This is a genomic window from Bacillus sp. 196mf (genome assembly GCF_003217275.1).
Lineage (GTDB): Bacteria > Bacillota > Bacilli > Bacillales > Bacillaceae_G > Bacillus_A > Bacillus_A thuringiensis_S.
The window spans coordinates 1-50,771 of the sequence record NZ_QJTG01000027.1; the positions used below are offsets into that span (position 1 = coordinate 1).

A 50,771-nucleotide genomic window follows, 5' to 3' on the forward strand; every position below is an offset into this window, starting at 1 on the left:
ACTCTGATCAAGGTTGGCACTATCAAATGAAACAATACCGCCATTCTCTTAAGAATTGTGGCATAACTCAAAGTATGTCTCGCAAAGGAAACTGTTATGACAATGCCGTTATTGAAAATTTCTTCGGTATTATGAAATCGGAATTTCTGTATCGAAAAGAATTTGAAAGTATAACACATTTCAAACAAGAATTAGCAAAGTATATAGAATACTATAATCATAAAAGAATTAAGGCAAAATTAAAGGGTATGAGCCCAGTACAATACCGGGCTCATACCCTAGAGGCTGCCTAATGAAACGACCTGTCTAACTTTCGGGGGTCACTTCAATATGGACTAAGGCTTTTTTGTTAACCTTAAAAATACCCTTACCCAGTATTTTTATTTTCGACAAAAAATAGCTGGGGGTATATTTCGCTATCTCACCGTTAAAAGTTTACTCTTCGCATTTATAGGAATATTTGCAACCTCAATCTCTTCAATGGACTCACCGTAACGCCCTTTTGCAAAAACCTTTAATGCTTCATCTCTCTTTAACATATGCTTAACCGTTTTCTTTATTTTCTGCTCTCTACCACGTTCATCGAATGCAATAAATTCATATTCATACCACTCATCACCGATATGCTGACCAATTGTATTCACAACCGTATAGTATTCTTTCGTCTTATAAAATGGATTATATTTATCGATAACCGGTCCAAGTTTCGTAGGCAGTAACATTACTACTATCACTATCATCGCTATTATAGTAGTGATCATTTTTTTCTTCATAATAAACATTCCTCCTCTGCAGGATATATATACATCCATTTTAAAAAGGGGGAATAAAATCTACTATTGAATCTCATTACATTACACTTACATTTTTGTAAGAATTAAAAAAGGTGAACGAATTTACTCGTTCACCTTTTAGCTTGCTTTAAAGCCACCGCCAAGTACATCACGTACATCATGTATAACAACGAAAGCATCTTCATCTACCCGGCTAATAACTTGTTTTAACTTAACAAGCTCTTGTTTATTAATAACAACATATAAAACTTCTTTATTTTTACCAGTATATCCGCCGCGCCCTTCTAATACAGTAACACCGCGTGTCATATTTTTCGTAATAGCTTCACGAATTAAATCTGGTTGATTCGAAATAATCGTAACAGCCGTTTTTGTGTCCATTCCTTCTACAATGAAATCAATCACCTTCGCTCCAATGAACACAGCCACAAGTGTATACATCGCCTTTTCTTGCCCTATTATAAATACAGAACCAGCAATTACAACAATATCAATAATTAGTACGCCTTTCCCTACACTCCAACCTAAATATTGATTTGCTAACTGAGCTAAAATTGCTGATCCTCCCGATGTACCTCCGGCTTTGAACATACAGCCTAATCCAATGCCCACAAATAAACCAGCAAATAAAGCTGCTAATAATGTATCACTATTTACATGATACTCAATATGTTCTGTAACGTATAAAAACAAAGATGTTTCTACAATCCCTAAAATTGTATAAATCATTGTTTTCTTATCAAAAAATTTATAACCAACAGCTAGTAAAATTGCATTTATAGCAAAGTTCACAATTCCTGGTGACCAATCAAATAAGTAGTACGTAACAACCGTTAAACCAATAATTCCACCTTCCGATAAACGGTTTGGAATTGCAAAGTAATTAATACCAATTGCGAATAATAATGAACCAATTGTAATTAGTGTTATTTCCTTTATACGTTGATTAACCATAGTTCATACCCTCCCCCCATTTGACATTGTATCACTATCTCCTAGAGGTTTAGAAGTGGTTTTTATTCCGCATTTTCCCTCTTAAAAATTGAAATATTATGTTTAAACAGAGGGTTGATTAATTATTCATATTTGCTCTAACTGCACGGACAAATCGCTCCACATTCCCTTTCTGAATATACTTAGCGCGAATGGTTTCATGACTACAAGTAAATTCAAAATACGGATAAAAATCTATGCTATCTATATGCAAATATGAATACTCTTTAAATGTTGAAGAATAGTACGGAAATTTCCCGTAAAAAAGGAGACGTCTAGTAGTGGCAACAAAAACCCCATGTTGATACGATAATATAAAATTATCCTTCTCAAATATCCCTACCACAAAAGCCAGAATCTTTTCATCATCATCTACATACTTTTTCATACTCGATAAAAGTTCATTCATGCATATTCCTCCAAATTCTATTCACTGCATTAACACTTGAAAAGAATCCATGGATTATTACAGACCGGTTTAACTCCTTTATAAAGTATGAAACGCGTTTCCTGTCAAAGATATTTCAAAAAAATAATCCGTTATGCGATTATACACATAACGGATTACGATTAAACTGTAGAGCGTTCCACAAGTTCGTATGGAATTTCCAGCTTTTCTTGTTCAGAACTCTCGTCATTCACTTTTCTATGCAACATTTCAAAAGCAGTTTTCCCTATCTCCTTTAAATTTTGATCAATAGTTGTCAATTGTAACACTTGCGAGATAGGTTGATTATCAAAGCCAATAATCGCTAAATCCTCAGGAACTTGAATCCCTAATTTTTCAACCTCTGTCATAACCCCAATCGCAACTTCATCACCTGCTACTATTAATGCTTCAGGAAGATCCTGCATCTCTTTTAACTTATGAGCCACTTTTACACCATCTTCTAGTGTAAAACATTCTGTAAAAATCCATTCTTCATTAACCTCTTCGTCTATAGATTGCAATTGCTGTTTATAAACATCAAAACGTTTTTGGCTACTTGGCCCTAATTTCCTTCCCGTGCAATAACCAATTTTTTTATAACCTTTCTCAATCAAATAATCCATTCCTAATTGAAAGGCCGCTGAATGATTCGTATATACACTTGAGATGTTTGAAATATCATTGTCTTCACAAGCAATTATTGCGCCGTAAGAAGCATACGGTTCTATCGTTTCCCAATCATTTGCACGTGAACAAATAATAAGACCATCCAATTGTTTTGTTTTTAACATATGTAAACTTTTCATTTCTTCTTTTTTATTATAATTCGTTTGGCAAAGTAGCACCCTGTAATTATGCGCTAACGCAGTCTCCATCATTCCGCTCACCATCGCATCAAAACACGGATGATTAATATACGGTAAAATCACACCAACAATATTCGTTTTTCCTTTTGATAAATGAACAGCATTTGCGTTTTGCGAGTAATTCAATTTCTCAACTATCTCTATAACCGCTTTCCTTTTTTCTTCACTTACATATGGGTGATCATTCAACACTCTCGAAACAGTCGTAACTGAAACTCCCGCCATCTTTGCAATATCTTTAATATTAGCCATACACTCACCTCTACCTTTAACTTAATGAATCTCATGAACATATGTCAAATCTTCTTATCATTACACCTTCATTCGTTTCTCTTACAAAAGTGTAATTTTTCTGTAAGCTAATTCGATAGTTACTTTCCGCAACATTTCATACAATGGAGTCAGAAACAGGGTAACAACTATTCGAAAAGGAGCGGATTAATATGCTGAACAAAATGAAAACGAACAATTTCTTAAATACAATGGGCATGGTATTTTCCGCTCTTATCGACGCAAAAGCTGTTGCTTCTACATTAAACAAGTAAGGAGAATATATTATGAATAACATCACTTTTAACAAATTAGATTTTTTAGGACTAGCTAGTGGCTCGCTTCTTCTTACTGCTTTTATTTACGCCGCTACGCTTGTATAACTTTGTGTCCCCTTTCCCCTTTATTATAAATAGTAATAGAAAAGACGACCGTCTATGCCCGGTCGTCTTTTCTTATTTTTGATTTAATTGCAAAGCTTCTTTTAACTCCTCAAACTTCTCATTTAATTGATCTGTCATCATTTTCATAGCGGTTTTTCGATCTATTTGTTTCCCAGCCTCAATTTGAATTGGATCTCCAAAAATCAATTGTGCCTTTTTCCCCTTTATTAATTCTTTTACACTTGATGGACCAACATAAGCTGCTGGTACTAACGGAACATTAGAACGCATCGCAATTGTCACAGCACCCGCTTTTAATGAAACATCTTCCGCTGATCTTGTTCCACTCGGAAAAATCCCTACTACCTTTCCTTCTTTTAATAAACGTGATGGAATTTTAAGTGTACTTGGTCCTGGATTCGCACGATCTACAGGGAATGCATTTACATTTTTAAAGAACCAATTTTTGAATTTCCCTTCAAATAATTCTTTTTTGGCCATGTAATGAATTTGAGTTGGATACATCCCTGTAGCTAACATTAATACATCCATAAAACTTGTATGTGTACATGCAACAACATACGGTCCACCTTCTGGTAGCTTTTCTCTTCCTTGCACTTCTACTTTCCCAGCTGTTTTAAATATATATTTCAACAAAAATGTAATTGGTTTATACATTTATTTCGTTCCTTTCTAAACATCCGAAGTATAATCATATTCTTATAATAATTATAACACTAAGTTTTAGGAGTTGGTAATAAAATTAAGGATGAATTGTTAAATTTCAATTCTTACAAAAGTGTAATTTTCTTGTAAGCTAATTCGATAGTTACTTCTTACTATATTTCATACAATTAAGTCAGAAACAGGGCAACAATTATTCGAAAAGGAGTGGATCAATATGATGAACAAAATGAAAACGAACAATTTCTTAAATACAATGGGCATGGTATTATCGGCTCTTTTCGATGCAAAAGCTGTTGCTTCTACATTAAACAAGTAAGGAGAATGTATTATGAATAACATTGCTTTTAACAAATTAGATTTTTTAGGATTAGCTAGCGGCTCTCTTCTTCTTACTGCTTTCATTTACGCTGCTACGCTTGTATAACTTTGTGTCCCCTTTCCCCTTTATATAGAAAAAGACGACCGTCTATGCCCGGTCGTCTTTTTAATTTTTTCTTTCTTTCAATTCTTTTAAAAGCTGTATCAGCTCAGCTTGTTGTTTTATCTTTTTACGACCATTTCGATTAATTGCTGCAAGCTCACAGGCAACTCCGACGGCGAAGAAAAACAATAAACTTTCTAACATGTGAAATCCTCCATTTGCCTATTAAACAGCTTGACGTAATTGCTCTTCTTGTAAAACTCTCTTATTTATATTTTCTTCTTTTCTCTGACAAACGTTATTGCGAATAAGCGCTGCAATAACAAGTACAGTCCCTATAATATCAAACATTGTGATCTGATACCCTTGCATCATCATAATAACTAAAGTCGTAATTGGTACAAAATTAATAAATAAAATCCCATTAATGGATGATAAAATTTTCACACCATAGTTCCAAGCAAGTAGCGCTACAATACCTGGCAATGTCATCATAAATAACAAATCGTACTTCACAATAGAAATCGTTCCCATACCAGGAACTGAAACATATCCAAGCGACGTAATAATTACCGTTATAATTCCTGTAACAGTCGTACCGAATACACACGTCAACGTAGAATAACGTAATGTTGACCAATCACTACACGTTTGACCACCCATCGTATACATAACCCAGCCTACAACACCAATAAATATAAATGCTAATGAGAACATATTATCTTTCAATGTTACAAAGAAACTCATGTCACCTTTTGTAATAACAAACACAGCTCCTACAAAAGCAATAACCATACTCGTTATCATATACTTCTTCGGTTTTATATGCTTATATCCCCATAAAATACAAATAGAAATCATCGGCATAAGTGATTCCATAATGGAAGCTACCATTACACCCGACTTACCCATTAACATTTGCCCTAAAAATATGAGGACATTATATACTGTAAATGCCATCGTTCCAAAAAAGACGAGTAACTTTCCTCTTCCCTCTAAACGAAATGCCTGTTTTCCTTCTTTCATTAACAACAATACAATCAGCATTATCGCCACTGCTCCATAACGAATAAGCGAAAAATAAAATGGATCTATGTATTCTAGCGCATGATCAGCAACTGGAAACATCGCTCCCCATGACATACTCGCAATTAAACACGCTAAAGCCCCTAATATCATTTGACCTCTTCTCACCGCAATCCCCCGTTTCTTTCTATTTGCACAAAGAGAATTGTAAAAGAAAAAATATATCACGTAAAATGATTCAAAATGATGTTAACTATCATTTATAATGATAGTTAACATCAAGGGGGATTACAAAATGGAATTACGAGACTTACAAATCTTTAAAAGCGTTGCCGACCAGGGTAGTGTAAGTAGCGCAGCAAAGGAATTAAATTATGTACAATCAAATGTAACTGCACGTATTAAACAACTAGAAAACGAATTAAAAACCCCACTCTTCTACCGCCATAAACGAGGAATGACTTTAACAGCTGAAGGAAGAAAAATGCTCGTTTATGTTAGTAAAATTTTGCAAGATGTCGACGAACTAAAACAAGTATTTTTAGATAGCGAAACACCCTCCGGTATATTAAAAATCGGTACAGTCGAAACAGTAAGTACACTGCCTACCATTTTATCTTCTTACTATAAAAGCTATCCGAATGTCGATTTATCATTACAAGCGGGTCTAACAGAAGAATTAATTAGAGAAGTACTTGATCATCAATTAGATGGTGCCTTTATATCAGGTCCTATTAAACATCCACTAATCGAACAATACGATGTTAGTACAGAAAAATTAATGCTTGTAACACAAAATAAAGCTTTTCATATAGAAGAATTTACAACAACGCCTCTACTCGTTTTTAACCAAGGATGCGGATACCGTTCCAAACTAGAACGATGGCTGAAAGACGAAGGTTTGCTACCAAAAAGAATTATGGAATTCAATATATTAGAGACAATATTAAACAGCGTTGCACTCGGCCTCGGAATTACACTCGTACCACAGTCTGCTGTCCATCATCTTTCTAAAGCAGGTAAGGTGCATTGTCATGCAATTCCTGAAAAATACGGCAGTATTTCAACGGTTTTCATACGCCGCAAAGATAGCTATATGACGAATTCAATGCGTAGTTTTTTAAAAACAATTGAAGAACATCATCATATCAATATGCTGTGAAAGACATTCTTACATGAATGTCTTTTTTTCTTACAAAAGTGTAAGTCTTTCGTAAGCTAATTCGATAGTTGCAAGTGGACATATTTCCTATAATTAAGACATAAGCAGGGCAACTACAATTCGAAAAGGAGCGGATACGCATGATGAACAATATGAAATCAAATAAATTTTTAAATACAATGGGCATGGTGCTATCCGCACTTGTCGATGCAAAAGCTGTTGCAACTACATTAAACAAATAAGGAGAGATTATAATGAACAACATTACTTTCAACAAATCAGACTTTATCGGACTTGCAAGTGGAGCTACTCTTCTTACGGCTTTCATTTATACACTTGCTCAAGGTCTTGTTTAACACTTTGTTTCCCCGAACCCCTTTATATAGAAAAAGCTGCTCGTCTTATAGACAAGCAGCTTTTTAGTTTGTTTCATATATTATTTGACCTGTTTTCGTAATATCATATCCGCCAATTGCATTTAATTCATTATGAAATTCTTCCGATTGCAGAATGTCTTTCACGACTTCAATCAGCTCTTCATTTTCTTTATTCTTCAAAATTACTAAATCATACTGTTCTTTCATGATTGGAATAAAGTCCACATTTACAATTTGCGAAAACTTTTCTGAACCTACTCCTACATCAGCTTTTCCATTTGCAACTCGCGTGGCAACACCCAGATGATTCGATTCTTCCCATTCATATCCACTAATATCAGCTTTATTTAATTTTTGGATTCGTAATTGTTCATCCACTAACACTCTAATACCAGAACCCTTTTCTCGATTTACAAACTTTATAGTGGATCCAGATATGTCGGCCCATGTCTTTATTTTCTTCGGATTTCCTTTTTGGACATAAAATCCTACATTTCTGGACAATAAATTAATCATAATACATGGCTGGCCTACTAAAATGCGTTTTACATAAGGAACATTATATGTACCCGTTTCACCATCAAACAAATGCAAACTAACGATACTTCCTTCTCCTTGATACATTTTCACTAAACTTGTTAAGCTACCTTGATACGCCCTTAAAACATTAGAACTTGGCAAACGATTTTCTATACGTTTAGCTAACATATCTAACGTTAGTTCTTGACCACTAATAATACACGTGTTCAAGATACTACTACCATCGTTTTTTACAGGAGTAACTTGTACCTTTCCTGTTTTCATTTGTTTTATATATTGATCTAAATCTGCTGCATCAATGCGCATCTGTCTACCAACTCTATAAGAAGGAAGTTCTCCTTTTTTAATTAAGTCGTATACAGTTAATTTTGATACTTTTAATCGCTTTGCTACTTCTTCCGTTGTGTAGGAATGATGATCCATAGACGATTCCTCACTTTCTTCTTTCATTGTAACAAAGAAAAGAATATTTCTCCTATTTTTTAAAAATAGATATATGTTCAAATTATATTCAATTATAACTAGTTATATTTAGTTATATTTAGTTATAATTAGATGTGTCAAAACGAAAGGGGATTTTTTTATGAATAAATTTACATTACGTTCGATTGGGGCACTTATACTTTCTTTCCTTCTTATATTTAGCGCTGCTTGTACAAGTGGAGAAAAGCATACAAAGTCAGCTGCTAAAGAGGATAAAACAGTTGAACTGACTATCTCAGCTGCTGCAAGCTTACAAGATGCATTAAAAGAAATTGAAAAACAATATAAAGAAAAAGAACCAAATATTAAACTTTCTTTTAACTTCGGTGCTTCTGGAGCACTTCAACAACAAATTGAACAAGGTGCACCTGCTGATTTATTCTTCTCTGCTGCAGAAGATAAATTCCAAATCCTTGTAAAAAAAGGATTCATTAATGAAAAAGAAGGGAAAAATCTTCTTGGAAATGAACTAGTTCTAGTCATCCCTAAAGATAGTTCTCTTACAAAATTTCAAGATTTAAAAGATGAGAAAATCAAAAAAATCGCACTTGGTACACCTGAATCTGTACCTGCTGGCAAATATGCAAAGGCCTCTCTAACACACGAAAACCTTTGGAATGATGTTCAAAATAAAGTCGTATTTACAAAAGATGTTCGCCAAGTGTTAACATATGTAGAAACAGGGAATGTCGATGCTGGTATCGTATACAAAACAGATGCTCTCATTTCAGATAAAGTAAAGATTGGTGAGACAGCAGCAGCTACTTCTCATGAGCCAATCCACTATCCTTTAGGTGTTATAAAAGAATCTAAACATAAGAAAGAGGCGAATTCATTTTATGAGTATTTGCAGTCAAAAGATGCACAATCTATCTTTAAGAAATATGGATTTACAGTCCTGTCGTAATTACTATGAGCATTGATGCTATTATATCGCCTGTCTTTCTATCTTTAAGAGTAGCTGCGTGTGCCACTATTCTCGTTACAATTTTAGGGACGATTGTCGGACGAGCACTAGCTCGCTCCTCATGGCGATATAAAGTACTATTAGAAACCATATTTTTATTACCAATGGTACTTCCACCAACTGTTATCGGCTTCTTTCTCATTATCATCTTTGGAAACAACAGCCCGATCGGAAGGTGGGTTGAATCATTATTTCAGCAGTCTATTATGTTCACATCTACCGCTGCGATCATCGCTTCTACAGTTGTTGCATTTCCACTTATGTACCAATCAGCGAAAACGGGATTTTCTATCGCAAATGTACAAATTGAAGAAAGTGCTCGTGACCTTGGCGCAAGTGAATATCAAGTTTTTCTGCACGTTACACTTCCGCTCGCATTTCCTGCATTACTAAGCGGGATGATTTTGAGCTTTGTCCGCGCGCTCGGTGAGTTTGGTGCTACACTCATGTTTGCCGGGAATATCCCTGGTAAAACACAGACAATCCCGACTGCAATTTACATGGCCATTGACGCAAGTAATATGCAACTCGCCTGGACACTTGTGGTTATCACTATTAGTATGTCACTCCTATTTCTGCTATGTATTCAGCTTATTAACAAAAGAATTACTAACCCTTAAAGCAGCTTTTTTGGAAGCTGCTTCTTTATTTCTTAGGAAATAAAATATACCACCGGTAAATAACTGAATTTTACCTCTTATTTAAATATACATTTTATTTGAATTCACTTTCTAAAATAGGCAATTTCCTGTTATTATATGGAGGTGTTTCAAAAAATGAAGAAATGAAAACGCATTTATATCATGAATTCTTCATCCTGTTTTAGCGATCGGTAATCTTCTACTCTATTAGTGGGGCATTACCGATCGTTAGAACGATATGTAACTATATTGGTATAGCAAACCGAAGGGAGTCTTGTAATGGACATTTTATTAGCGCTTCTTCCTGCAATTGCATGGGGAAACATCTTATTAGTAAGCGTAAAAATGGGCGGTGGTGCATATAGCCAAACGGTAGGTATGACAATCGGTGCTCTATTCTTCGCAACAATTATGTATGTATTTACTCAACCAGCTTTAACAATGACAGTCTTAATTGTTGGATTTATTTCAGGTTTATTCTGGGCTTTAGGACAAGTAAACCAATTAAAAACAGTTGAAAAACTAGGTGTTTCAACTACCGTAACAATTTCTACTGGTATGCAACTTGTTGCAACTTCTATCTTTGGGGTTATCGCTTTCCGTGAGTGGACTACTACTACAACGATTATTCTGGGAACGATTGCAATCCTATTAATCGTAGTTGGTGTTGTATTCACATCACTAGATGATAAAGAAAATGCTCAGCCACCAGGACAATTGAAAAAAGGACTTCTTACTTTAATTGTTTCTACTTTCGGCTATCTTGTATATGTAATTATTATTCGTTGGTATAATATCGATGGTTGGTCTGCTATTTTACCACAAGCAGTTGGTATGTTTGTTGGTGCGGTTGTACTGACATCTAAACATAAACCATTTAACAAATATGCAATCCGTAATGCTTTATCTGGTTTACTATGGGGAACTGGAAACTTATTCTTACTTCTTTCATTACCACGTGTTGGAGTAGCAACAAGCTTCCCATTATCTCAAACTGGAATCGTTATCTCAACATTCGGTGCGATTGTATTCTTAGGTGAAAAGAAAACAAAACGTCAATTGATCTTTATTGCACTAGGTAGTGTTTTAATTATCGGCGGCGCTGTATTACTTGGTATGACAAAAGCTTAATCTTATATTCTATTAGTAAACCCCTGAAGCATATATGCTTCAGGGGTTTTTTAATTCTAATTATTTTCTAGATATAATTATTTGTATGTTCTTGCCCCTTATAATTGCTCTTCCACTCTAGCAAACCAGCTACACATATAAAGAGATTAATAATAGCTAATATTAGCATGACGTATAAACCAGTAGAAATATAAATTACAATGCTAACTACGTTATATAAAATCCATAAATGCCAGTTTTCTAATATTTTTCGACTTAACATAAATTGAGCCACTAGTCCCAATACGGCATTTAAAGCGTCTAAATATGGACTTGTTGAATCTAAATAACGGACTTGATAATAACCCCAACCAATCCAAGCAACTAAAATAAAACTTATATAAAAAGTCCACCCTTTCAAATCTAAACGAACTGTTGCTTTTACTTCTCCCTCCCCACTTTGTGCAATCCAATAATACCAACCATATACATTAAATATAAATTGAAAAGCGGCTAATACTGCCATTGCATATAAACCTTGTGTAATAAAAATGTATAGAAATACCGCAACAGTAATCATGCCAAATAAAAAGTTGGATACTTTTTCTCTCGCTAATAACCAAACATTAATGATTCCCATAATTGATGCGAAAATTTCAATATAACTCGATTGAATATACAATCCAACTAATACACAAATAATACTAGAAACAAGTAAAAAAAGTGGACTTCTAACCATATTTATCTCTCCCTAGATGTGTAATAAATTCCCTATCACCAGTATAAGGAATAGCCCTTTCCTTTACCATGAATTTCCTCCTTCTCATTATCCATTCCATCTACGGTAAGTCTTTTCTTTTTACAAAATTCTCTTAAAGATGATATCGTTTTTATAACATATCTCTACTAGAAAGGAATAAAGGATATGCCTAACAAACATCGAATTTTATTTATTGGTGCTGGTCGTATGGCAGAAGCTATATTTTCCGGATTACTTAAAACAAGCAAAGAATACATCGAAGAAATTATCATCTCTAACCGAAGCAACGTAGAAAAGTTAGAACAATTACAAAGGCGATATAATGTGTCTATTACAACGGATTGGAAGCAGCATATTACATCTGTCGATACGGTTGTTTTAGCAATGCCACCTTCTGCTCATGAAGAATTATTAGCTGAGCTATCTCCGTTAATATCAAATCAACTTGTCGTAACAGTAGCAGCTGGCATTGGATCATCTTATTTAGAAGCTAGACTCCCAAAAGGCACACCTGTTGCTTGGATTATGCCTAATACAGCTGCTGAAATTGGAAAGTCTATCTCCTTATATACAATAGGACAATCAGTAACCGAGATGCATCAAGAAACCCTGCAACTGCTTTTAAGAGGTATTGGTACTTCGCAACTTTGTACTGAGGAAGAAGTTCATCAGCTTACTGCAGTTACTGGAAGTGCACCAGCCTTCCTTTATTACTTTGCTGAAAGCTTAATTGAAGCAACAAAAAGTTATGGAGTCGATGAAGAAACCGCAAAACATCTTGTCATTCAAATGATTTCTGGCTCTGCTTCTATGCTCGAGCAAACGCAAAATCCAGCTAACCTCCGCGAACAAGTAACAACGCCAGGTGGTTCTACAGCTGAGGGTCTCAAAACTTTATACGAATATAATTTTTCAGAGGCAATTCAAAAAGCAGTAGAAGCAACAAACAAAAAAGCTAGGGGGAAATAATATGATTTTAACAAGTTTAAAAGATTATACAACATTACATAACGGTGTAAAAATGCCTTGGTTTGGTTTAGGTGTTTTTAAAGTAGAAGATGGTTCAGAAGTAATTGATTCTGTAAAAGCAGCAATTAAAAATGGCTACCGCAGCATCGATACTGCAGCAATCTATCAAAATGAAGAAGGCGTTGGACAAGCGATTCGTGAATCCGGTGTTTCACGTGAAGAATTATTTATTACCTCAAAAGTATGGAATAGTGATCAAGGATATGAAACAACACTTCAAGCATTTGAAACTACATTAGAGAAATTAGGTCTAGAATATTTAGATTTATATTTAGTACATTGGCCTGTAAAAGGGAAATATACTGAATCATGGAAAGCATTAGAAAAACTTTATAAAGATGGCCGTGTTCGCGCTATCGGTGTGAGTAATTTCCACATTCACCACTTACAAGACGTATTTGAAATTGCTGAAATTAAGCCAATGGTCAACCAAGTGGAATATCACCCACGTTTAGCACAAGAAGAGCTACATGCATTCTGTAAAGAACATAATATCCAGCTTGAAGCTTGGTCACCATTAATGCAAGGACAACTACTAGATAATCCAACGTTACAAGAAATTGCGACAAAATATAATAAATCAACTGCGCAAATTATTTTACGCTGGGATTTACAAAACGAAGTTGTAACAATCCCTAAATCAATTAAAGAACATCGCATTATTGAAAATACAAACATCTTCGACTTTGAATTAAGTGCTGATGATATGAAAGCAATTCAAGCTTTAAATGAAGATCGTCGCGTTGGTCCAGATCCAGATAACTTTAACTTCTAGTAGAAAAACCACTGCCATATGCAGTGGTTTTTCTGTTTAAGAAAACTGAAAATTTAAACTATATTCCATTTGGTTGACACTTCATTATTCAAGGTGTAAGATTTTAAATTATCAAAGAAACACAAAAATTAATAAAATTTATTCGTTTACTCATTGTATCAAGAGAGGTGGAGGGACTGGCCCTTTGAAACCTCGGCAGCAGGTTCATTTTGAATACTGTGCCACTTCCTGCAAGCTTTATGCTTGAAAGATAGAATGAGGGACTTCGTTTATATACGGGTGCATAACTTGTACGTAAAAATCCCTCTTTCTCAATATGAAAAGAGGGATTTTTTATTTTTCATTTCCCTCATCATCATCCAAACTTAATTATTTAGGAGGAAAATCAAATGAAAAAGAAGTTTGTACCCGGTATTGCATCAGTTGTAGGAGTAAGTATTTTATTAACTGGTTGCGGTAGTTATAAAAACGAAGCAAGCGGAGCAAATGCAAAAGACGAGGCACCTAGTAAACAGGTTTTAAACTTATCTTCACCTACTGAAATACGAACAATGGATACGGCTCGTGCTACAGATACTGATTCTGGTCAAGTAATGAGAAACGTATTTGAAGGTTTGTATAATCTTGGTGAAGGTAACAAACCTGTTCCTGGTGTTGCAAAATCTCATGAAGTAAGTGGCGATAAAACGAAATACACATTCCATTTGCGAGATTCAAAATGGTCAAACGGCACTCCTGTTACAGCGAAAGATTTTGTGTTCGCTTGGCAACGTGCCGTAGATCCAGCAACAGCCTCTGAATATGCATTTCTATTCTTTGATATTAAAAATGCAACAAAAATTAACAACAAAGAACTTCCAGCCGACCAACTTGGTGTAAAAGCAGTTGATGACCATACGTTTGAGGTAGAATTGGAGCGTCCTGTTCCGTATTTTATTAGCTTAACAGCGTTCCCAACATTTCTACCAATTAACGAGGAATTCTTTAAAGCACAAGGTGATAAGTACGCTTTAGAAGATAATACAATCTTGTACAATGGAGCTTTTACACTAAGCGATTGGAAGCACGAACAAAGCTTTAAATTTAAGAAGAACCCTACTTATTGGGATAAAGATACTGTCAAACTAGAAGAAATCAATTTTAACGTCGTAAAAGAAAAATCAACAGAAGTAAATTTATTCGAGTCAAAACAATTAGATCGTATAAAACTAACATCTGACTTCGTTGATAAATATAAAAAAGATGCTAACTTTAAAGAACGTCCAAATGTAGGCGTACAATTTTTACGCATGAATCAACAAAACAAAGTACTTCAAAACGTTTCTGCACGCCAAGCAATCGATCAAACAATTGATAGAAAATCCTTTGTAAATACGTTATTAAATGATGGCTCTACACCAACATTTGGTCTCGTTCCAAAAAACTTTGCAAAAGGACCTGAAGGAAAAGACTTCCGTACTGCAAACGGCGATTTAACAAAAGTTGATACAAAATCTGCACAAGAATTATGGAAAAATGCTAAACAAGAGCTTGGTTCTGAAAAGATAACATTAGAATTATTAACGAGTGATGCTGACCTTGATAAGAAAACTGGTGAATTCTTAAAAGGGCAACTAGAAAAGAATCTAGATGGATTAACAGTAAATATAAAACCGCAACCGCGTAAGCAACAAGTTTCGCTTTTATTAAAAGGTGACTACGAAATCGGAATTGACGGCTGGAGCCCTGACTTTGCGGATCCAATTACATTCCTTGAGCTATTTACAACGAATAACCCTTATAACTTAGATCATTACTCTAATAAGGAATTCGATGAAACAATAGCAAAAGTGAAAACAACTTTAGCTGGTGATGAAAAAGCTCGCTGGGAAGCATTACTAGAATCCGAGAAAATATTATTTAAAGACTCTGTTATCGCTCCTCTTTACCAAAAAGGCGAATCTTATTTAGAACGTTCTTATGTGAAAGGAATTGTGCAAGTAGACTTTGCGGGTCAATTAAACTTCAAGTGGGCAAAAATTGAAAAATAAAGTAAAACCGTAATAAGTGGGGGTTCTTCATCCCCACTTATTATTAGCCCACACCAATTGTTTTTTTAGCAAAATATATTAAAAGTAGGTTCTCTCACACAAAAGAATCTACTTTTTTAATATATTATTCTAAGAAATTAACATTCTATTTTTATTATTGACATATAGTTCTTTCCAGTGTTAATATTCTAAATAATCAAAGAAACAAAATATTTCACCATCAAAATATAATGTCTACTAAGTTGAAACATATAACGATAGATTATAGCTCAACATGTATATACATATAGAACACCTGATTACCTATAAACAAATATTTATAATAGGTTCTATCTCCTTCTATAGCTACTTCAAGACATGGACATTATGACGTTACGAACAACACATTTAGGGAGGAATGAACAATGAAGAAAAAAGTTGTACCTGTTGTTGCATCTGTTTTAGGGGCAAGTCTATTACTAACTGCTTGCGGGGGAAATAAAGATAATGCCGGCGGAGCGAAAGCAAACGATAAAGTACCTGATAAACAAGCGATTAACTTATCATTCGCTTCAGAAATTCCAACAATGGATGTTGCAAAAGCAACGGATGGGGAATCCATGAATGTAATGCGCAATGTTTTTGAAGGCTTATATGCAATGGGAGAAGATAATAAACCGATTCCTGGTGTTGCTGAGTCGGTTGACATTAGTCCCGATAAAACAAAATATACATTCCATCTGCGTGATTCAAAATGGTCAAACGGTACTCCTGTTACAGCAAAGGACTTCGTCTTTGCTTGGCAACGTGCCGTAAATCCTGATACAGCAGCTGAATACGCATTCTTATTCTTCGATGTACAGAATGCGAAACAAATAAACCAAAAACAATTACCAATTGATCAACTAGGGGTCAAAGCTGTTGATGACAAAACGTTAGAAGTACAACTAGACCGTCCTGTTCCTTACTTCTTAAGCTTAACGACATTCTCAACATTCTTGCCAATTAATGAAGAGTACTTAAAGTCTCAGGGCGATAAATACGGTTTAGAAACAAATCATTTAATTTACAACGGTGCTTTCACATTAGATAACTGGAAACACGAACAAAGTTTCCAATTGAAGAAAAACCCTAACTATTGGGATGCTAAAACGGTAAAATTAGAAGAAATCAACTTCAATGTCGTTAAAGATAAGTCTACAGAAGTGAACTTATATGATTCAGGACAAATTGATCGCGTTGCTTTAACTGCAGAGTTTGTTGATAAATATAAGAGCGATCCAAACTTCAAGGAACGCGCTGAAGTCGGCATTCAATTCTTACGACTAAATCAGAAAAATGAAACATTAAAAAATCAACATGCACGCCTTGCTATTAACGGCGCAATGAATAAAAAGGCTTACGTAGAAACAATTTTAAATAACGGTGCTATTCCAGCTGAAGGAATGGTTCCTGCGAAATTTGCAAAGAGTCCAGAAGGCAATGACTTCCGTAAAGAAAATGGAAATCTAGTCAAGGATGATGTGAAAACAGCGAAAGAAAACTGGAAAAAAGCAAAACAAGAACTTGGTACTGACAAAGTAACAATCGAACTATTAACAAGTGACAATGCTTTAGCTAAAAAGACTGGTGAATATTTAAAAGGTGAATTAGAAAAAAACCTAGATGGATTAACAGTGAATTTAAAACCACAACCACGTAAACAACAGTTGAAACTACTATTAAGTGGTGACTATGAAATTGGTATTGACGGCTGGGGCCCTGACTTCGCTGATCCAATTACATTCTTAGATTTATTTACAACAGATAGTGCTTATAACTTCGATAAATACTCTAACAAAGAGTACGATGAGCTAATTCATAAAGTGAAAACAGATTTAGCTGGCGATGAAAAAGCACGCTTTGAAGCAATGAAGCAAGCTGAAAAAATTCTATTACAAGACGGCGCTGTCGCTCCTTTATACCAACAAGGTCGTTCTTACTTACAACGCTCTTTCATTAAAGGACTTGTAACGACTGACTTCGGCGGTGAATTTAACTACAAGTGGACAGAAGTTGCAAAATAACAAAAGTAAAAAGGTATCCTACGAAGGATACCTTTTTACTTTTATACAACTTTAACTACAGAGCTTCTTCTTCCCTTTATCATTCCTTTTATAGCTAAAGTCTTCACTGCTACTAATTGTGTAACCAATACAATAACTAACAATGAAATAATATTTCTCTCTAAACTAACTCCTCCGAATATTATTGTATAATAGCCATTTGCTGCATATGTTACTTGAAATGGTTTGATACGTTTTAGAAAGCATTTCAGTACCTCCCTCACAACTTCAATTTACCATATACATACAAATCATTTTTGATTTAAATTGCGGATGAGCCCTTGTGACTGCAGGATAATAATTTATTTTCAACACATACATAATTACATGTTTTTGGGAAAAACTTGTATAGAACGAATTTACATAAGGAGGAATTTATAATGAGAATTCTACTATCAGTTTTATTAGCTCTTATGCTAGTACCTGCATTAACAGGATGTAAAGCGCCTGCAAAAGAAGACACAACTTCTAATAAAAAGACGACTGAAGAAGCAAAAAATGAGGCTCCTGCAGATTTAAAACTAAACTTTAATGAATTTAGTTTAGATGCAGACTATCAAGATACGAAGAAAGACTACGAAGCTGATTATAAAAATGTAGCCGCTGATAAGAAAATGGAAGCAAAGCTTGAAGACCATAAAACAAATGCAAAGTTTACAGGTGACGAGGCTATTACAAAATTAAGCCCACTTCTACAAGAATTAAAATTTGATAAAGATACTGCTGACCAAGAAGTAATCGATCAAGTAGTGAACGTGTTCAAACTTGATAAAGACTACCAAAAATTCGATTTAGAAGTTATCTTCTCTGATGGAACGAAAAAAGAATATAAAAGAGAAATAAAATAAAGAAGTAGGCAATTGCCTACTTCTTTATTTTTTAATTTTTGCGTATCTTAGTTCTGGACTAGAACCGATAATGAACTGAACACCAGATACTGATGGTTTTTGTAAATATGAAGCACTTGGGAAAATAATTGGGATTAATGGTGAATCTGTAAACATAATATCTTCCGCTTTATGCAATAAGTCAAAACGCTTATCTTCGTTTTGTTCAACTTTTGCTTCTTTTACTAAAGCGTCAAATTCTTTATTATGCCATTTTGCATAGTTATTCGGACCATCACCTGCATATAAATCTAGTTTAGTAATTGGATCTAATAAAGAGCCGCCCCATCCCATATAAGCTAATTGGAAATCACTTTGCTTGTATGTGTCGATGTAACTCTTCCACTCTTTATTTTCTAATTTAATATCTACGCCAAGATTTTTCTTAAACATTTCTTGCATTGCTTCTGCTACTTTTTTATGTTGTGTATCTGTAGTGAATTTTAATGTTACTTCAGGTAATGTAGACCACCCTTGTTCTTTCATACCTTCTTCTAATAATTTTTTCGCTTCTGATGGATCAAATTTAACGTAATCACCTTTTTCTTTACGGAAATCACGACCACTTTGTGTTTTTGCTCCTTCTGGAACGAATGCATATGCTTCTTGCGCATTATTTTTATACAGTTTTTCAACGATAAATTTACGATCAACCGCTAATGAAAATGCTTTACGTACTTTCGCATTTGTAAACGGCTCTTTTTCTACGTTAAACGAATAAATATAAGATGAGAATCCTGCAACACGCTTATATTCTTTATTTCCTTTTTCTTTTTCAATCATCTCTTGTGGTAAACCACTTAGTAAATCTAATTCTTTTGATTTAAATAATTGATACGCTGTTTTAGAGTCTGGAATAATACGAAACTCAATTTCTTTTAATGTTACCTTTTTATCGTAGTATTCTTTATTTTTTTGTACTGTAATAGCCTGGTTATGCTTCCATTCTTTTAATGTGAATGGTCCGTTCGTAATTAACTCTTTTGGATCTGTTTTTAATTTATTATTATCATCAATTGATTTTTTAGATAATGGAATGAATAATGAACTTGCCAATTTTTGTTTAATAGAAGACACTGGGTGCTCAAGTGTTACCTTTAATGTTTGAGGATCAATGACTTGAATGCCAACTTGTCCTTCTTCACCTTTTCCAGTATTGTATGCCTCTGCCCCTTTAATAAAATACATTTCTGTTGCATTCATAGAACCCGTTTTCGGATTTAATAATCGCTTCCATGCAAATTCAAAATCATTTGCTGTAATAGCAGAACCATCTGACCATTTAATATCTTTCTTTAAATGAATTGTATACTCAGTTCCATCAGCATTTACTTCTTCTTTCTCTGCTAATTCATTTTGATATTTCCCATCACTATCTTGCGTATATAAGCTTGAGAATAAATGTCCAATTACATAACCTGAAGTACTATCTGTCGCAATAGCGGAATCAAGTGTATATGGATCGCTACCAATATTCGTTACTAATCGATCTCCTTCTCCCTTACCAGCACTCGCCTTTTGCGTCTCTTTCTTACCGCAAGCGACAGAAGTAATTGCTAAAACAGTCATAATGACAAACAGTAAAAACTTCTTCATCCTACATTCTCCTTTAACCCGAAATTTTTGGTGTTGATGCTAACAATGTTTTTGTATAAGAATGTTGTGGATTACGGAAGACTTCGTCCGTATTTCCAAATTCAACAAGTTCTCCTTTGTATAAGACAGCTACTTTTTCACATAAATAGTGAACCATCGGTAAATCGTGCGCGATGAATAAATATGTATAACCTTGTTCTTTTTGGATTTTTTGCAGCAGATGTACAATTTGAATTTGCAATGAAACATCTAATGCTGAAATTGGTTCATCAAGAATTAATACTTCTGGCTCACACAATAACGCTCTTGCAATAGCAATTCGTTGACGTTGTCCTCCGCTAAATTCGTGCGGATAGCGATCAATATATCGTCTATCTAATCCCACACGTTCTAGCGCATCACCTGCTACTTTATCCTTTAATCCTTTATCACCTAAACCGAATGAAATATAACCTTCCGTTACGCTATCGTGTACTTTCCAGCGCGGATTTAACGCTGCTGTGGAATCTTGAAAAATAAACTGTACTTTCTGTAAGAAATCACGTTTATGAGCTGCCTTCAACTTGTGAACAACTTGACCGTTATAATCAATTTCACCAGACGTTGGGCTCTCGATCCCAGCTATGAGCTTACCAAGTGTTGTTTTTCCTGAACCACTTTCACCAATAATGCCAAGTGTTGTTCCTTTCGGAATAGAAAGTGATATGTCTTTTAACGCTGTGATTTCTTTACTTTTACTTCCATACGTTTTCGTTACTTGCTTTATAGTAATTAAATCTGTCGTCATGAGGCATTCACCTTCTCTTTTGATTTTGCTTTATTATGCTCTAGAACATGTTGCCAACAATGTGAACTATGCTCCTTAGAATATGTGGTTCTCTCTGGAAAACGATGAATACATTCTTTTATCGCTACTGGACAACGATTTACAAAAGGACAACCAAAGCTATTTAATGTTTCAATGGAAGGTGTCGTTCCTTCTATAGCACGTAATACCTTTTCAGAATCATCCATATTCGGAATTGCTTGTAGTAAGCTTTTTGTGTATGGATGTTTAGGGGAACCTATCACTTCCTCTATCGTTCCTTTTTCAACGACACGTCCCCCGTACATAACAACTACTCGATCAGCTACTTCACGTACAAGTGCCAAATCATGTGTAATTAATAAAATACTCGTATTTTGTTTTTCTTTTCTTTCTTTTAATAGCCCCATAATTTGTTTCTGAATCGTTACATCTAACGCTGTTGTCGGCTCGTCTGCAATTACAAGCTTTGGATGACAAGCAAACGCAATTGCTAAACAAATACGCTGCCTCATACCTCCGCTTAATTGATGTGGGTACTGTTCAAAGCGTTTCTCTGCTTCATGTATCCCTAAACCTGTTAACAAGTTAATCGCAATTTCCTTCGCTTCTCTTTTCGATTTTTTCCCATGTTGCAAAACTACTTCTGTAATTTGTTTGCCTACCTTCATCGTTGGGTTTAAAGATGAAAGCGGATCTTGAAAGATAAAAGCAATATCTTTCCCACGAATTTGATTCCATTCTGATTCTTGTAGATTCGTTAATTCCTCTGATTCAAAAGATATATTTCCATCATCAATATGAATTGATTCTTGATTTAAGCCGATAATAGATTGTGCTGTAACACTTTTCCCTGAGCCACTTTCTCCTACAAGCGCAACTATTTCACCTTCGCTAATAGAAAAGGAAACATGCTTCACAATTGCTTGTTTACTATTCTCTTTTTCAACGGCTAACGTTACGTTTTCTAAAGATAAGATTTGTGCCATGTTTTTTCTCCTTTCGATTCCGTTTGACGATTTTTGGATCAATCGCATCTTGCAAACCATCACCAATTGCATTAAATGCGAACATAATGAGAGCAATCATGATTGCTGGGAAGAATAGCTGCCACCATTCTCCGCTCAATAATGTCCCAAGTGCATCATTCGTCATCGTCCCCCAGCTTGCTGCCGGTGATTGCACTCCTAGTCCGATAAAGCTTAAAAATGATTCTGAGAAAATAGCTGCTGGAATTGTAAATGATAAATTTACGATAATAATGCCTGTTAAGTTCGGAATTAAATGCCCGTATATAATTTTCATATGTGATGTACCTAATCGCTCCGCTGCAATAACAAACTCTCTTTGTTTTAAAGATAAAACTTGCGCCCTAACGAGACGTGCCATACCAATCCATCCTGTTAATGCAAGGGCGATGATAATGGTAAAAAGACCTGGTTTCATAACAATTAATAATAAAATAACAATCAATAAATACGGGATACCGTATAACACTTCGATTCCTCGTATAATCCACTCATCAATTAATGTCCCAAAGCGATTGCGCCCTCTCACATATCCACTAAATCCTCCAATTAGCACACCAAGTCCTATATCAAGAGCAGCTGCCACTAATCCAACTGTTAATGAAATTTTCCCGCCAGCCCAAGTACGTGCCCATATATCTCTTCCCAAATCATCTGTTCCGAACCAATGCTCACTACTAGGTGGTAAGTTTGTGGCCTCTTTTACTTGTTCACTCGCAGTAAATGGCGTTAAACTTTCACCAACAAGCGAGAAAACAATAATGAGTAATAACGTCACTGATCCTAAAACTGCGATTGGATTCGATACAAACTTACGAAACACTTCTTTCTTTCGGCTAATCTTTTGCTGATCTTTATTTATCGTTAATTCTTTTTTCTCTTCATTTGTTAATATCTGGTCATTAATTTCATAAGCTCCCATCTAAATACCCTCCTCCTTACGTAATAGAACGAATACGTGGATCAACAATGCGATGAATAATATCTGTAATGAAAATACAAGCAATTAATAATGCACTATAGAAAATCGTTGTTCCCATAATCACCGGATAGTCTCGGTTAAAAATACTATCTACAAAATATTTTCCTAGGCCAGGAATTGAAAAGATTTTTTCAATAACGAAAGTCCCTGTTAAGAGTCCAGCCATTAACGGTCCAACAAATGTAAGTACTGGAACAATCGCATTTCGAAGAGCGTGTCTTATAATAATCTTCTTAATTGGTATACCTTTTGCTCTTGCTAGCTTAATATAATCACTCTGCAGTACTTCGATCATATTAGAACGAACAAACCTTGTAATAACTGCGATTGGCCCTAACGCTAATGCAAAGGATGGCAATACCGTATGTTCGAATGTTCCCCAAGAGGCTACTGGTAAAAACTCAAATTGGATAGCGAATACTTGTATAAATAGTGGTGCTAAAATAAAACTTGGAATAGAAATACCTAAAATTGCGAGCAAACTCACACTATAGTCAATTACTCTCCCATGATATAGAGCAGCAAATGTCCCTACCGCAATTCCTACTAACAATGAAATAACAAGTGCTTGTAGACCAATAATTGCTGATGGACCAAAGCCAGTTGTTATAATTTCTGATACACCTTGCCCGGTTGATTGAACAGATTCACCAAAATCAAAATGAACTACACCGTCTAAATAAGCAACATATTGATTCCATAACGGTTCATCAAGTTGATACTTCGCTCTCATGTTTTGGATCACTTCTTCAGGAAAGATTTTTGCATCTGATGAAAATGGATCTCCCGGAATAATATGCATAATTAGAAATGTCACTGTCGTAATAACCCATAGTGTGAACACCATAACCGATAATTTTTTAATTACATACACTTCAATAACCCCCTAAACACATGAATTTACTTTGTTTTATGAATGTACTTTTTCCATTACTCCCTTTTCTCTTTTTAGAATACAAAAAGCCTTGATCTTAAAAAATAAGATCAAGGCTTAACAAACAAAGGCCCATCACTTATCTTTCAAGACTTGCTTGCTGGAATTAGCACGGTGTTCCTATTACAGAACCCGCTGCTGAGGTGTCATAGGGCCAGTCCCTCTACCTCTCTGGATAAGTAAATTGCTATATTATTATTTGGTTCAAATTGTATATTTCGAATTATAATTCTGAAAAATTGAAAAGTCAATCGAATTGGATAAATTTAGAAAAATCAGTTTTTAATTCTTTTATCGAAATTACAGTTTTCTGCTTATCATAACAAGAAATGATGTTAAAGGAGTTATAAGATGGATCCCTTACTTCTTGCTACTATAGGATTATCCTTAACAATCGTTATACTTGTCATCATCGGCTTCTATAAACTCTTTATTAAAAAGAAACGTATCACTTCTTTCTTATACCCCTTTCGATAATATTACCGGGCAAACTATTTCCGAATTTCACGAAGAACAGAAAATATTAGTATCTGAGGATGAAGACGGAGATGGTAAGAAGAAAAAATAACCTTGCACAGGCAAGGTTATTTTTTCGTTTCTGCTTGAAAACGTTTATAGTATGTCGATGCTGTTGCAAAATTAATTTCTATATCACGAATCAACGATGAATCTTCTTCTTTAGCTAACTTCTGTAATTTTTTCATCGCTTGTTCTGATTCATTCAAGAAACCAACATATACCTCATGTTCTTGCTCTTTCGACTTCGGAACACGAATTTCTTTACGTATATGATCAATATCTTCTAACATGCTCGTTGTTACCTTTTGCACGTCTTCTTTATATGTAGCATTCGTTATTTCCTTACCGCCCTTTTCTTTTGCCACTTCAAATAACTGGAGTGCTTTATTAATTTCTTTATTCATTTTTATATCGTATTTTTCATGTACTGCAAGGTATTCTTTCATCTCTTCTGTTTGTTCAGTAGATTGCTCTACCTTTTCTTTCGGTTCTTTCGTATCTTTATTTCCATTACATCCTGCTAGAAGGATCATACTTCCCATTACAGCAATACCCAAAACCTTCTTCATCTCTTCTTCTCCTTTTATCTACAGCTATTACTCGTTATAGTTTCTTTTATCTCCACTTGTTATTATACCGAGAACTCCCTACTTTTTACACTTAAGACGACATCGTAATATATATACCAACATGTTTGTCACAGTATCGTCACTTTATACAAATAACTTTTGCAATGCTTTACTACATCACCTTACAAAACTGTAAGCACACATAAAGAACAAACCATGCTAGACTTACATATGCATAACGCAAACATATGTAAGGTTTTAAGGAGAATCATCTATGTACAACACAATGCCTTTTATGGGAGAAGATATTCGTGTCCTTATTCGCGAAAAATCACTTCATATCGAAAATACAGAGAGCCTTCGCCGCGTATTAAAGAAGAAGCATGCTCCATTTAAGTTAGCTCAATATTTAAAACAACAACATACAAATCAATTTCATACCGTGCTAAATATATCGGATAAATCATTAACAATCGAAATCATCGGTCATGTCTACATTGGAAACTTTGCAGATACCTTAAAGGAAATCCCACGTATACCGAAGATTGCTCCTATTATCGTTAAAAAAGCGTATAAAATTACTGACCATACCGATATTATCGACTGTGGGGAAAAAGAAGTCGATAGTAATCGCTGGGTGTGGGATAAACTTGCTGTTTTATATGATACGATCATGAATAATATGTATGAGGTATTTCAAAGAAATGAAAAAAAGAACTGATTCAAACATTCCCTTTGAATCAGTTCTTTTTTGTTAAGCCTCTAAATTTTGTCTTTGTTGCAGTTCAAACTGCTTCTCACTTCTTCTGGCCATAAATAGATAACATAATACTGCTCCTACTTCACAAAGCGCAATAACAACACCCATCGGTAACGCTGTATTACTCCCACCAATACCTACTAGCGGAGCGACAAGCGCTCCTGAAATGAACTGTAATAAGCCTAATAAAGCTGACGCTGTTCCTGCAGCTTGCTTCTGATTTCTCATCGCTAATGAGAACCCAGTTGTTGATACAACCCCGACACTTGATACAACAAGGAATAACGAACATAAAACACCGATTAAACCTATTCCTAGTACGATTGTCAGTAGTAAAGATAGGCCACCAACAGCTGCGATAATAATACCAGCAACAAATAATGTCTTCTCATTCACTTTCCCCGCTAAACGACCCGTTACCTGACTAGCAATAATAATACCGATGCCGTTAATCGCAAAGAATAAACTAAATTGCTGTGGTGATGCTCCGTATATGTTCTGCAACACAAATGGTGAGCCCGAAATGTATGCAAACATTGCCGCTGTTACTAATCCTTGTGACAATGCATATCCCATAAACAGACGGTCCTTTAACAATTTTCCGTACGTCGCCAAAGTCCCTGACAAACCACCCGTTTCTCTTTCTTCAGGAGGTAATGTTTCACGCAATACAAAAGTAGCTGAGATTAACATGAATACGCTAATTGCTCCAAGAACGATGAAAACACCGCGCCACGTTGTGAACTGTAATAATTGCCCCCCAATAATCGGTGCCAAAATAGGTGCTGCTCCGTTTACTAACATAAGCAGTGAGAAAAACTTCGTCATTTCAGAACCTGAGTACATATCACGTACCATTGCACGTGATATAACAATCCCGGCTGATCCTGAAGCTCCTTGTAGGAAGCGCAATAATACTAATGTCCAAATAGATGGCGCAACAGCACAAAGTAAAGAAGAAGCAACATAAATAATAAGAGCAATAATAAGTGGTTTGCGTCTTCCGTAAATATCGCTAATTGAGCCAACAAATAATTGTCCTACTGACAGCCCAAGCAAACAAGCTGTTAATGTAAGCTGCGCTAGGGATGCACCTGTTTGCAAATCATCCGTTAACTTCGGTAATGAAGGCAAATACATATCAATAGATAATGGCCCAATCGCCGTAAGTGTTCCTAATACAAGAATCATCCATAACCTGTTTGCCTTTACAGGTTTGTATATTTCGTGATTAACTTCATTCACTTTTTCAATTCACCCTTTCCTATACACACTGAATCGTAACAATTATAGTTACATCATAAACATACGTCAAGTACAGCGCATTTTCCTCTTTCATAATGTAAAAAAAAGCGATAGAAATTCTATCGCTTTACTTTTTCACATTGCTATTCGTAAATTTAGATACCGAGGCCATCGTCTCTCCTGTATCTAAATATGTAATTTGAATTGGGTCTCCTACTTCTGTAAACATAGCATACGGGAATTTCTTCACTGGTATCATAAATACCTTTTGTTCATTCTCTAAAAGTACGTACACGATTGTATTTTCACCTGATTTCTCTTTATATACACGTTGTACAATACCTTCTTTTTGCGCTTCTTTTCCTGTTGAGGTTGGTCTAAAGGTATCACCATTACCGCTCATTACGTTTTTATAATTCTCAAGCGCTTCTTTCTGCGTCGAACCTGTCGCAAATATTTTTGCATTAGCAGCATATACAACTGTATGTGCACGTACTAGGCCTCCGTCATCAACAACCGGAATAATCCAAGCTGGTTTTCCGTATACGTTATAAATGACAGGCATTGTCCCATGCCATTTCTCTCTCTTAAAGGAATTATCCACTACTTCTGTAGCTGCTGAACCATCCATAATCCCCTTCACTTCTTTTCCATTATAGTAATATAGCTTGCCTGTGCGTGCATCTACTAATGAATAGCCTAGGGCTGAATCTACTCCTTCTTTTGGAGAAGTAAAGTCTGTAAAATAATACAGTGTTCCATCTTTACCAAAGATCGGGGTCACGCCTTCTTTCGTTCCCCACTCAGTCGGAATTTTCATATCTGTTTGTGAGAATTTCGTATTCCAAAATCCGTGAATATATTTACCAAAGTACGTATTTAACGTAGATGCAGTCTCATGATTTAATACACCATCAACAAATTTAGGTGCCTTTCCTTTATCATATCTTTTCACTTCACCTGTTTGTGCATCTACTACGACAACACCTTCTACCTCAAATCCAGATCTTCCTGAAATAAATTCACCATACGTCATTGTATAATATGGTTTTCCTTTATCATCAACCTCAAATTTAGGTTTTCCTTTAAAGATTAAATTTGGTTCTGCTTGCCTTACCACACGCTCTAAATTATTACCAAAAAACATGCTTGGCACATATTTCATTTTATAACCGAGGTGCAGTTTCGCTTCCGCATCAGGATTCGTACCTGACATCGTTACATACCCTGGAATTGTCTCAGCTTTACGCGCTTTAAAAAATCCTGAAACTTCAATCGGCGCTACATATAAAGCTTCGCCGTTTACCATTTGTGGCGTTAATTCTCCTAGCTCAAAATAAGCTACTTTCGGAATATCACCAAATACTTTTTTCATCTTATTCTCCGCTGTCTTTGGCGGCACTGTAAACGGCTGATCATTTTCAGTAAATGGCTCTGAAATATCTTTCTCTATCTTAACAACAGAATCATATTTCTTTTGCGAGATTACTATATCGTGCAAATAACCAAAGTAGCCGTAACTTGCGAGTAAAATAAACATTAGAAGTCCTTTTAATGTACCTTCTAATTTCCCTATTTGATCTTGTGAAAATAAAACAAGCCCAATTAAAATTGCTACTGCAACAGAATAATGAGTAAGAATCGAGTCTACTCGATCATCAATTAGCCAAAAGTATTCATAGATTGCAATACCTATCCAAAATAAAACAGGAATAACTAAAATAGATGATTTCTTACCCTTTACAACCTTCTTATCTCCCTTCTTATCCACTGCTCGAAGCTTACTACTACTTCTTGTCCATGGAATCAAAAACAAAGTAAGAATAGCTAAAACTACAAATTTCATCAAAGGCACTGTCCCCTTTTCTTTTGTATTCCCTTTTAGTATAACAAATAAAGGGTATTAAGGTGAAAATAGGAATAGTTATATTTTTTTACTACTTAATACAATCCCGCTCACTACATATAGAATAGATGCAATATAAAAAATTGTACCAATCGTAAAGAAATCTACTAAATATCCCGTGGCAATAACCGCTACTGCTCCGCCAATGGATGTCCACACATGGTATTTTCCAATCTCATAACCAGCCTTTTCCTGCGCAACCTTTCGTGCTAATGAAGTCTTCTCAGTATTACGCTGCACAGCACCTAAAACTCCCATTACAATTTGAAGAATATACACATGCCATACTTCCGTGGCAATCGGAAAGCAAAGCATTAAGATTGCCATGGACCAAGCGTATATGATTAATAATTTTTTATCACCTACTTGATCAGATACCTTTCCCACTAGTGGATATACAAGTGCTGATGTTAAAGCAAATAAGCCATACGCCCAGCCAAATTGCGAGAAGCTATTTCCAACGTTTCGAAGTAATAATATATAAAAAGGAAATACCATACTTCCTGCCATCATGATAATACTTTGCGAAGCCACAAATCTTCTATATGTCATTTCGTATACTCCCTATAAAATAAATTAACAAATCTCTCTTCTGAATCTACTTCCTTCTTTTTCTTGAGAAATTCTTCAATACGAGGATATGCCCTTTTTAACTGCTCTTTCGTTGGATAAGAATAGTACGGCAAATAGTAACTACCGTTATGCTTTAAAGTAACATCAATCATCTTCCGAATGACATCCTCTGTTTTCTTTATCTCACTCTCTGAGCGTCCCTGGTTAATCAAAAGAACCAGCGCAAACATATCATCTTTCGCATAGGACAAAACTGCATTTTCATTCTTTTCCACGTAACGAATCGTAATGTTGAGTAAATTAAACTCTTCTTCATTTAATGCGTTACGTAAATCATCTATATACTCCGTGAAAGCATCTATAGGCACAAAGTATTCTTGTAACACTTCGGTCCTATTTGGATTTTCATATTCCATAAAAGCACTATCTGATCTCATAACATTATTACGCGTCTCATACTTTCCATCTGTACGTTCAAAATAACCTCTTTGTATATCCCAAAATGTATTCTTTCCCCAATCACTATAACGTGATAACCCAAGTAAAAATTTAGGTGCAGCTATAATATTTTCTTCCTTTAATTCACTGTACTCTTCTCTCATATTTTGATTTTGTGCCAAAGTATAATCCGTCACATACATCTCTTTTAAAAATGAATTTGGAGCAACAGAAATACGCGCTAAGTGCATACGAACATTCTCATCTCTTTTCACTTTCTCTTTGAAATAAGATGCGTATTCTTTATAATCTATCATTCTCGTGTGCATTTCATATAATTCATCATCTGTTAACTTCAGCGTCACATCTAAAATAACTCCAAATAAACCGTAACCCCCAATGACATATGGAAATAACTCTGCATTTTCTTCTCTACTTACATTACGTACCGTGCCATCTGCCATTAACAATCTAAATGAATCTACTGTATCAATTAGTGCCTCATGACGAATATCACGCCCATGTACATTTACACTTAATGAACCACCAACAGTAAAAATATTTTGAGACTGCATGACCTGTACCGCAAGGCCATATGGATTTATTTTCTTCTGAATATCATTCCACGTGACACCACTTTGAACTGTAATACGCTTCTTCTCTGGATCGAATTCTAATATTTTATTATATCCTTTCATATCGAGCATCGTGCCATTCGGATAATATGTCTGTCCTCCTTGGCTATGTTGCATGCCTGCAATGGAAATTTTCTCTCCTGAAACTTTTGCATCTCGCACTAATTTTATTAACGAGTGCTCTTCCGTAGCACTTTCAACACGTTTTATTTTTGTCGGAAGCAATTTACCTACATCACTCATAATAGGATGATCAATTTGTTTTTTATACGTATGTACAGACGTTGCAAGCAAAACCGTATATGCGACAATGACCACTACTATCTTTCTTTTTTTCAAAGGACACTCTCCTTATTAGCAACAAAAAGAGATACCCGTTCTTTCAGGTACCTCTCTTGACAGTGATTACTTTGCTGCTGGCAATTGTATTGGATCAAATTTATCATACGATGTAAACTTCGCATCCGTAATAATGTGCGCTTTATCCTCACCATTGCTACTCATAACCATATCTATCTTTGCTGATTCATATTTAAAATCTTTTGTAATAATATATTCCCCATCTATTTCTTCTATCTTTGCATTTTGGCCTTGTAGCATTTGTTTCTGCTTTTCATCCATACTAGCTAACATACTCTCTGTCTCTTGCCCTTTTAATGCAAACTTCAGCTTATAATTATCTCCACTTTTCTCCATCTTCACTTTATTTAAAATTTCCGATGGAATCTCTAAATTATCTACCATTCCTTGAGTCGCATTCATTCCGTTAGCATTTAATTGTTCCTCTGGTACAGACATCACTTCACCCGTATTAGGATTTTTCAACTGACCAGCAATTTTGCCACCCACATCATAAACAACAACCTCTGTACCAGAAACATTCATTTCAGAACGAGAATTTTTTTGCTTCGGCTCTAATTGCATTTTGGCCTTTATTACATTCATCTCTGTTCCTTCAGCCTTTATTCCCACATCATATGTCATCGTTACATTTTCTTCGTTTTTAAAAGCTTCATTCGCTTTATTGAAAACATCCTTCGCTGTTAATTCCTTTTCTTTCTGCACAGCTTCTTTTTTCGGCTCATCAGTCTTTTTTGTTTTCTCATTACTACACCCTACTCCTAGACCGACTGCAAGTACTAAACTTGAAATTAAAATAAATTTTTTCATAACGTCCCCTCCTTCCCAAAAATAATATCATCTCTTTTCCTATGAAATCTATATAATTCGTAATATTCTTCTTTAAATTTATTTCCTATATAGCAACATGTTTGAGAAAAAGTTTAAATATGATGTAAATAATAACAACTCATTTCAGGAGGTCATTATGAAAGCTATTATTTGCACAAAGTATGGACCACCTAATGTTCTCCAGCTTCACAATATAGAAAAGCCTAAACCTAAGAAAAATGAAGTATTAGTTAAAATTCACGCAACAAGTGTATCGACTGGAGATTGTAGAATACGTGGCTTTAATAGCCCCCTCTTATTTTGGATTCCTATGCGGATCATATTAGGTTTCAGAAAACCGAGAAAACCTATACTTGGCGTAGAGTTATCCGGTGAAATCGAAGACATTGGATCAGATGTAACACAATTTAAAAAAGGAGATCCAGTTTTTGCATTAACAGAACTAAACCTTGGTGGTTATGCGGAATATACATGCGTGCATGAAAGTGGATTAATAGCATTAAAACCTACCAATGTGACATATGAAGAAGCTGCCGTTATTCCTTTTGGCGGAACTTCAGCATTGCACTTCCTTAGAAAAGGACAGATAAAAAAAGGGCAACAAGTACTTATATACGGCGCCTCTGGGTCAGTAGGGACAGCTGCCATACAGCTTGCTAAATACTTCGGGGCGACTGTCACAGCCATTTGTAGTAGTTCGAATTTCGATTTAGTAACAGCTTTAGGGGCAGACAACGTAATTGATTATATGAAAGAAGATTTTACTAAGCGGGGCGATCACTACGATATTATATTTGACGCAGTTGGAAAATATAAAAAGTCTCTTTGTACAGATGCATTAATGCCTAATGGAAAATATGTATCTGTGAACGGAATGATGGCAAAGGTCAGTAAAGAAGATATGAATCTACTAAAACAACTAGCTGAAACAGAAAAGCTAAAACCTGTTATTGATAGAACTTACCGATTAGAAGAAGTTGTAGAAGCCCATACGTATGTAGAAATGGGCCATAAGAAAGGAAACGTTTCAATTACCTTAAAATAAAATATATTCTGAAAATATCATTGACAATTTTTTTTGTACGATTTACTATTAGTACCATATTCAAAACTACATACACATACTCTTATCAAGAGTGGCGGAGGGACTGGCCCGATGATGCCCGGCAACCGAGCTTATGACGTATAAGCTAAGGTGCTAATTCCTGCAAAACGAGTTTTCGTTTTGGAAGATAAGAGAGGAAACTATTTCGTCTATTCGGCACCTCTCTTATTTTTGGGAGGTGCTTTTTATTTTGGAACGTATATGAAGGGGGATTTATAGATGAAAAAGGTATTATTAAGCATTGTAAGCGGAGCAGTATTATTATTAGGCGCATGTAGCGTGAGTTCAGATAAAGAGGTAAAAGCATTAGACGAGAAAAAGATTACTGTCGGTGTAACAGGTGGGCCGCATGAACAAATTTTTGAAAAGGTAAAAGAAGTTGCCGCAAAAGATGGCCTCGAAATTGATATAAAAGTATTTAATGATTATGTAGCGCCAAACGTATCTTTAGATGAAAAAAGCCTTGATGTAAATAGCTACCAAACAAAATCGTATTTAGATGTATTTAAAGCTGAACGCAATATGAAATTAGCTGAAGTATTTTCAACAGTAACATTCCCTATGGGCGTATATTCTAAAGATATAAAAGATGTAAAAGACTTAAAAGAGGGCGATGCAATTGCTGTACCAAATGACCCAACGAATGAACTGCGAGCTTTAAAATTATTTGAACAAGCAGGGGTTTTAAAAGTTGATCCAAAGGCTACAGAAAAAGCGACTGCAAAAGATGTAATTGAAAATCCAAAAAAATTAAAGATTGTCGAATTAGAGGCATCTCAATTACCAACGCAACTAAGTGAAGTGAAAGCAGCTGCAATTAACACAAACTTTGCATTAGGTGCAAAATTAAGTCCGGCGAAAGATTCTATTTTCCGCGAAGGAAAAGATTCACCATATGTGAACTGGGTCGTTGTTCGTACTGAAAATAAAGATGATGCCGTTGTAAATAAATTAAAGAAAGCTTATCAATCTAAAGAAGTAAAAGAGTTTATCGAGAAAAAATTTGATGGTTCAGTTTTACCATCTTGGTAGGAGCTGACGATAATGATTGAATTAAAAAACATATCCAAAGTATTTTCAACAAAAAAAGGGACTGTTGAGGCTCTTAAGTCTACTTCCCTTAAAGTAGAAAAAGGCGAGGTATTTGGAATCATTGGGTATAGCGGCGCTGGTAAAAGCACATTGATTCGATGTGTAAATTTATTAGAAAAACCAACGACAGGAAATATCATTGTAAACGAACAAGACTTAACAACGTTATCGACAAAAGAACTAGCAAAAGCGAGACAAAAAATCGGAATGATCTTTCAAGGATTCAATTTACTTAAAACTGTTACCATCTATGAAAACATTGCATTGCCTTTACGCCTTGCTGGCATTCCAAAAGCGGAAATTAAAAAAAGGGTAGAAAAACATTTACGCATTGTCGATCTTTTCAATCGAAAAGATGCTTATCCAAGTGAACTTTCTGGCGGTCAAAAACAGCGCGTTGCAATTGCACGTGCACTATCACATGAGCCTGAAGTGTTATTAAGTGATGAAGCAACGAGCGCTTTAGATCCAGAAACAACTGATTCTATTCTTGATTTGTTATTAAAGATTAACGAAGAAATTGGAATTACGATTTTACTCATTACACACGAAATGAACGTTATCCAACGTATATGCGACCGCGTTGCCGTTATGGAACATGGATCTGTAGTCGAAAGCGGGACTGTGAAAGATATTTTCACAAACCCACAACATGTAACAACGAAGAAATTTGTAAATAGCGCCTTTGCAGCTAAAATTCCAGAAGAGGTACAGAAAGAACTACAGAATACTGGAGAAATTGTAACACTTTCATTTATTGGCACTACTTCAGGTGAACCTGCCTTAGCTGTTGCCACAAAACGTTTCCAAGTGTATCCGAATATTTTATCCGGTAATATTACGCAGTTAAAACATGAAGCATATGGGAAACTAGTCGTTCATATGCAAGGAGAACAAAATGAAATCCACCGTGCTTTATCATTTTTACAAGAGCAAGGAATCATCGTAGAAGGAGGTAGAACAGATTATGGGAAACAAGTCCTTTTTGGATGAATGGGGTAAAGTCATATGGGAAGCCACAATTCAAACCTTTCAAATGACATCTATTTCATTACTCATCTCACTCCTTATTGCACTGCCACTTGGCGTCACACTTGTTTTAACGAGACCTGGTGGACAGCGTGAAAATAAAATCATCTATCCTATTCTTAATACAGTTATTAATATCATTCGCTCTCTTCCATTTATCATTCTATTATTCTTCATCTTACCTTTTACAAAGTTTCTAATGGGAACATCCATTGGCGTGCAAGGTGTTATCGTACCACTTGTCGTCTTCACAGCTCCCTATATCGCACGTTTAATGGAGACAGCCTTACTAGAAGTAGATCGAGGGGTTATTGAGGCCTATCAAGCGATGGGAGTCTCTACTATAAAAATCATTTGGCACGTCATGGTTAAAGAAGCTCGTCCCTCCCTTGTACTTGGATTAACAATTGCAACGATTGGCTTAATCGGCGCAACAGCAATGGCTGGTCTTGTAGGTGCTGGCGGGCTAGGGGACTTAGCATATCGCTTCGGACATTTACGCTATGAACCTGAAGTAATGTATGCAACCGTCTTTATTCTAATTATCCTCGTTCAAGGATTACAGTCTTTAGGTAATGGGGTTGCACGAAGACTGAAGAAAGATTAAAAAAGAAGGTATCTCACCAGGGTGAGATACCTTCTTTTTATCTTTTAAATCCGCCTTCTGAATGAATAACTTGCCCCGTAATCCACTCAGCTTCTTCACTTACTAAAAATTTAATGAGTCTAGCTGCATCCTTTGGCTCACCAATTCTGCCAAAAGGAAACATCGGCTTTAACCCTTGTTTTATCTCTTCAGTCATCCATCCTGTATCGGTTGGTCCTGGATTAATTGCATTCACTGTTATTCCTAATTGAGCTACTTCTGCTGACAACGTACTAGTAAGAGCATCAATAGCTCCCTTCGTTGTCGCATAAGCTAGTTCTCCTGCCATAGGACCTTGAAATTGCCCCGAAGTCATATTAACAATTCTACCACCAGATTTCTTATCAAATCCTCGGGCAAATTGACTACTGAGCAATGTAGTCGCACGAATATTAACCATATAATGCTTATCTAATTCTTCAGCAGTCAACGTAGAGAAATCATTATTCGTAGAATATGCTGCATTATTAATTAATATATGAGGGTACCCTAATTGTTCAGTAACTTTATTTAAAAGCTCTTTCGGTGCATCATTCCGAGTTAAATCTAACTCCATGCTCAATACTCTAACACCTTTTTGTAATAGCTCTTCTTTTAATTGTATTTGTTCATTTTTATCAACGCCCCAAGGCATCTCTTTATCATAATCCGTCCAATACGTAAAAAATATATCGTATCCTGCCTCAGCTAATTCTTTACAAATCGCTGCTCCTATACCGTCTAGACGACTTACGCCTGTAACAACTGCTACTTTATTTTTTAATTGGTTCATCATATACTCCTCCAAGTTTAAAGGACGCATATTTTATATAAGAGATATAAATTTCCCCACCTAGACCTCTGTCCTTACAAAAGGGATGTACAAGCCAACTATGCAGTCCTTGCATGATTTACAAATAGCTAAATAAACCCTCACTTATGAGAGAAAAATTCATCTATCCAATTTCTAATCATTACAAGTTCATCCACATATCGAGTCCTTGTCTCCTTTCCATATATCTCTGTTTCTATCATACCAATATGATGTACTATTTCAAATGATAAAAAAATAAAAACCAATATTCCATTCCAAACTTCTATCGAATTTATTATATTATAATATAATAAATAATGAAAATAATCAGAAAAATACTGGCAAATATTGACTAACCTTCTTATAATAAAACGTGGGGCTAATGTGAGAATTTAGTTTTAAACAAATAGGGGGAAGAAATATGTCAAAAAAATTACTTTCTTTATTTTCTGCAGTAATCGTAGCAGCTTTTGTAATAACCGGCTGTGGTCAAAGCGATACGACAAATAAAGAACAAAAAGAGAATGCAACAAAAGAAAGCAAAACGGAAAAAACAGATACAACGAAAGAAAGTAAACCTACTGAAAAAAAATCCGAAGATAAAAAAACTGAAGATAAAAAGCCTGAAAATACAGCTACTGGATCAAGCGACTACTCTAAGCTGATTTCCTATATGGAAAAAGAAACAGGTGGTAAAACAAAAGTTCTTTTTGAAAATAAAGAACCACAAGTCTATAAAGCTGAAGATGTTTCAGTATCAATGAATAGTTACACATTAGTTGAATTAAATGGATTCCATACAAACTTCGATATTCCGTTTAATCGTCAAACAGAAGGCGGAGTTATTCTTGTGAACTACAGCGTAAAAAATAGTTCAGCTAAAGATATTTATTATATGCCAGCATTGGACATGTCATTTACTGGCGCGCAGAAAGCATATAGTAACTATAAAGATTTAATTCCAAAAGAAGATCAGCTCCCAACTAAACTTGCTCCAACGAATGATTACTTAGTAAAAGCAGGAGAAACTATTTCTGGTTATATCGCTTATCCATTCGGAAAAGATGATCTAGCGAAAATTTCAAGTCTCTCAACAGTCTCAGTCACAGTCCCAACTGCACAAGCTAATAAAGGAAAATTTGATGCTCCAATCGGAAATCCTGGAAGCTTTTCATTAAGTTTAAACAAACAGGGTGCTGAAAAAGTTGCAACAGATAATACTTTCTACCAAGATAAAGCTACAGCTAATAACATGGGCGATAAAAAAATGTTAAAAGAGAAATCAAGTATTAATAACAATCAAGAATTAGGCGCTGTTAATGTTACATTAGACGGATACCAATTCACTCAATTCACACCAAATTCCGTCGAAGCTCCACGCTTTGCAAATTTTAAAAACGGTCTTGTTCTGTTAACAGTAAAATTCAAGCTTGATAACAAAGATGCTCAAGACGTTTCACTGTCTCCTATAAGCTCTACATTGAGAGTGAATGATGGTACACAATATACGATTAATGAAGGTATGCTATTAAATTATGACTATAATGCTTCAGTCAAAACAGGAACATCTGGAGAGTTACTACAAGTATATATTTTAGATCAAGAGCAGTATGAAAAGATTTGGAAAGACAAAAGCTTTGAGATTGAGTTAGGACCTATGAGAAATAAAGAAGCTAAAGATATTTCACAAGGTAAAAAAGCTAAATTTACATTACCTAAATAAATTAATAAATATATAATAGAAAAGGCATATAACATATGATTGTTATATGCCTTTTTCATTTTATAAAAACACCATTTTTGTTCACACTTTATCCATTGTGAATTTTTTCACAATGGATATATAATAAACATGTAAATAGAATATTGGAGGGATTTCAATGGTTATCAATTTTTTAAGAACTGATAAACGTGCTGCTTTCATATTATTATTTTTACGATTTTACATAGGATATGCATGGCTCGCTGCTGGGATAGGTAAAGTTTTCGGACAATCTTTTGATGCAAGTGGTTTTCTAAAGGGCGCTATCGCTCAAGCATCAGGTGACCATCCTGCAGTACAAAGTTGGTGGGCAGATTTTCTTCAAAATTTTGTTCTTCCAAACGCAGACCTATTTAGCTTTTTAGTTCAATGGGGAGAAATTTTAGTAGGTCTAGGTTTAATTTTAGGCGGATTAACAAAAACAGCTGCATTTTTCGGAATCATAATGAATCTTTCATTTTTATTAAGCGGAACTGTTAGTGTAAACCCAAATCTGCTTATTTTAACTATGTTCATTTTAGTTGCAGGGCAAAACGCTGGACGTATTGGATTAGATGACTATGTTTTCCCTAAACTTTTCCGTAAAAATAACCACGGAACATATAAATTAAGTAAAACTGCGTAGTAACAGTTTACTTTTAAAATATAAATAAGAAAAAGAGCCTGAGTATAGGCTCTTTTTCTTATTTATCCTAATTTAAACTTTTAACGAGCCACGAAAACCTCTGGCAGCATAGTAAGAGTCTGCTCCATTGTGGTACACGAAAACATGTCCGAAGCGATAATCGCAAAATAGAGCACCACCGAGTTCTCGAATATCTGAAGGTGTTTGTACCCAACTTGATGATTTCATGTCAAAATCCCCAAGTTGTTGCAATTCCCGATATTGTTCTTCCGTTAATAGTTCAATGCCCATAGCATTTGCAACATCAATAACATTATTTTCTGGTTTATGTTTTTTTCTTGATTCTAACGCTTCAAGATCATAACAAAGACTTCTGCGGCCTTTAGGACTCTCCTTTGAACAATCATAGAAAGTATATTCGTCCTTTTCTTCATCATAACCGACAACATCCGGCTCACCGCCAGTTACTTCCATTTCGTTAAGTGACCATAATTTTTCAGCATTAGCTTCTATCTTAGCTTCAACCTTAGCCCATTCAAGACCTTCATGGCGGTTCATATTTTTCTCAAAACGAGCTTGCAATACTTTCAATAACTCTTGACGTTTTTCTACTAGTAAGTCATTTTTATTTCCTGTCATATTAGTCCTCCCTGATGTGTGTACAGATATTAGTTTAAGTATATATTTTATAATAAATCATCTCAAGATGAAGACCGTTTCAGCCTTATGTGTTGTACAAACATCCATTATAAAGTTCTAAAACCCTCCATACTTTCTCTAAGAATATAGTGTGAAAACCACATCAAATTCTGCTTCATAATAGCTACATTCATTCCCGGCTGATTAGGACTATATGCCATTCCTTTAAATATAATTAATTCTGTATCCACTTCCATATCCATTAATCCTTGATATAGATCATATGCATTTGTAATTGGAATTCTTGCATCCTTTTCTCCATGCTGAATTAAGGTAGGCGTACAAGCTGATTCAATATACGTCATAGGTGATGTCTTCGTATATATCTCTGGATCATCCCATGGAGTATTTCCTAAATACATTCTAATAAAGTAAGGTATATCTGTATTTACATAATGGGTACTCCAGTTAGTGATTCCACCGCCAACTGAAATAGCTTTAAATCGACTACTAAATGTAGAACAGAAAGCTGATACATATCCACCGTTGCTCCATCCCATAACTCCTACTCTATCCTTGTCTACCATCCCTTTTTCTACTAGTTCATCCACTCCAGATATAACATCATCGTAGTCAGCAATCCCCTGTTTTCTATAGTTAGCTTTTAAAAATTCATTACCATAACCTGAACTTCCTCTGTAATTTGGTTCTAAAACGATAAAGCCTTTTTCAACAAACTGTTCAATCGGATATTTCTCATTGAAGCAGTCTGAAAATATCGGAAAAGATGCCCAAGCCGGACCGCCGTGAATTACTACTAATAAAGGATATTTTTTATTTATATCAAACTCTACTGGGGTGGATATAACCCCTTCTATTTCAAGACCATCACTACTTTTCCATGAGATGATTTCCCTGTTACTTTTAAGTTTCCCTTTGAAAAAGCTATTTTCATCCGTTATTTTTTCATCGTCTAAATAGATTTCAAAGGTTTCATTTGTTATTGCCTTATTGTAGGATATATATTTGCCATCCTTTGTTATAGAAGCATCCATTATAAAGCCATCTACTTTTTCGCTTAGTATTTCCACAGTTCCATCTTCAGCTAGCAACCCAATAAGATAATTCGTTTTATTCTGCCATCTAATTAAAATCCCTTTAGCTGTCCACTGTAATGGCATAACCGTACTATCAAAATCTGTTAAAGGTTGAATTAGCTCTCCATTATGAATATCATATATCTCTAACGTACTATCTTGTATATAGTTTCTATAGTAATCCCTCTCTCTTATGCTTGCTGAGTAACAAATTTTGCTGCCCTCTGGAGAAAAGCAAACACTCCCTCCCAACAATTTATCCACATTCAGCTTTAATATGGAGTATGTATAGATCTCCATTTATATAATCTGCCATATTTGAGCTTGGTGTCGCCATAAATACAACCTTTTTACCATCATTTGAAATATCAAATTCATGGATATGAAAATCCTTACCATCAGTTAATCGATAAACAACTCTGTTCTCGTGTTCATCTGTATCACTTTGTATCACCTTTTCTATTTCAATGTAATATAAACAATTATTCTGGTGTTCTTTACTTACATGATGGAAATCTCCATATAATTCCTTACGTTTCTTTATTTCCTCACATTCTTTTGACTGTGCAACATAATAAAAACCTTTACCAGCAGGATCCCATTTGAATGTACTAATTCCTTCCTTCTCATCAGTAATTTGAACCTCGCTATAACCATCTAGCGACTTAACAAATATCTGATTTTTCCCATCACCAACTGGACTAAGATATGCGATACACTTAGCATCCGGAGACCATAATGGGTGTGTACTATCTATATCCCCATTTGATAATGGGTAACTCTGCTTCTTATCTTTTTCATATATCCATACATGATTCCTATATGTATTGTCTTTCCAATCAGCCGTCTTCTTTACAAATGCTACGTTTTTACCATCATCACTTATGTTTGTACTTGATAAGGTTGGTAATGAAATAACCTCTTCTATACTTAGATATGTTTTTTTAATCGTTTTCATCAATATCCCCCCTGAAATGTCCATAAATCTCTCGTCTCTTTTTGTCGTAATCAAAGAAATTGTTCATGAATACTTAAAATAATAATGGAAAATTCAGATAAATAAAAGTGAATTCGATAAAGTAAAACTTTAATCTATAGGGTTCTATCCACTTACCAATTCTAGATGTTATTTTTCGACACAAAAACACCCCTTTAGATAAAATATCTAAAGGGGTGCAAATTTGTAAATTTATTTTAAAGCTACAACTATATTTATTAACCTACCAATCTCCTACTCAACAGTAACAGACTTAGCTAAGTTACGTGGCTTATCAACGTCACACTCGCGGTGAAGTGCTGCGTAGTATGAAATAAGTTGTAATGGAATAACTGCTACTAGCGGTGCTAGTGCTTCGTGTACAGCTGGTAATACGAAGCTGTCTCCTTCCATTTCTAAGCCTTTCATTGAGATGATACATGGGTTAGCTCCGCGTGCTACTACCTCTTTCACGTTGCCGCGAATTCCAAGGTTTACGTGCTCTTGTGTAGCAAGTGCGATAACTGGTGTACCATTTTCGATTAAAGCGATTGTACCGTGTTTTAACTCTCCTCCAGCGAATCCTTCTGCTTGGATGTAAGAGATTTCTTTTAGTTTTAACGCACCTTCTAATCCTACGTAGAAGTCTACGCTACGTCCGATGAAGAAACAGTTACGCGTTGTCGCTAAAAATTGTTTTGCTAATGCGTCCATTTCTTCTTTTTGATCACAAAGTTCTATCATTGCATTTGCTACAAGTCCTAGTTCGTGTGTTAAATCGAAATCAAGAACTTCACCTTTTGCTTTAGCAATATCAGCTGCTAAAATTGAAAGTACTGCAAGCTGTGCTGTGTAAGCTTTCGTTGATGCAACTGCAATTTCTGGTCCAGCATATAACGGAAGTGTATAATCAGCTTCACGAGAAAGAGTAGAACCAGGCACGTTTGTAATTGTTAATGCTTTATGACCCATTTCATTTGTTTGTACAAGTACTGCACGACTATCAGCAGTTTCACCACTTTGTGAAATGTAAATGAAGAATGGTCTTTCTGTTAATAATGGCATGTTGTAAGAGAATTCACTTGCTACATGCACTTCAACTGGCATTTTTGCAAACTTCTCGATAAATTGTTTTCCAACAAGACCTGCATGATAGCTCGTTCCACATGCAATGATGTAAATACGATCGCTATCTAAAATCGCATTGCGAATGTCTTGATTTAATTCAATCTCGCCATTTTCATCTTGATACTTTTGAATTATATTACGGATTACAAGTGGTTGCTCATCGATTTCTTTAAGCATGAAATGAGGGTATGTTCCTTTTTCAATATCACTTGCATCTAATTCCGCTGTAAACGGTGCACGTTCAATCGTTTCACCTTGTAAGTTTTTAATTGTAATACTTTCTTTCGTTACGATTACGATTTCTTTATCCATTAACTCAATAAATTGATCTGTAACTTGTAACATCGCCATAGCGTCGCTCGCCACAACATTAAAGTTGTCACCAACACCTACTAATAGCGGGCTTTTGTTTTTAGCAACATAAATCATGTTTGGATTTTCAGCATCAAGTAATCCGATTGCATAAGAGCCATGTAAAAGAGATAGCGTATTACGGAACGCTTCTTCTACACTTAATCCTGTGCTCACTTGTTGTTCCATAAGCTGTACGATAATCTCTGTATCTGTTTCACTTACGAACGTTACATCTTGTAAATATTCCTTTTTCACTAATTCATAGTTTTCAATTACACCGTTATGAACTAGTGTAAAGCGTTTTGATGTACTTTGATGCGGATGCGCGTTTACTTTACTTGGAACACCGTGTGTAGCCCAGCGTGTGTGTCCGATACCTACGCTTGCTGCTACATTCTCATCTACGATTTCACGAAGTTTTGCGATACGGCCTTTTTCTTTGTATACAACAACACCGTTCTCTGCTTGTACTGCAATACCTGCTGAATCATATCCACGATATTCTAGCTTTTCTAAACCTTTTAATAAAATTTCCTTTGCATCTTGCTCTCCAATAAATCCTACGATTCCACACATGTTTAGTCGCCGTTACAAATGCTTACACTGCTCTGCGAACATGTAACGACATAGTCCGATACCATTTTTATTTATACTAAAAAAACGGATTACATATTGCTAGCCCTGTAAGCTTGTAACGGCTTTCACCTTCCTCTCGATTGGGTTTAAGTCCGTATATACTTATACAGCTAGTTTTCATCCGTTCCTCTTCTCTCATCACACTTTCACCTTTGTCCACTAAGTCACCTTAATGATTTAAGTAAAAGTTTGCGGTTGTGATGAACAACCGGGAGTCATCCGCCGAAATCTCGATAAACCCCACCTCGTCAACTACACTATTTGTAGTTCTGGCGCTTTTATAATTTACAATATTTCCTTTGAGAAAAAGAACAAGACCATCTTATAACAAACATGGATAAACCGTCAATGAAATTTTTTTCATCGTCTATAAAACATATGAAAAAGGAGCACTTTTTGTGCTCCTTTTTCATATAAATTCAGCTAATTACTCAGCGCCAACTTCGGCTTTCACAACTTCTACAATGCGATGTACATATGCATCACAAACTTCTTGTGTTGGTGCTTCTGCCATTACACGAATAAGTGGCTCTGTTCCAGATGGACGAACAAGAATACGGCCATCACCGTTCATTTCTTCCTCTACAACACGAATAATTTCTTTAATTTTTTCATTTTCTAATGCTAATTTTTTATCTGTTACACGAACGTTTACTAGTAATTGTGGGAATTTCGTCATTTCTCCTGCAAGCTCAGATAATGGTTTTTTCGTCATTTTCATGATGTTTACAAGTTGAAGTGCACTTAACATTCCGTCACCAGTTGTAATGTAATCAAGTAAGATAATATGGCCTGATTGTTCTCCACCTAAGTTGTAACCACCGCGTTTCATCTCTTCCATTACATAGCGGTCACCAACTGCTGTTTTATCACTTGTAATATTGTTTGCTTCAAGTGCTTTGTAGAAACCTAAGTTACTCATAACAGTTGAAACAACTGTATTATGTTTTAATTGACCAGTTTCTTTCATGTACTTCGCACAAATAAACATAATTTGATCACCGTCAACGATGTTTCCTTTTTCGTCTACAGCAATTAAACGGTCGCCATCGCCATCAAAAGCAAGTCCAATATCCGCACCTTTTTCTTTTACCAATTCAGCTAAGCCTTCTGGATGTGTAGATCCTACACCCTCGTTAATATTCATACCGTTTGGAGAAGTTCCCATTGTTGAAATATCAGCTTCTAGGTCTGCAAATAAGTATGGAGCTAGAGAAGAAGTTGCACCATGTGCACAATCTAAAGCGATATGTAGGCCAGAGAAATCTTCTTCAACAGTTTGTTTAATGTACTGTAAATATTTTTGTCCACCTTCAAAGTAATCGCTCACTTGTCCAAGATTAGTACCTGTCGGACGTGGTAGTTCATCAACTTCTTTGTCTAATAAAGCTTCAATCTCAGCTTCTTGCTCATCTGTTAATTTAAAGCCGTCTGAACCAAAGAATTTAATACCATTATCTTGTACTGGATTATGAGATGCAGAAATCATAACACCTGCTTGTGCATCTAGTGCTTTTGTTAAATAAGCAACGCCCGGTGTAGAAATAACGCCAAGGCGCATTACTTCTGCTCCAGTTGATAATAGACCTGCTACTAAAGCTCCTTCTAACATATGGCCAGATACACGTGTATCACGACCGATAATTACTTTTGGACGATCTGTATCTTTTGTTAATACATAACCACCAAAACGCCCAATTTTGAAAGCTAATTCAGGTGTTAACTCCTTATTTGCAACTCCACGTACTCCATCTGTACCAAAATATTTACCCATTATGATTCGCTCCTTTTTCTTGCTCTTTTTGATTATGGTTATCTACCGTTGGTTCTTGACTATTTTCTTTATCTTTATCTTGATTTTGATTATTTTCCTGTTCCGTTTCTTTTTCTTGATTGGATTCAGGATTTTTTGGCTTCTCATTTTGATTTTCTTGATTGGTGTTTGAATCCGGTTGTTGACCGTTACCCTGTACTTCTTTATCTGGTTTTTCTTTCTTTACAATAGTAACTTTAGCACTTTTTTGTTTTGGCTCTATTGAAATATTACCAGGACCACTCACTTGAATAGAAATATCTTTCGTCCCTGAAGATACATTTTGCAAATTAATTACCGCTGTGATTTGGGCAGCTGTTATTTTATCTACTATACTTGCTTCTCCTGAAATATCAACACTTATATTTCCATCTTGCGGCGAAATTAGCTGAGCCGTAACATCTTTAGAAAGTCCATTTTTTTGGATTGGGATGCCATCAATCGTTTTTGTTTTCGTTTGTTTTGTTTTTTGCACTCCCACTGAAACCTTCACTTGATTCGGTTTTGCACTGGTTACACCCTTGGGTAATAAAACAGAGGCATCGAATGTTGTAGACTCTGTCAATTGACTAAGATCTACTTCGACCCCCTCTAGCGATTGTATATTATCCAAAATATCTTTTGGACCAGCTATCGTTACCTCTCTCGGCTCGACACTGATATTTGTAACTGCCAATCCTTCTGCTAAACTCCCCTTCTTCGTATACGTTACAGGAACAGTTTTTTCAGTATTATTGGCTGTAGTTTGCGTTGCCACATTCAACGTTACACTAATTTTAGATGGACTTGTTCTTACATTTAAACGTTTTCCTTCTTTATTGTATAATGTAACTTCGGGCGTTTTTGTAACAGTTTTATTAACACCTTTTAAATCAACATACGCTTTGGCAGATGAAATGCTTTCAATTTCTTCTTTCGTCCCAACTACCTCAACAGTATCCGGTTTAATGCTTGATTTTTCGAGAGTAGCCCCCGCTGGCATTTGATCCTCATTTGATAATTTCAAATCTACATGAACATATTTTCTCGCCTTTTCATGAAGAGTAACTTTAATTGTTGATGGCTGAACTGTTCCTTTCACATCGTCTGGAAGCCCGTTCGTTTTTAAAGAAATCTCATAAGTTCCTTTTGGACTATCTCGCAAATCAATTGGTATGTCAAATTGTTTTTTTGCTTTTGCTGTAGCAACTGATGCTTTTGGGCCTTCTAACTTCACCTTAACGCCCTCTGCTGGAATACCACTTACAATATATTTCTCCTCATCATACTTAAGATTAATCTCATAATTAGTTAATGTTTCTTTCGTATCATTTGCAAAAGGTAATATACCTGATGTCGTATTTTTCTCAGTTAACGTCGCTGACATAAAAAGCATACACGCCAATAGTAATGAGATCCCTTTTAAAAACCAATGATTCTCCATTAACTTATCCATGACGCTTTCTCCTCCAATTCCATAAAGACGAAGAAGTCGTTTTTTCGTTCCCACTAAATTCAGCTAATAACATATCCTTCAGCTGTTCTGTCTTCAAATCACGATGCAACTTACCATTTTTCGTTAAAGAAATTTGACCAGTTTCTTCAGACACAACTACTGTAATACTATCAGTAACTTCACTAACTCCCATTGCAGCACGATGCCTAGTTCCTAATTCTTTAGAAATAAACGGACTTTCTGATAATGGAAGATAGCATGCTGCTGCTTTAATTGTACTTCCTTGCATAATTACCGCTCCGTCATGAAGAGGTGTATTTGGAATAAAAATATTAATAAGTAATTCCGATGATACGTTTGCATTCAGCGGAATACCCGTTTCCACATAATCACCCATACCGGTCTCTTTTGACAAAGTAATTAATGCACCTATTCTACGTTTCCCCATATATTCGGTTGCTTTTGCTATCGCTGTTGCAACCATTTCAGGTTCATCATCCTCATGCGGTCCAACACGCGAAAATAAACTCCCGCGCCCTAGCTGCTCAAGTGCTCTTCGCAATTCTGGCTGAAAAATAATAATAACGGCTAAAAATCCCCATGTTAATACTTGTTCAGTTAGCCAAGATAACGTATGCAATTCAAGGAAAATACTAATCATCTTAACGACAATGATAACTGTAATCCCTTTTAAAAGTTGAACAGCTTTCGTCCCTCGGATTATGAGAATCAGCTTATATATAATAAACCATACAATGGCAATATCTAATGCCGTACTAAGATATTTCAAAATGGTCGTATCTTCAAAAGGCATGCTATCCCTTCCTCCTACTTACGAGCAATTCTATCCATATATTGAAATATTGTTTTATGCTCTATCTGTATGTATTTCCAACAACTAGTTAATTATACCATACATGAAACAAACGACAATTACAAACAACCCCCTTTAGCTCAAATTGGTAAGATGTCAAACATTTTTATCTTACAGTATAATATAAATCATTATTATACGCCTATTTTCAAATAAAAAAAGCAACTTCTCAGTTGCTTTTCTTACATTTATTTTAGTTTTTCACCGAATAAAGAACCCATTAAAGCAACTGCTGTTGTTGCCGTTCTATTTCTCTCATCTAAAATCGTATTTACCTCAACAAATTCAGCAGATGTGATAATATCCGCTTCTGCTAACATTTCCATCGCCAAGTGACTTTCACGATAAGATAGACCACCAATTACAGGCGTCCCAACACCTGGTGCATCATGAGGATCAAGACCATCTAAATCTAATGATAAGTGTACACCATCAGTATGAGATAAATATGCGATTGTTTCTTCCATAACAGCCGTCATCCCCATACGATCAATTTCATGCATTGAGAACACTTTAATACCTTCATTGCGAATGAAATCTTTTTCTCCTTCATCCAATGCACGCGCACCGATAATTACGACATTCTCTTTTTTCACCTTTGGATATGCTCCATATAAATCTACAAGTGAAGAATGTCCATAACCTAAACTTGCTGCAAGTGACATACCGTGAATATTTCCAGATGGTGAAGTTTCCTCTGTATTTAAATCACCGTGTGCATCATACCAAATAACACCTAAGTTTTTATAATGTTTTGCTACACCAGCTAATGTACCGATAGCAATACTATGGTCACCACCTAATACAAGTGGAAAACGACCTTCTTCTATAATATGATCCACCTTACTTGCTAATTCATTACATACAGTTGCAACTTGTGTAAGGTTTCTTAATTTTGTATTTTCATCTATCTCTTTTTCTCTCTCTATACGTATATCTCCCATATCTTTAACGTCATATCCAATTTCTTCAATTCTTTCAATTACCCCTGCATAACGGATTGCGCTCGGTCCCATATCAACGCCACGACGCATCTGCCCTAAATCCATTGGAACTCCAATAACTGAGATTTCTTTTTTCATAGATAGTATCCCCCTTCTGTGCCTTCACTAAATATTTTAAATCTTTTATATAGTCTGACTCAACTCGACATTTTTCTGTATGGATATACAAATTATTCACTTATATTCACGTTCAAAATCAAATTTCAAGACTATTCTATGTATAAAGTTAACTTAATGAAACAATCACAATCACTATTATTAAATAATAATAAAAAAACACCCCTACATTTAGAAGTGTTTTTCTGACGCTATTTTCCATACTGTTGCAATATTCTTCGTTGTCATTTCAATATTTTCTTCTGCTACTCTATATGCTTCTTCTAGTGTCATCGGTCTCGTTGTAATACTAAATACCGCCTCTATTCCTTTCTCGTACACGGCTGAATAATCAGATGATACAGACCCTCCAATGGCAATTACAGGCACAGAAAAACGTTTCGCACGCCCCGCAACACCAACAGGAGCCTTCCCATATGCAGTTTGTTCATCTATTCTACCTTCACCAGTTATAATGAGATCTGCATCTTCTATATGTTTATCGAAATTTGTATAATCCAATACAATTTCAATGCCCCTTCGCAAGTCTCCCTTTAGCACTGAAATAACAGCCGCCCCCATTCCTCCTGCTGCCCCTGCACCAGGTATTTCAGATACATCAGAAGATACATATCTTTTAAGGATATTCGCATAATGTTTTAAATTCTCATCTAGCTCTTTCATCATCTCTATATTCGCACCCTTTTGTCTCCCAAATACGAAAGATGCTCCCTGCATTCCGACTAATGGATTATCCACATCACATGCCGCTTCTATCTTTACCCCCTTTAAGCGTGGGTCCATTTGTGAAAAATCAATAGCAACAATCGAATGTAACGTACCTCCAGATGGATCTATTACTTCACCCTTATCATTTATAAATCTTACTCCTAAAGCTGCTAACATGCCTGCCCCACCATCATTTGTAGCACTTCCTCCAAGTCCTAAAATTATGTACTCCGCCCCTTGATTTAGCGCATGTAATATAAGTTCTCCTGTTCCTTTTGTCGTTGTAATAAGTGGGTTTCGCTTTTCAACTGGAACGTGCTGTAATCCTGATGCTGCTGCCATTTCAATAAACGCTGTCTTTTTATCTTTAGACACGCCATAAAAAGCTTGCACACTTTCTCTAAGCGGTCCTGTCACACTAATTGATATAATTCTCCCCCCTGTAGCATCAACAAGCGATTCAACCGTCCCTTCTCCTCCATCTCCAATTGGTATTTTCACATACTTTGCATTAGGAAAAATTGCTCTAAAACCTCTTTCAATAGCTTCACATACTTCTATAGCTTTTAGGCTTTCTTTATATGAATCAGATGCAATAACAACTTTCACAATTATCCCCCATCCCTTATTTTTACGTTTTCTTCATTTTAAACGATAAATATAAAAGTTGTCTTTTTAAACACAAAAAAGCTTACATCATATGATGTAAGCTTTTTCTATTTAGATGGAGCCTAGCGGGATCGAACCGCTGACCTCCTGCGTGCAAGGCAGGCGCTCTCCCAGCTGAGCTAAGGCCCCTTAGTAATAAAGCGGAAGACGGGATTCGAACCCGCGACCCCAACCTTGGCAAGGTTGTATTCTACCACTGAACTACTTCCGCGAAAATGGTGAGCCATGAAGGATTCGAACCTTCGACCCTCTGATTAAAAGTCAGATGCTCTACCAACTGAGCTAATGGCTCGTAAATGGCTGGGCTAGCTGGATTCGAACCAGCGCATGACGGAGTCAAAGTCCGTTGCCTTACCGCTTGGCTATAGCCCAT

The 50,771-nt window shown here is 35.5% G+C and carries 48 protein-coding genes, 4 tRNA genes, 4 pseudogenes and 3 riboswitches; of the genes and pseudogenes, 21 read left to right on the plus strand and 35 right to left on the minus strand.

Annotation, left to right across the window (positions count from 1 at the left end; translation table 11 throughout):
* On the plus strand, positions 1–293 hold a 293-nt coding region (locus ATL10_RS25055), incomplete at its 5' end, for an IS3 family transposase (protein WP_142670006.1).
* A 123-nt stretch (positions 294–416) separates the two neighbouring features.
* On the opposite strand, the gene ATL10_RS25060 is transcribed toward ATL10_RS25055, so the two are convergent.
* The 4 genes from ATL10_RS25060 to ATL10_RS25075 form a co-directional block, all read right to left on the minus strand.
* Positions 417–773 carry a YxeA family protein gene (locus ATL10_RS25060; RefSeq protein ID WP_000728423.1) on the minus strand — a complete coding sequence of 119 codons (357 nt, stop codon included), beginning with the start codon at positions 771–773 and terminating at the stop codon, positions 417–419.
* A gap of 138 nt (positions 774–911) precedes the next feature.
* Positions 912–1,748 carry a YitT family protein gene (locus ATL10_RS25065; RefSeq protein WP_000248045.1) on the minus strand — a complete coding sequence of 279 codons (837 nt, stop codon included), beginning with the start codon at positions 1,746–1,748 and terminating at the stop codon, positions 912–914.
* Between the two features lie 118 nt (positions 1,749–1,866).
* Positions 1,867–2,196 (minus strand): PH domain-containing protein, encoded by a 330-nt coding sequence (locus tag ATL10_RS25070; RefSeq protein ID WP_090978572.1) that lies wholly within the window; start codon positions 2,194–2,196, stop codon positions 1,867–1,869.
* A gap of 161 nt (positions 2,197–2,357) precedes the next feature.
* Positions 2,358–3,335: a LacI family DNA-binding transcriptional regulator gene (locus tag ATL10_RS25075; protein WP_001273903.1), complete on the minus strand. Its 978-nt coding sequence runs from the start codon at positions 3,333–3,335 to the stop codon at positions 2,358–2,360.
* 305 nt (positions 3,336–3,640) lie between these two features.
* Between ATL10_RS25075 and ATL10_RS25085 the strand changes: the two genes are divergently transcribed.
* Positions 3,641–3,736, plus strand: coding sequence for a DUF3948 family protein (locus tag ATL10_RS25085; protein ID WP_001060007.1), 96 nt, complete (start codon positions 3,641–3,643; stop codon positions 3,734–3,736).
* A gap of 72 nt (positions 3,737–3,808) precedes the next feature.
* Here the strand turns inward: ATL10_RS25085 and ATL10_RS25090 are convergent, their stop codons facing one another.
* Entirely contained in the window at positions 3,809–4,414 is a 606-nt protein-coding gene (locus tag ATL10_RS25090; RefSeq protein ID WP_110497779.1) for a lysophospholipid acyltransferase family protein, read from the minus strand.
* Positions 4,415–4,751: 337 nt separating this feature from the next.
* On the opposite strand from ATL10_RS25090, the gene ATL10_RS25100 reads away from it, so the two are divergent.
* Positions 4,752–4,847, plus strand: coding sequence for a DUF3948 family protein (locus ATL10_RS25100; RefSeq protein ID WP_001059387.1), 96 nt, complete (start codon positions 4,752–4,754; stop codon positions 4,845–4,847).
* Positions 4,848–4,907: 60 nt separating this feature from the next.
* Here ATL10_RS25100 and ATL10_RS25105 read toward each other — a convergent pair whose 3' ends face one another.
* Positions 4,908–5,048, minus strand: coding sequence for a YrzO family protein (locus ATL10_RS25105; protein WP_000894065.1), 141 nt, complete (start codon positions 5,046–5,048; stop codon positions 4,908–4,910).
* A 21-nt stretch (positions 5,049–5,069) separates the two neighbouring features.
* The gene (locus ATL10_RS25110) at positions 5,070–6,038 is read right to left on the minus strand and encodes a DMT family transporter (protein WP_142670007.1); all 969 of its coding nucleotides are present in this window, start codon (positions 6,036–6,038) and stop codon (positions 5,070–5,072) included.
* Positions 6,039–6,165: 127 nt separating this feature from the next.
* On the opposite strand from ATL10_RS25110, the gene ATL10_RS25115 reads away from it, so the two are divergent.
* Entirely contained in the window at positions 6,166–7,032 is an 867-nt protein-coding gene (locus ATL10_RS25115) for a LysR family transcriptional regulator (protein ID WP_023520844.1), read from the plus strand.
* Between the two features lie 254 nt (positions 7,033–7,286).
* Positions 7,287–7,388 (plus strand): DUF3948 family protein, encoded by a 102-nt coding sequence (locus ATL10_RS25125; protein ID WP_001060018.1) that lies wholly within the window; start codon positions 7,287–7,289, stop codon positions 7,386–7,388.
* Positions 7,389–7,451: 63 nt separating this feature from the next.
* On the opposite strand, the gene ATL10_RS25130 is transcribed toward ATL10_RS25125, so the two are convergent.
* The gene (locus ATL10_RS25130; RefSeq protein WP_139213340.1) at positions 7,452–8,372 is read right to left on the minus strand and encodes a substrate-binding domain-containing protein; all 921 of its coding nucleotides are present in this window, start codon (positions 8,370–8,372) and stop codon (positions 7,452–7,454) included.
* A gap of 160 nt (positions 8,373–8,532) precedes the next feature.
* Between ATL10_RS25130 and modA the strand changes: the two genes are divergently transcribed.
* The 3 genes from modA to ATL10_RS25145 all read left to right on the plus strand — a co-directional run bounded on the left by modA (position 8,533) and on the right by ATL10_RS25145 (position 11,171).
* Positions 8,533–9,339 (plus strand): molybdate ABC transporter substrate-binding protein, encoded by an 807-nt coding sequence (modA, locus tag ATL10_RS25135; RefSeq protein ID WP_016513343.1) that lies wholly within the window; start codon positions 8,533–8,535, stop codon positions 9,337–9,339.
* A 5-nt stretch (positions 9,340–9,344) separates the two neighbouring features.
* The gene (gene modB, locus ATL10_RS25140) at positions 9,345–10,019 is read left to right on the plus strand and encodes a molybdate ABC transporter permease subunit (RefSeq protein ID WP_002152004.1); all 675 of its coding nucleotides are present in this window, start codon (positions 9,345–9,347) and stop codon (positions 10,017–10,019) included.
* Positions 10,020–10,319: 300 nt separating this feature from the next.
* On the plus strand, positions 10,320–11,171 hold the full coding sequence (locus ATL10_RS25145) for a GRP family sugar transporter (RefSeq protein ID WP_000353546.1): 852 nt from the start codon (positions 10,320–10,322) through the stop codon (positions 11,169–11,171).
* Between the two features lie 67 nt (positions 11,172–11,238).
* Here the strand turns inward: ATL10_RS25145 and pnuC are convergent, their stop codons facing one another.
* Complete coding sequence (gene pnuC / locus ATL10_RS25150) at positions 11,239–11,889, minus strand: nicotinamide riboside transporter PnuC (RefSeq protein WP_053565424.1); 651 nt, start codon at positions 11,887–11,889, stop codon at positions 11,239–11,241.
* A gap of 186 nt (positions 11,890–12,075) precedes the next feature.
* Between pnuC and proC the strand changes: the two genes are divergently transcribed.
* From proC to ATL10_RS25175, 4 genes are all read left to right on the plus strand, one after another.
* A complete protein-coding gene (gene proC, locus ATL10_RS25160) occupies positions 12,076–12,879 on the plus strand; it encodes a pyrroline-5-carboxylate reductase (RefSeq protein WP_090978577.1) in 804 nt (267 codons plus the stop codon).
* Position 12,880: 1 nt separating this feature from the next.
* The gene (locus ATL10_RS25165; protein ID WP_097925009.1) at positions 12,881–13,714 is read left to right on the plus strand and encodes an aldo/keto reductase; all 834 of its coding nucleotides are present in this window, start codon (positions 12,881–12,883) and stop codon (positions 13,712–13,714) included.
* A 152-nt stretch (positions 13,715–13,866) separates the two neighbouring features.
* Positions 13,867–13,971, plus strand: a riboswitch (SAM riboswitch).
* A 132-nt stretch (positions 13,972–14,103) separates the two neighbouring features.
* Positions 14,104–15,744, plus strand: a complete 1,641-nt coding sequence (locus ATL10_RS25170) for a peptide ABC transporter substrate-binding protein (protein ID WP_090978581.1) — start codon at positions 14,104–14,106, stop codon at positions 15,742–15,744.
* Between the two features lie 404 nt (positions 15,745–16,148).
* Positions 16,149–17,789: a peptide ABC transporter substrate-binding protein gene (locus ATL10_RS25175; RefSeq protein WP_000731063.1), complete on the plus strand. Its 1,641-nt coding sequence runs from the start codon at positions 16,149–16,151 to the stop codon at positions 17,787–17,789.
* Positions 17,790–17,830: 41 nt separating this feature from the next.
* On the opposite strand, the pseudogene ATL10_RS25180 reads toward ATL10_RS25175, so the two are convergent.
* Positions 17,831–18,035, minus strand: a pseudogene (locus ATL10_RS25180) (hypothetical protein).
* Between the two features lie 173 nt (positions 18,036–18,208).
* On the opposite strand from ATL10_RS25180, the gene ATL10_RS25185 reads away from it, so the two are divergent.
* Positions 18,209–18,676 carry a YusW family protein gene (locus tag ATL10_RS25185; RefSeq protein WP_098235936.1) on the plus strand — a complete coding sequence of 156 codons (468 nt, stop codon included), beginning with the start codon at positions 18,209–18,211 and terminating at the stop codon, positions 18,674–18,676.
* 24 nt (positions 18,677–18,700) lie between these two features.
* Here ATL10_RS25185 and ATL10_RS25190 read toward each other — a convergent pair whose 3' ends face one another.
* Genes ATL10_RS25190 through ATL10_RS25210 form a run of 5 tightly spaced genes read right to left on the minus strand, consistent with a single transcriptional unit; the run spans position 18,701 to position 24,000 of the window.
* Positions 18,701–20,311 carry a peptide ABC transporter substrate-binding protein gene (locus ATL10_RS25190; protein WP_090978583.1) on the minus strand — a complete coding sequence of 537 codons (1,611 nt, stop codon included), beginning with the start codon at positions 20,309–20,311 and terminating at the stop codon, positions 18,701–18,703.
* 13 nt (positions 20,312–20,324) lie between these two features.
* Positions 20,325–21,098, minus strand: a complete 774-nt coding sequence (locus tag ATL10_RS25195) for an ABC transporter ATP-binding protein (protein WP_000205645.1) — start codon at positions 21,096–21,098, stop codon at positions 20,325–20,327.
* Positions 21,095–22,105, minus strand: a complete 1,011-nt coding sequence (locus ATL10_RS25200; protein WP_071713800.1) for an ABC transporter ATP-binding protein — start codon at positions 22,103–22,105, stop codon at positions 21,095–21,097. Before ATL10_RS25200 ends, ATL10_RS25195 begins: the two co-directional genes overlap by 4 nt.
* Positions 22,062–23,066, minus strand: a complete 1,005-nt coding sequence (locus ATL10_RS25205; protein ID WP_071713799.1) for an ABC transporter permease — start codon at positions 23,064–23,066, stop codon at positions 22,062–22,064. The genes ATL10_RS25200 and ATL10_RS25205 overlap by 44 nt, the downstream gene beginning before the upstream one ends.
* 16 nt (positions 23,067–23,082) lie before the next feature.
* On the minus strand, positions 23,083–24,000 hold the full coding sequence (locus ATL10_RS25210; protein WP_110497783.1) for an ABC transporter permease: 918 nt from the start codon (positions 23,998–24,000) through the stop codon (positions 23,083–23,085).
* 136 nt (positions 24,001–24,136) lie between these two features.
* Positions 24,137–24,242: riboswitch (SAM riboswitch) on the minus strand.
* Positions 24,243–24,411: 169 nt separating this feature from the next.
* On the opposite strand from ATL10_RS25210, the pseudogene ATL10_RS25215 reads away from it, so the two are divergent.
* Positions 24,412–24,628 (plus strand): annotated as a pseudogene (locus ATL10_RS25215) (DUF3951 domain-containing protein).
* A 16-nt stretch (positions 24,629–24,644) separates the two neighbouring features.
* Here ATL10_RS25215 and ATL10_RS25220 read toward each other — a convergent pair.
* Positions 24,645–25,148, minus strand: a complete 504-nt coding sequence (locus tag ATL10_RS25220; protein ID WP_000756523.1) for a hypothetical protein — start codon at positions 25,146–25,148, stop codon at positions 24,645–24,647.
* 274 nt (positions 25,149–25,422) lie between these two features.
* Here ATL10_RS25220 and ATL10_RS25225 point away from each other — a divergent pair, with 274 nt between their 5' ends.
* Positions 25,423–25,869, plus strand: coding sequence for a hypothetical protein (locus tag ATL10_RS25225; protein WP_000282869.1), 447 nt, complete (start codon positions 25,423–25,425; stop codon positions 25,867–25,869).
* Positions 25,870–25,902: 33 nt separating this feature from the next.
* Here ATL10_RS25225 and ATL10_RS25230 read toward each other — a convergent pair whose 3' ends face one another.
* From ATL10_RS25230 to ATL10_RS25250, 5 genes are all read right to left on the minus strand, one after another.
* On the minus strand, positions 25,903–27,162 hold the full coding sequence (locus tag ATL10_RS25230) for a multidrug effflux MFS transporter (protein WP_223266695.1): 1,260 nt from the start codon (positions 27,160–27,162) through the stop codon (positions 25,903–25,905).
* 118 nt (positions 27,163–27,280) lie between these two features.
* The gene (locus ATL10_RS25235) at positions 27,281–28,999 is read right to left on the minus strand and encodes a DUF3981 domain-containing protein (RefSeq protein ID WP_069354754.1); all 1,719 of its coding nucleotides are present in this window, start codon (positions 28,997–28,999) and stop codon (positions 27,281–27,283) included.
* A gap of 78 nt (positions 29,000–29,077) precedes the next feature.
* On the minus strand, positions 29,078–29,611 hold the full coding sequence (locus tag ATL10_RS25240; RefSeq protein WP_000222367.1) for an MFS transporter: 534 nt from the start codon (positions 29,609–29,611) through the stop codon (positions 29,078–29,080).
* Positions 29,608–31,044: an FAD-binding oxidoreductase gene (locus ATL10_RS25245; protein WP_000746313.1), complete on the minus strand. Its 1,437-nt coding sequence runs from the start codon at positions 31,042–31,044 to the stop codon at positions 29,608–29,610. Before ATL10_RS25245 ends, ATL10_RS25240 begins: the two co-directional genes overlap by 4 nt.
* Positions 31,045–31,110: 66 nt before the next feature.
* Positions 31,111–31,875 carry a DUF6612 family protein gene (locus ATL10_RS25250; RefSeq protein WP_000713524.1) on the minus strand — a complete coding sequence of 255 codons (765 nt, stop codon included), beginning with the start codon at positions 31,873–31,875 and terminating at the stop codon, positions 31,111–31,113.
* A gap of 157 nt (positions 31,876–32,032) precedes the next feature.
* On the opposite strand from ATL10_RS25250, the gene ATL10_RS25255 reads away from it, so the two are divergent.
* From ATL10_RS25255 to ATL10_RS25270, 4 genes are all read left to right on the plus strand, one after another.
* Complete coding sequence (locus ATL10_RS25255) at positions 32,033–32,941, plus strand: NAD(P)-dependent alcohol dehydrogenase (protein WP_097925014.1); 909 nt, start codon at positions 32,033–32,035, stop codon at positions 32,939–32,941.
* 79 nt (positions 32,942–33,020) lie between these two features.
* Positions 33,021–33,135, plus strand: a riboswitch (SAM riboswitch).
* A gap of 85 nt (positions 33,136–33,220) precedes the next feature.
* Positions 33,221–34,033 (plus strand): MetQ/NlpA family ABC transporter substrate-binding protein, encoded by an 813-nt coding sequence (locus ATL10_RS25260; RefSeq protein ID WP_097925016.1) that lies wholly within the window; start codon positions 33,221–33,223, stop codon positions 34,031–34,033.
* 12 nt (positions 34,034–34,045) lie between these two features.
* Entirely contained in the window at positions 34,046–35,086 is a 1,041-nt protein-coding gene (locus ATL10_RS25265; protein ID WP_110497785.1) for a methionine ABC transporter ATP-binding protein, read from the plus strand.
* Positions 35,061–35,729, plus strand: coding sequence for a methionine ABC transporter permease (locus tag ATL10_RS25270; protein ID WP_061660792.1), 669 nt, complete (start codon positions 35,061–35,063; stop codon positions 35,727–35,729). Before ATL10_RS25265 ends, ATL10_RS25270 begins: the two co-directional genes overlap by 26 nt.
* Before the next feature lie 37 nt (positions 35,730–35,766).
* Here the strand turns inward: ATL10_RS25270 and ATL10_RS25275 are convergent, their stop codons facing one another.
* Positions 35,767–36,543, minus strand: coding sequence for an SDR family oxidoreductase (locus ATL10_RS25275; protein WP_002094237.1), 777 nt, complete (start codon positions 36,541–36,543; stop codon positions 35,767–35,769).
* 439 nt (positions 36,544–36,982) lie between these two features.
* On the opposite strand from ATL10_RS25275, the gene ATL10_RS25280 reads away from it, so the two are divergent.
* The gene (locus ATL10_RS25280) at positions 36,983–38,284 is read left to right on the plus strand and encodes a DUF5068 domain-containing protein (RefSeq protein WP_000038602.1); all 1,302 of its coding nucleotides are present in this window, start codon (positions 36,983–36,985) and stop codon (positions 38,282–38,284) included.
* Between the two features lie 157 nt (positions 38,285–38,441).
* Positions 38,442–38,948, plus strand: a complete 507-nt coding sequence (locus tag ATL10_RS25285; protein WP_061660795.1) for a DoxX family membrane protein — start codon at positions 38,442–38,444, stop codon at positions 38,946–38,948.
* Between the two features lie 72 nt (positions 38,949–39,020).
* On the opposite strand, the gene ATL10_RS25290 is transcribed toward ATL10_RS25285, so the two are convergent.
* The 13 genes and pseudogenes from ATL10_RS25290 to ATL10_RS25350 form a co-directional block, all read right to left on the minus strand.
* Positions 39,021–39,587, minus strand: coding sequence for a DUF4256 domain-containing protein (locus ATL10_RS25290; RefSeq protein WP_000147403.1), 567 nt, complete (start codon positions 39,585–39,587; stop codon positions 39,021–39,023).
* A 107-nt stretch (positions 39,588–39,694) separates the two neighbouring features.
* Positions 39,695–41,642: pseudogene (locus tag ATL10_RS25295) on the minus strand (alpha/beta hydrolase family protein).
* Positions 41,643–41,915: 273 nt separating this feature from the next.
* The gene (glmS, locus tag ATL10_RS25300; protein WP_000334155.1) at positions 41,916–43,718 is read right to left on the minus strand and encodes a glutamine--fructose-6-phosphate transaminase (isomerizing); all 1,803 of its coding nucleotides are present in this window, start codon (positions 43,716–43,718) and stop codon (positions 41,916–41,918) included.
* Positions 43,719–43,730: 12 nt separating this feature from the next.
* A pseudogene (locus tag ATL10_RS31985) lies at positions 43,731–43,917 on the minus strand (hypothetical protein).
* Between the two features lie 288 nt (positions 43,918–44,205).
* Positions 44,206–45,552, minus strand: a complete 1,347-nt coding sequence (gene glmM, locus ATL10_RS25310) for a phosphoglucosamine mutase (RefSeq protein WP_000521476.1) — start codon at positions 45,550–45,552, stop codon at positions 44,206–44,208.
* The gene (locus ATL10_RS25315) at positions 45,545–47,026 is read right to left on the minus strand and encodes a CdaR family protein (protein ID WP_097925515.1); all 1,482 of its coding nucleotides are present in this window, start codon (positions 47,024–47,026) and stop codon (positions 45,545–45,547) included. Before ATL10_RS25315 ends, glmM begins: the two co-directional genes overlap by 8 nt.
* Complete coding sequence (gene cdaA, locus ATL10_RS25320; protein ID WP_001115694.1) at positions 47,019–47,840, minus strand: diadenylate cyclase CdaA; 822 nt, start codon at positions 47,838–47,840, stop codon at positions 47,019–47,021. The genes ATL10_RS25315 and cdaA overlap by 8 nt, the downstream gene beginning before the upstream one ends.
* Positions 47,841–48,088: 248 nt before the next feature.
* Positions 48,089–48,982, minus strand: coding sequence for an arginase (rocF, locus tag ATL10_RS25325; RefSeq protein WP_000711574.1), 894 nt, complete (start codon positions 48,980–48,982; stop codon positions 48,089–48,091).
* A gap of 210 nt (positions 48,983–49,192) precedes the next feature.
* A complete protein-coding gene (locus tag ATL10_RS25330; RefSeq protein ID WP_100910537.1) occupies positions 49,193–50,338 on the minus strand; it encodes a glycerate kinase in 1,146 nt (381 codons plus the stop codon).
* 116 nt (positions 50,339–50,454) lie between these two features.
* Positions 50,455–50,527: transfer RNA gene (locus ATL10_RS25335), tRNA-Ala, on the minus strand.
* 10 nt (positions 50,528–50,537) lie between these two features.
* Positions 50,538–50,609: transfer RNA gene (locus ATL10_RS25340), tRNA-Gly, on the minus strand.
* 5 nt (positions 50,610–50,614) lie between these two features.
* A tRNA-Lys gene (locus tag ATL10_RS25345) sits at positions 50,615–50,690 on the minus strand.
* A gap of 5 nt (positions 50,691–50,695) precedes the next feature.
* Positions 50,696–50,770, minus strand: a tRNA-Gln gene (locus tag ATL10_RS25350).
* Position 50,771 lies beyond the last annotated feature (1 nt).

Excerpts from the sequence above, each read along its gene's own strand:
- ATL10_RS25315 (WP_097925515.1), bottom strand. The coding sequence starts at position 47,026 with ATGGATAAGTTAATGGAGAATCATTGGTTTTTAAAAGGGATCTCATTA.
- ATL10_RS25225 (WP_000282869.1), top strand. The coding sequence starts at position 25,423 with ATGTACAACACAATGCCTTTTATGGGAGAAGATATTCGTGTCCTTATT.
- ATL10_RS25090 (WP_110497779.1), bottom strand. The coding sequence starts at position 4,414 with ATGTATAAACCAATTACATTTTTGTTGAAATATATATTTAAAACAGCT.
- ATL10_RS25100 (WP_001059387.1), top strand. The coding sequence starts at position 4,752 with ATGAATAACATTGCTTTTAACAAATTAGATTTTTTAGGATTAGCTAGC.
- ATL10_RS25195 (WP_000205645.1), bottom strand. The coding sequence starts at position 21,098 with ATGACGACAGATTTAATTACTATAAAGCAAGTAACGAAAACGTATGGA.
- cdaA (WP_001115694.1), bottom strand. The coding sequence starts at position 47,840 with ATGCCTTTTGAAGATACGACCATTTTGAAATATCTTAGTACGGCATTA.
- glmM (WP_000521476.1), bottom strand. The coding sequence starts at position 45,552 with ATGGGTAAATATTTTGGTACAGATGGAGTACGTGGAGTTGCAAATAAG.
- ATL10_RS25265 (WP_110497785.1), top strand. The coding sequence starts at position 34,046 with ATGATTGAATTAAAAAACATATCCAAAGTATTTTCAACAAAAAAAGGG.
- ATL10_RS25075 (WP_001273903.1), bottom strand. The coding sequence starts at position 3,335 with ATGGCTAATATTAAAGATATTGCAAAGATGGCGGGAGTTTCAGTTACG.
- ATL10_RS25130 (WP_139213340.1), bottom strand. The coding sequence starts at position 8,372 with ATGGATCATCATTCCTACACAACGGAAGAAGTAGCAAAGCGATTAAAA.
- ATL10_RS25190 (WP_090978583.1), bottom strand. The coding sequence starts at position 20,311 with ATGAAGAAGTTTTTACTGTTTGTCATTATGACTGTTTTAGCAATTACT.
- ATL10_RS25070 (WP_090978572.1), bottom strand. The coding sequence starts at position 2,196 with ATGAATGAACTTTTATCGAGTATGAAAAAGTATGTAGATGATGATGAA.
- modA (WP_016513343.1), top strand. The coding sequence starts at position 8,533 with ATGAATAAATTTACATTACGTTCGATTGGGGCACTTATACTTTCTTTC.
- ATL10_RS25260 (WP_097925016.1), top strand. The coding sequence starts at position 33,221 with ATGAAAAAGGTATTATTAAGCATTGTAAGCGGAGCAGTATTATTATTA.
- ATL10_RS25275 (WP_002094237.1), bottom strand. The coding sequence starts at position 36,543 with ATGATGAACCAATTAAAAAATAAAGTAGCAGTTGTTACAGGCGTAAGT.
- ATL10_RS25145 (WP_000353546.1), top strand. The coding sequence starts at position 10,320 with ATGGACATTTTATTAGCGCTTCTTCCTGCAATTGCATGGGGAAACATC.
- ATL10_RS25200 (WP_071713800.1), bottom strand. The coding sequence starts at position 22,105 with ATGGCACAAATCTTATCTTTAGAAAACGTAACGTTAGCCGTTGAAAAA.
- ATL10_RS25235 (WP_069354754.1), bottom strand. The coding sequence starts at position 28,999 with ATGAAATTTGTAGTTTTAGCTATTCTTACTTTGTTTTTGATTCCATGG.
- ATL10_RS25115 (WP_023520844.1), top strand. The coding sequence starts at position 6,166 with ATGGAATTACGAGACTTACAAATCTTTAAAAGCGTTGCCGACCAGGGT.
- ATL10_RS25290 (WP_000147403.1), bottom strand. The coding sequence starts at position 39,587 with ATGACAGGAAATAAAAATGACTTACTAGTAGAAAAACGTCAAGAGTTA.
- ATL10_RS25125 (WP_001060018.1), top strand. The coding sequence starts at position 7,287 with ATGAACAACATTACTTTCAACAAATCAGACTTTATCGGACTTGCAAGT.
- proC (WP_090978577.1), top strand. The coding sequence starts at position 12,076 with ATGCCTAACAAACATCGAATTTTATTTATTGGTGCTGGTCGTATGGCA.
- rocF (WP_000711574.1), bottom strand. The coding sequence starts at position 48,982 with ATGAAAAAAGAAATCTCAGTTATTGGAGTTCCAATGGATTTAGGGCAG.
- ATL10_RS25285 (WP_061660795.1), top strand. The coding sequence starts at position 38,442 with ATGGTTATCAATTTTTTAAGAACTGATAAACGTGCTGCTTTCATATTA.
- ATL10_RS25065 (WP_000248045.1), bottom strand. The coding sequence starts at position 1,748 with ATGGTTAATCAACGTATAAAGGAAATAACACTAATTACAATTGGTTCA.
- ATL10_RS25165 (WP_097925009.1), top strand. The coding sequence starts at position 12,881 with ATGATTTTAACAAGTTTAAAAGATTATACAACATTACATAACGGTGTA.
- ATL10_RS25270 (WP_061660792.1), top strand. The coding sequence starts at position 35,061 with ATGGGAAACAAGTCCTTTTTGGATGAATGGGGTAAAGTCATATGGGAA.
- ATL10_RS25085 (WP_001060007.1), top strand. The coding sequence starts at position 3,641 with ATGAATAACATCACTTTTAACAAATTAGATTTTTTAGGACTAGCTAGT.
- ATL10_RS25280 (WP_000038602.1), top strand. The coding sequence starts at position 36,983 with ATGTCAAAAAAATTACTTTCTTTATTTTCTGCAGTAATCGTAGCAGCT.
- ATL10_RS25220 (WP_000756523.1), bottom strand. The coding sequence starts at position 25,148 with ATGAAGAAGGTTTTGGGTATTGCTGTAATGGGAAGTATGATCCTTCTA.
- ATL10_RS25255 (WP_097925014.1), top strand. The coding sequence starts at position 32,033 with ATGAAAGCTATTATTTGCACAAAGTATGGACCACCTAATGTTCTCCAG.
- ATL10_RS25240 (WP_000222367.1), bottom strand. The coding sequence starts at position 29,611 with ATGACATATAGAAGATTTGTGGCTTCGCAAAGTATTATCATGATGGCA.
- ATL10_RS25060 (WP_000728423.1), bottom strand. The coding sequence starts at position 773 with ATGAAGAAAAAAATGATCACTACTATAATAGCGATGATAGTGATAGTA.
- ATL10_RS25105 (WP_000894065.1), bottom strand. The coding sequence starts at position 5,048 with ATGTTAGAAAGTTTATTGTTTTTCTTCGCCGTCGGAGTTGCCTGTGAG.
- ATL10_RS25175 (WP_000731063.1), top strand. The coding sequence starts at position 16,149 with ATGAAGAAAAAAGTTGTACCTGTTGTTGCATCTGTTTTAGGGGCAAGT.
- ATL10_RS25250 (WP_000713524.1), bottom strand. The coding sequence starts at position 31,875 with ATGAAAAAATTTATTTTAATTTCAAGTTTAGTACTTGCAGTCGGTCTA.
- pnuC (WP_053565424.1), bottom strand. The coding sequence starts at position 11,889 with ATGGTTAGAAGTCCACTTTTTTTACTTGTTTCTAGTATTATTTGTGTA.
- ATL10_RS25185 (WP_098235936.1), top strand. The coding sequence starts at position 18,209 with ATGAGAATTCTACTATCAGTTTTATTAGCTCTTATGCTAGTACCTGCA.
- glmS (WP_000334155.1), bottom strand. The coding sequence starts at position 43,718 with ATGTGTGGAATCGTAGGATTTATTGGAGAGCAAGATGCAAAGGAAATT.
- modB (WP_002152004.1), top strand. The coding sequence starts at position 9,345 with ATGAGCATTGATGCTATTATATCGCCTGTCTTTCTATCTTTAAGAGTA.
- ATL10_RS25205 (WP_071713799.1), bottom strand. The coding sequence starts at position 23,066 with ATGGGAGCTTATGAAATTAATGACCAGATATTAACAAATGAAGAGAAA.
- ATL10_RS25170 (WP_090978581.1), top strand. The coding sequence starts at position 14,104 with ATGAAAAAGAAGTTTGTACCCGGTATTGCATCAGTTGTAGGAGTAAGT.